The organism is Streptodolium elevatio (assembly GCF_053592165.1).
In genome coordinates this window covers 114,021-171,691 of record NZ_JBSFVE010000014.1, presented here as the reverse complement: position 1 = coordinate 171,691, position 57,671 = coordinate 114,021, and the positions used below count along the sequence as shown (strand labels likewise).

The 57,671-nt window shown below is 72.9% G+C and carries 46 protein-coding genes and 1 pseudogene (2 of these 47 cut by a window edge); 21 read left to right on the top strand and 26 right to left on the bottom strand.

Translation table 11 applies throughout. The features are described from left to right. Positions 1 to 772 carry the 3' portion of a LysR substrate-binding domain-containing protein gene (locus tag ACWD12_RS25160; protein ID WP_450101445.1) on the top strand. It extends 167 nt beyond the left edge of the window, so 772 of the gene's 939 nt are visible here — the last part of the coding sequence; its start codon lies beyond the left edge, outside the window; its stop codon occupies positions 770 to 772. 176 nt (positions 773 to 948) lie between these two features. On the opposite strand, the gene ACWD12_RS25155 is transcribed toward ACWD12_RS25160, so the two are convergent. Next, the gene (locus ACWD12_RS25155; protein WP_450101444.1) at positions 949 to 3,237 is read right to left on the bottom strand and encodes a terpene synthase family protein; all 2,289 of its coding nucleotides are present in this window, start codon (positions 3,235 to 3,237) and stop codon (positions 949 to 951) included. A gap of 176 nt (positions 3,238 to 3,413) precedes the next feature. Here ACWD12_RS25155 and ACWD12_RS25150 point away from each other — a divergent pair, with 176 nt between their 5' ends. Further along, positions 3,414 to 4,184, top strand: coding sequence for a helical backbone metal receptor (locus ACWD12_RS25150; RefSeq protein ID WP_450101443.1), 771 nt, complete (start codon positions 3,414 to 3,416; stop codon positions 4,182 to 4,184). Between the two features lie 13 nt (positions 4,185 to 4,197). Here the strand turns inward: ACWD12_RS25150 and ACWD12_RS25145 are convergent, their stop codons facing one another. From ACWD12_RS25145 to ACWD12_RS25135, 3 genes are read right to left on the bottom strand one after another with little or no spacing between them, the layout of a single operon-like run. Continuing rightward, the gene (locus ACWD12_RS25145) at positions 4,198 to 5,127 is read right to left on the bottom strand and encodes an ABC transporter permease subunit (RefSeq protein ID WP_450101442.1); all 930 of its coding nucleotides are present in this window, start codon (positions 5,125 to 5,127) and stop codon (positions 4,198 to 4,200) included. After that, positions 5,100 to 6,719 (bottom strand): ABC transporter permease subunit, encoded by a 1,620-nt coding sequence (locus ACWD12_RS25140; protein WP_450101441.1) that lies wholly within the window; start codon positions 6,717 to 6,719, stop codon positions 5,100 to 5,102. Before ACWD12_RS25140 ends, ACWD12_RS25145 begins: the two co-directional genes overlap by 28 nt. Next, positions 6,716 to 7,690, bottom strand: coding sequence for an ABC transporter ATP-binding protein (locus ACWD12_RS25135; RefSeq protein WP_450101440.1), 975 nt, complete (start codon positions 7,688 to 7,690; stop codon positions 6,716 to 6,718). The genes ACWD12_RS25140 and ACWD12_RS25135 overlap by 4 nt, the downstream gene beginning before the upstream one ends. A 242-nt stretch (positions 7,691 to 7,932) precedes the next feature. Here ACWD12_RS25135 and ACWD12_RS25130 point away from each other — a divergent pair, with 242 nt between their 5' ends. From ACWD12_RS25130 to ACWD12_RS25115, 4 genes and pseudogenes are all read left to right on the top strand, one after another. Continuing rightward, a complete protein-coding gene (locus ACWD12_RS25130) occupies positions 7,933 to 9,111 on the top strand; it encodes a sensor histidine kinase (RefSeq protein ID WP_450101439.1) in 1,179 nt (392 codons plus the stop codon). After that, positions 9,108 to 9,899 (top strand): response regulator, encoded by a 792-nt coding sequence (locus tag ACWD12_RS25125; RefSeq protein WP_450101438.1) that lies wholly within the window; start codon positions 9,108 to 9,110, stop codon positions 9,897 to 9,899. The genes ACWD12_RS25130 and ACWD12_RS25125 overlap by 4 nt, the downstream gene beginning before the upstream one ends. Before the next feature lie 219 nt (positions 9,900 to 10,118). Then, positions 10,119 to 10,604: pseudogene (locus ACWD12_RS25120) on the top strand (NAD(P)-binding domain-containing protein); the annotation flags it as partial. Positions 10,605 to 10,610: 6 nt separating this feature from the next. Continuing rightward, positions 10,611 to 11,402 carry a carboxymuconolactone decarboxylase family protein gene (locus ACWD12_RS25115; RefSeq protein ID WP_450101506.1) on the top strand — a complete coding sequence of 264 codons (792 nt, stop codon included), beginning with the start codon at positions 10,611 to 10,613 and terminating at the stop codon, positions 11,400 to 11,402. Between the two features lie 173 nt (positions 11,403 to 11,575). On the opposite strand, the gene ACWD12_RS25110 is transcribed toward ACWD12_RS25115, so the two are convergent. Continuing rightward, positions 11,576 to 12,505 (bottom strand): SDR family oxidoreductase, encoded by a 930-nt coding sequence (locus ACWD12_RS25110; RefSeq protein WP_450101437.1) that lies wholly within the window; start codon positions 12,503 to 12,505, stop codon positions 11,576 to 11,578. A gap of 118 nt (positions 12,506 to 12,623) precedes the next feature. Between ACWD12_RS25110 and ACWD12_RS25105 the strand changes: the two genes are divergently transcribed. The 4 genes from ACWD12_RS25105 (at position 12,624) to ACWD12_RS25090 (ending at position 15,412) form a co-directional block, all read left to right on the top strand. Then, entirely contained in the window at positions 12,624 to 13,325 is a 702-nt protein-coding gene (locus tag ACWD12_RS25105; protein ID WP_450101436.1) for a TetR/AcrR family transcriptional regulator, read from the top strand. Between the two features lie 115 nt (positions 13,326 to 13,440). After that, entirely contained in the window at positions 13,441 to 13,680 is a 240-nt protein-coding gene (locus tag ACWD12_RS25100; RefSeq protein ID WP_450101435.1) for a hypothetical protein, read from the top strand. A gap of 180 nt (positions 13,681 to 13,860) precedes the next feature. Next, positions 13,861 to 14,424 (top strand): SRPBCC family protein, encoded by a 564-nt coding sequence (locus tag ACWD12_RS25095; RefSeq protein WP_358359876.1) that lies wholly within the window; start codon positions 13,861 to 13,863, stop codon positions 14,422 to 14,424. 121 nt (positions 14,425 to 14,545) lie between these two features. After that, on the top strand, positions 14,546 to 15,412 hold the full coding sequence (locus tag ACWD12_RS25090; protein WP_450101434.1) for a DUF1206 domain-containing protein: 867 nt from the start codon (positions 14,546 to 14,548) through the stop codon (positions 15,410 to 15,412). A 75-nt stretch (positions 15,413 to 15,487) separates the two neighbouring features. Here the strand turns inward: ACWD12_RS25090 and ACWD12_RS25085 are convergent, their stop codons facing one another. The 3 genes from ACWD12_RS25085 to ACWD12_RS25075 all read right to left on the bottom strand — a co-directional run bounded on the left by ACWD12_RS25085 (position 15,488) and on the right by ACWD12_RS25075 (position 19,385). Next, entirely contained in the window at positions 15,488 to 17,314 is a 1,827-nt protein-coding gene (locus ACWD12_RS25085; RefSeq protein ID WP_450101433.1) for a bifunctional 3'-5' exonuclease/DNA polymerase, read from the bottom strand. A 384-nt stretch (positions 17,315 to 17,698) separates the two neighbouring features. Next, complete coding sequence (locus tag ACWD12_RS25080) at positions 17,699 to 18,556, bottom strand: hypothetical protein (RefSeq protein WP_450101432.1); 858 nt, start codon at positions 18,554 to 18,556, stop codon at positions 17,699 to 17,701. A gap of 208 nt (positions 18,557 to 18,764) precedes the next feature. After that, entirely contained in the window at positions 18,765 to 19,385 is a 621-nt protein-coding gene (locus ACWD12_RS25075) for an SMI1/KNR4 family protein (protein ID WP_450101431.1), read from the bottom strand. Between the two features lie 109 nt (positions 19,386 to 19,494). On the opposite strand from ACWD12_RS25075, the gene ACWD12_RS25070 reads away from it, so the two are divergent. Then, positions 19,495 to 20,892, top strand: a complete 1,398-nt coding sequence (locus ACWD12_RS25070) for a metallophosphoesterase (protein ID WP_450101430.1) — start codon at positions 19,495 to 19,497, stop codon at positions 20,890 to 20,892. Positions 20,893 to 20,899: 7 nt separating this feature from the next. Beyond that, positions 20,900 to 21,286 (top strand): MmcQ/YjbR family DNA-binding protein, encoded by a 387-nt coding sequence (locus tag ACWD12_RS25065; RefSeq protein WP_358359890.1) that lies wholly within the window; start codon positions 20,900 to 20,902, stop codon positions 21,284 to 21,286. A 34-nt stretch (positions 21,287 to 21,320) separates the two neighbouring features. On the opposite strand, the gene ACWD12_RS25060 is transcribed toward ACWD12_RS25065, so the two are convergent. Beyond that, a complete protein-coding gene (locus ACWD12_RS25060; RefSeq protein ID WP_450101429.1) occupies positions 21,321 to 22,919 on the bottom strand; it encodes a glycosyltransferase family 39 protein in 1,599 nt (532 codons plus the stop codon). A 549-nt stretch (positions 22,920 to 23,468) separates the two neighbouring features. On the opposite strand from ACWD12_RS25060, the gene ACWD12_RS25055 reads away from it, so the two are divergent. Beyond that, positions 23,469 to 24,197: a WecB/TagA/CpsF family glycosyltransferase gene (locus ACWD12_RS25055; RefSeq protein ID WP_450101428.1), complete on the top strand. Its 729-nt coding sequence runs from the start codon at positions 23,469 to 23,471 to the stop codon at positions 24,195 to 24,197. A gap of 122 nt (positions 24,198 to 24,319) precedes the next feature. After that, a complete protein-coding gene (locus ACWD12_RS25050) occupies positions 24,320 to 26,605 on the top strand; it encodes an ATP-binding cassette domain-containing protein (protein WP_450101427.1) in 2,286 nt (761 codons plus the stop codon). 62 nt (positions 26,606 to 26,667) lie between these two features. Here ACWD12_RS25050 and ACWD12_RS25045 read toward each other — a convergent pair whose 3' ends face one another. Continuing rightward, positions 26,668 to 27,876: a GAF domain-containing protein gene (locus ACWD12_RS25045; RefSeq protein ID WP_358351555.1), complete on the bottom strand. Its 1,209-nt coding sequence runs from the start codon at positions 27,874 to 27,876 to the stop codon at positions 26,668 to 26,670. 290 nt (positions 27,877 to 28,166) lie between these two features. Between ACWD12_RS25045 and ACWD12_RS25040 the strand changes: the two genes are divergently transcribed. The 6 genes from ACWD12_RS25040 (at position 28,167) to ACWD12_RS25015 (ending at position 37,733) form a co-directional block, all read left to right on the top strand. Next, entirely contained in the window at positions 28,167 to 28,967 is an 801-nt protein-coding gene (locus ACWD12_RS25040) for an alpha/beta fold hydrolase (protein ID WP_450101426.1), read from the top strand. A 96-nt stretch (positions 28,968 to 29,063) separates the two neighbouring features. Next, complete coding sequence (locus tag ACWD12_RS25035) at positions 29,064 to 29,993, top strand: SAM-dependent methyltransferase (RefSeq protein ID WP_450101425.1); 930 nt, start codon at positions 29,064 to 29,066, stop codon at positions 29,991 to 29,993. 165 nt (positions 29,994 to 30,158) lie between these two features. Then, positions 30,159 to 32,873 (top strand): SpoIIE family protein phosphatase, encoded by a 2,715-nt coding sequence (locus tag ACWD12_RS25030; RefSeq protein ID WP_450101424.1) that lies wholly within the window; start codon positions 30,159 to 30,161, stop codon positions 32,871 to 32,873. Further along, entirely contained in the window at positions 32,848 to 34,974 is a 2,127-nt protein-coding gene (locus tag ACWD12_RS25025; RefSeq protein WP_450101423.1) for a SpoIIE family protein phosphatase, read from the top strand. Before ACWD12_RS25030 ends, ACWD12_RS25025 begins: the two co-directional genes overlap by 26 nt. 181 nt (positions 34,975 to 35,155) lie before the next feature. After that, positions 35,156 to 35,851: a polysaccharide deacetylase family protein gene (locus tag ACWD12_RS25020; protein ID WP_450101422.1), complete on the top strand. Its 696-nt coding sequence runs from the start codon at positions 35,156 to 35,158 to the stop codon at positions 35,849 to 35,851. A 154-nt stretch (positions 35,852 to 36,005) separates the two neighbouring features. Next, entirely contained in the window at positions 36,006 to 37,733 is a 1,728-nt protein-coding gene (locus tag ACWD12_RS25015) for a hypothetical protein (RefSeq protein WP_450101421.1), read from the top strand. A gap of 132 nt (positions 37,734 to 37,865) precedes the next feature. Here the strand turns inward: ACWD12_RS25015 and ACWD12_RS25010 are convergent, their stop codons facing one another. The 14 genes from ACWD12_RS25010 to ACWD12_RS24945 form a co-directional block, all read right to left on the bottom strand. Continuing rightward, positions 37,866 to 38,987: a glycerophosphodiester phosphodiesterase gene (locus tag ACWD12_RS25010; protein ID WP_450101420.1), complete on the bottom strand. Its 1,122-nt coding sequence runs from the start codon at positions 38,985 to 38,987 to the stop codon at positions 37,866 to 37,868. Between the two features lie 264 nt (positions 38,988 to 39,251). Next, positions 39,252 to 41,507 carry a (Fe-S)-binding protein gene (locus tag ACWD12_RS25005; protein WP_450101419.1) on the bottom strand — a complete coding sequence of 752 codons (2,256 nt, stop codon included), beginning with the start codon at positions 41,505 to 41,507 and terminating at the stop codon, positions 39,252 to 39,254. Between the two features lie 115 nt (positions 41,508 to 41,622). Continuing rightward, positions 41,623 to 42,657 (bottom strand): electron transfer flavoprotein subunit alpha/FixB family protein, encoded by a 1,035-nt coding sequence (locus tag ACWD12_RS25000; protein ID WP_358351579.1) that lies wholly within the window; start codon positions 42,655 to 42,657, stop codon positions 41,623 to 41,625. Between the two features lie 38 nt (positions 42,658 to 42,695). Further along, positions 42,696 to 43,493, bottom strand: a complete 798-nt coding sequence (locus ACWD12_RS24995; protein ID WP_358351582.1) for an electron transfer flavoprotein subunit beta/FixA family protein — start codon at positions 43,491 to 43,493, stop codon at positions 42,696 to 42,698. A gap of 232 nt (positions 43,494 to 43,725) precedes the next feature. After that, positions 43,726 to 45,441, bottom strand: coding sequence for an alkaline phosphatase D family protein (locus tag ACWD12_RS24990; protein ID WP_450101418.1), 1,716 nt, complete (start codon positions 45,439 to 45,441; stop codon positions 43,726 to 43,728). Positions 45,442 to 45,566: 125 nt separating this feature from the next. Beyond that, complete coding sequence (locus ACWD12_RS24985) at positions 45,567 to 45,953, bottom strand: RidA family protein (protein WP_358351587.1); 387 nt, start codon at positions 45,951 to 45,953, stop codon at positions 45,567 to 45,569. A gap of 68 nt (positions 45,954 to 46,021) precedes the next feature. Further along, a complete protein-coding gene (locus ACWD12_RS24980) occupies positions 46,022 to 46,819 on the bottom strand; it encodes an SDR family oxidoreductase (protein ID WP_450101417.1) in 798 nt (265 codons plus the stop codon). Further along, a complete protein-coding gene (locus ACWD12_RS24975) occupies positions 46,816 to 48,477 on the bottom strand; it encodes an FAD-binding dehydrogenase (protein ID WP_450101416.1) in 1,662 nt (553 codons plus the stop codon). The genes ACWD12_RS24980 and ACWD12_RS24975 overlap by 4 nt, the downstream gene beginning before the upstream one ends. After that, complete coding sequence (locus tag ACWD12_RS24970; RefSeq protein ID WP_450101415.1) at positions 48,474 to 49,145, bottom strand: TetR/AcrR family transcriptional regulator; 672 nt, start codon at positions 49,143 to 49,145, stop codon at positions 48,474 to 48,476. The genes ACWD12_RS24975 and ACWD12_RS24970 overlap by 4 nt, the downstream gene beginning before the upstream one ends. 108 nt (positions 49,146 to 49,253) lie before the next feature. Continuing rightward, positions 49,254 to 49,670, bottom strand: a complete 417-nt coding sequence (locus ACWD12_RS24965) for a universal stress protein (protein ID WP_358351598.1) — start codon at positions 49,668 to 49,670, stop codon at positions 49,254 to 49,256. Position 49,671: 1 nt separating this feature from the next. Then, a complete protein-coding gene (locus ACWD12_RS24960; RefSeq protein WP_450101414.1) occupies positions 49,672 to 51,195 on the bottom strand; it encodes an APC family permease in 1,524 nt (507 codons plus the stop codon). 201 nt (positions 51,196 to 51,396) lie between these two features. After that, the gene (locus ACWD12_RS24955; RefSeq protein WP_450101413.1) at positions 51,397 to 53,649 is read right to left on the bottom strand and encodes a restriction endonuclease; all 2,253 of its coding nucleotides are present in this window, start codon (positions 53,647 to 53,649) and stop codon (positions 51,397 to 51,399) included. A 78-nt stretch (positions 53,650 to 53,727) separates the two neighbouring features. Then, positions 53,728 to 54,285 carry a cysteine dioxygenase gene (locus tag ACWD12_RS24950; protein WP_450101412.1) on the bottom strand — a complete coding sequence of 186 codons (558 nt, stop codon included), beginning with the start codon at positions 54,283 to 54,285 and terminating at the stop codon, positions 53,728 to 53,730. A gap of 48 nt (positions 54,286 to 54,333) precedes the next feature. Next, positions 54,334 to 54,774, bottom strand: a complete 441-nt coding sequence (locus ACWD12_RS24945; RefSeq protein WP_450101505.1) for a putative leader peptide — start codon at positions 54,772 to 54,774, stop codon at positions 54,334 to 54,336. 142 nt (positions 54,775 to 54,916) lie between these two features. On the opposite strand from ACWD12_RS24945, the gene ACWD12_RS24940 reads away from it, so the two are divergent. Then, the gene (locus ACWD12_RS24940; RefSeq protein ID WP_450101411.1) at positions 54,917 to 56,590 is read left to right on the top strand and encodes a type IV secretory system conjugative DNA transfer family protein; all 1,674 of its coding nucleotides are present in this window, start codon (positions 54,917 to 54,919) and stop codon (positions 56,588 to 56,590) included. 236 nt (positions 56,591 to 56,826) lie between these two features. On the opposite strand, the gene ACWD12_RS24935 is transcribed toward ACWD12_RS24940, so the two are convergent. Next, positions 56,827 to 57,114, bottom strand: a complete 288-nt coding sequence (locus ACWD12_RS24935) for an SCO5918 family protein (protein WP_358351615.1) — start codon at positions 57,112 to 57,114, stop codon at positions 56,827 to 56,829. Between the two features lie 91 nt (positions 57,115 to 57,205). Next, on the bottom strand, positions 57,206 to 57,671 hold the final stretch of the coding sequence (locus tag ACWD12_RS24930) for a DEAD/DEAH box helicase (RefSeq protein WP_450101410.1). Its footprint extends 1,043 nt past the window's final position; the window shows 466 of its 1,509 coding nt (coding positions 1,044-1,509); the start codon falls outside the window, past its right edge; its stop codon occupies positions 57,206 to 57,208.

Here is a 57,671-nt window from a genome sequence, read left to right as displayed (position 1 = left end):
CGACCGGGGGCCGCGCGGCATGACCGCGACGGTCTACGGGACGGCGATGGTCGAGCACGCCCGGCTCGTGCTGGCGGAGGTGCGGCGTGCGGGGGAGCACCTGGCCGGGCTCCGCGAGGGCCAGACGGGCACGGTCACGGTCGGGACCCTTCTGGCGGGCACGAGCGTGCTGCTGCCGCGCGCTGTGGCGGCGCTGAAGCGGGAGCGTCCGAGGGTCACGGTCGTGGTGCGCGAGGCGACGTACGACGTGCTGTACCAGCAGTTGCTGGCCGGAGAGGTGGACGTGGTCGTCGGGCGGCTGAGTCCGCCGCCGGAGCCGGGGCGCGTACGCCAGCACGCCCTTTACCACGAACCCATCCGGCTCATGGCGCGCCGGTCGCACCCCCTGCACCTGGCGGGCCGTGAGGTGGAGCTCGCCGAGACGCTCGCCCACCCCTGGATCCTGCCGCTCGAACAGACCACACTGCGCGGCGAGTTGGAGGCGTTGTTCGACCGCAGCGGGCTCCCGTTGCCGGCCGACCGCGTCGAATGCACGTCCATCCTGACGGTCCGCGCCCTGCTGCTGGCGACCGACATGATCGCGGCGCTGCCCGAGCTGGTGGTCACCGGCGACGATCAACTGGCGCCGCTGTCGGTGCCCTTGGAGTCGGTCCGTCGCACGGTCGGGACGACTCTGGTAGCGGGGCGCACGATGACCCCCGCGGTCCGCGAGTTCGTGCGGCACCTGGAGGTCGAGGGCGAGGAGTTGGGCGCGGCCTTGGCCGGTGTGTGACGGGAGTGTGACCGGCGCCCGACCGACGATTGACCGGCGCCCGACCGGCGCCCGACCGGCGCCTGATCGGCGTCTGATCGGCGTCTGACCGGTCTGTACGCAAGGTGCGCCAGGCGGCACGGCGGGCCGGAGCGGATGGACCGGTCCGCCGTGCCTGTCCCGGAGGCAGCGCCGGTCTATCCGGCGCGACCCAGCAGTTCGCGCACCCGGGCGGCCGACGTCCCCAATCCCGAGATGCCGGGGACCGTGAACGGCATGGACGGTACGGACGCCGTCGCGGGTACGGAGGCTACGGACGGCACGCCCGGCTTCGCCGGCGAGCGCATGGGCGCGGGCGCGAAGTTGCGTTGCAGCGTGGCCTCGTCGTACCGCTTGACGCCCTGGTGCCAGTGCAAGATGCCGGCGAGCCAGTTGCGCAGGTCGTCGACGTACGCCTCCACGCCCGCACGCGCCGCCGGACTGAGGTCGAAGTCCGCGTACAAAACGGGGAGTTCGTGCGATACGACGTGCTGGAACTGGCTCAGCCGCTGGTTCATCAGGTCGGTGACGATCCCGATCGCCGTGTCGTGGTCGCAGCCGAAGAACGTCTCGACGACGAGCAGCGCGTTGTGCACCTCGCCCTCGAACTCGATCTCCTTCTGGTAGGAGAAGAGGTCGTTGAGCAGCGTCGCGTAGTCGACCGCCGAGTTCTCCAGGGAGCGCACCGGGCCACTGCGGAAGACCTCGTCGGGGACGTCCGCGCCGTGCTTGAGGCGGCACAGGCTCATGGTGAGGTCGGACCCGAAGGTCGCGCGGCGCATCTCGATGTAGTCGATCGGATCCGGTACGCGGTGGTGCGAGAGGTTGGCGACCTCCCAGACGAAGCCGTCGAGCATCTTGCGGACGGAGTCGTGGTAGTCCTGCCGCACGCGTCGCGGCATGGCGGGGGCGGTCCGCATCCACAGGTCGGCGGCGCCGCGCTCCATGACCGTCGCGGGCGCGGGCGGCTCTCCCAGGTCCACGGGCATCTGCGCCATGAGCCGGTCGGCGCGCAGCTTCGCGCCCGCGACATCGCCGGTCCGGCCGTACAGCGCGGGGAAGTAGTCGTCGACGTACGTCCCCCAGGTCAGCCACTTCGCCGACAGATCCAGTTCCTCCCGCGTCGCGTCCGGGTCGAGCCCGGCCGAGCACAGGGCGAAGTCGAAGCCCTCCAGCATCTCTTCGGTCCACATGTCCGAGCCGGGATCGCCCGGCTGCGGTTCGAGCATGCCCATCTCGCGGGCCCACGCCACCGATGCCCGCAGCGCGGCCTGGTGGTGCGGACTGACCCGCACCGAGAACGGCAGCGCAAACTGCGGCAACGGCGAGGGACCGACCGGGTGTTGGTGGTGCATGCGGCGTTTCACCCGGTTGAGCGTCGCGACGATGTTGGCGGCCGACATGCCCAGTCCCGACGGCGCGAACGGGAACGGGAGGCCGCCGCCGCTCAGATCGACGCCTTTGTTCATGTAGCGCGACGAACGCATGTGCCATTCGTGGCCGCCGGACTGCCAGTCCTGGAGCCCCTTGACGTACGCGAGGACGTCCGCGCAGCCCCGCGGGTCGGTGCCGTACTCGGCGAACAGCGGTCCCAGCTCCGTGAAGACGGTGTCCTCGAACTGCTGGAGCCTTGAGGTCAGCAGCTCGTTGACGGCGTCCGCGGCCTCTTGCGTGCCGCAGCCGAAGAAGGTCTCCAGGACGAGCACGCCGTTGCTCAGCTCGCCCTCGTCAAGCGTCTCCCGCTCGTACGAGAACAGGTCGTTGCGCAGGTGCACGCCGTCCGCGAACGTCTCGCGCAGCACGCGCAACGGACGCGACTCGGCGATCGCCGGCGGCACTTCCGCCCCGGCCGCGAACTCGACGAGGTTCGCCGACCACGGCGCGCCGCCGACCTTGCGGCGCATCTCGATGTACTCCACCGGATTGGGGATCCGGTGCGCGTTCATGTTCGACAATTCCCACAGGGATTCGTTGAGCAGGTTCGCCGTGTGCTCGGCGAATCGCGCCCGCCAGTCCTCCGACATCGAGGGGACGGTACGCGCCCACAGGTCCGCGAGTCCCGCCTCGACGGGATTCGTCGGCTCCGGGAACCCGCTTGCCAGGTCCACCGGCATGAACAGCGGAAGCCGGTCCAGATAGGCCTTTCCACCGTCCCGGTCCTGCGACCGCTTGTACACCTCCAGGAAATGGTCGTCGAAGAAGAAGACCCACGTGTACCAGTCCGTGACCAGCGACAACTTCGTCTCGTCGCAATCAGGATGGGTGTACGAGCACAGCAGCGCGTAGTCGTGGGCGTCCAGATCCCCGGTGGTCCAGATACCCGACCCCTCCAGCATCCCCATTTCGCGGGCCCAATCGCGGGTATGCGTCCGCGCCGACTCGAGATGCGGATTGAGCCGCGCCGGATACGGCATGTAGAACGCCGGCAGTTCGAAAGGCTGCGTCACGAGACCCCCTTGGCCATTCCCCGATTTCCGCCACCCGGACGACTGGGCATTACCCCGACCGGTTGGCGGCTATCCGGGGGACGGAACAGTCATACAAAATGCCCGGCCGCGCGCTTTTCCGGCGCCTGCCCACAAAGACGCCACCTACTCTGGAAGTCCGTCGAACAGGAGTGCCGATGACCGAGCAGCGCGACACCGACGACCAGGGGTATGCCGTCCCGGTCCCCGACCGGGTGCGCCGGGTGGTGTCCCTAGTGCCGTCGCTCACCGAGGCCGTCGCGGCCACCGCGCCCGGGCTTCTGGTGGGCGCGACCGACTGGTGCAGCCACCCCGCGGATCTGGACGTGGTGCGCGTACGCGGCACGAAGAACCCGGACCTCGACGCCGTCGCCGACCTCGCCCCCGACCTGGTGATCGTCAACGAGGAGGAGAACCGCGTCCCCGACCTGGACGCATTGCGCGACAGGGGGTTGGCCGTCTGGGTCACCCAAGTCCGCACTCTCGACGAGGCGTTCACCTCGCTGCGCCGCCTGCTGTGCGGCGCCTGCCGACTGGACGAGCCGGAGTGGCTGGGACGGGCCGAGGCGGCGTGGGCACGGATCGACCGTGCCGCCCGGCCGCCCCGGACCGCGGTGGTGCCGATCTGGCGCCGGCCGTGGATGGTCGTCGGGCGCGACACGTTCGCCGGGGACCTGCTACGCCGGTTGGGTATCGCCAACCTCTACGCCGGCGACGCGGAGCGCTACCCGTGCGTCGGCCTGGACGACCTGGTCGCCGCCGCGCCGGACCTCGTGGTTCTGCCCGACGAGCCGTACCGCTTCACGGCCGACGACGGACCCGAGTGCTTCCCCGGGACCCGGACCGTCCTGCTGAGCGGCCGTCACCTCACGTGGTACGGCCCGTCCCTGACCGAGGCCGCCGACGAACTCGCCCGCGCACTGCGCTGATTCCGGGCACCCGTCAGGCGTCGCGGCGCAGCAGGGCGGTGGCGCCCAGCGCCAGACAGCCGGCCGCCCACAGCGCGAGAACTCCCAGCCCCGCCCAGGGACCGATCGGCGCCGACGCCATGTCGACCGTCGTCTGGACCGCCATGCCCGCCGAAGCGGGGCCGATCTCGTTGAGCCGTTCCATCCACTTGTCGTCCGAGACCAGCGACGCGAGGACGGGGAAGACGTACAGCAGGCCCAGGACCGCGGTGAGCGAACCCGCGGTGTCGCGCAGCAGCCACGTGATCCCCGCACTCAGCAGGGCGATCAGTACGAGGTAGAGCACGGTGCCGAACGCCGCGCGAGCGGTGGGCCCGTCGGCGAGCGACAGCGGCTCGTAGCCGTGCGCCCGGGTGAAGCCGCCGCCGATCAGCAGGTACCGTCCGACGGCGACCGAGGCGAGGACCGCCGCGGTACCCGCCGCCGCGGCCACCGCCGCCAAGACCGCGGCCTTGGCGCCGAGGACGCGGAGCCGGACCGGCATCGCGGTGAGTGTCGTGCGGATCATGCCGGTGGCGTACTCGCCGGAGACCGCGAGGACCGCCAGCACCGCGACGGCCGTCTGGCCGACCCAGGTGCCGGTCAGGCTGAGCTTGACGACGTCCTCGCCGCACGATGCGTCGGTGCGGCACTGGTCGGTGTCCACCGCGCCCGTCGTCAGCGCCCCCACGGCCGTGGTGAGCACGACGATTGCCGCGATGAGCCACCAAGTGCTGGGCAGGGTACGCAGTTTCGTCCACTCGGCGTGCAAGTCCCGGACCAGGGACCGGACCAGGGATCCGGAGAGGACCGCAGCCTTCCCCGGATCCCGGTGGTCGGCGGCGACCGCCGGGGCCTTGCCCGCTTCGGTGCGCGGGGTCGCGCCGATCCCGATGTTCATGCCGCGCGCCGGCGGATCCGCCACGCGGCCAGCGCCAGCGCGGCGAGCGTGTACAGCAACAGCACGCCGAAACCGGCCCAGGGAGCCTGCGGGTAGCAGCCGTCCTCCGGTATGCACGCGCTGTCGACCTGGCCGAAGTCGTCGGTGGTCCGCTGCACCGCGAACCCGGCCACCGGTGTCGCCTGCATGATGAACCGGGCCGCGTCCAACGGCAGTCCGGACAGCAGGATCTGCGGCAGCACCAGCAGCACGATGATGACGCTCACCGCCGCGGCGGTGTTGCGCAGCAGCGCGCCGAGCGCCATGGCGAACACCGCTACCAGGGCGAGCACTCCGGCGGTGCCGACCACCGCGGCGAACACCCGTCCGTCGCCCAGCGACGGTTCCGGGAACTGCGGCGGCCGGAGGCCCGACGAGCGCAGCAGCGGCTGGCCGATCAGGAACGAGGCGACCGACGCCACCAGTCCGACCGCGAACGCCGCCGTGCCCAACACGAGCGCCTTCGCGGCAAGTACCCGTCCACGCCGCGGGCTTGCCGTGAACGTCGTCAGGATCATGCCCTTGCGGTACTCCGCGGTGATGAACAGCACGCCCAGCGCCGCGAGCGGGATCAGGCCGATCATCGCGCCCTCCAGCGAGCGCTGCGCGAGATCGGTCTCGGACTCCATCGGCGCGATGTCGCCGGAGGCGGTGAGGGTGTGCACGCCGCCGGACTCGGACGCCGTGTTGTTCCCGGGGCCGTCGGGACCGGGTCCCTCTCCCGCGGGCCCGTCCGGCCGGTCCGGCGCGCCCGGGACACGGGGCCCGCGCGGGGGTGCGCCGACGTCGACACCGCGGACCGGACCTTCGGTCCTGCCGTCGACGGAGAACCCGTCGAAGGTGCCGGTCGCCGAGGAGGGGCCGCCCTCGACCGAGGTCGAGCCGAACTGCCGCTCGACGGCGAACAGCCCCGGGGACGTGACGAACAGCCCCACCTCGGCGCTCGCCGGCAGTCCCTCGAGCGTGGCCGATCCGACCTTGTCCCAGACCACGCCGTCGGCCGACTCGTAGCCGGTCACGACGTTCCCGGCGCGGGTGAGCCGCAACCACCGGGGCGACGACGGCGGCGCGGAGCTGCCCGCCCGGTCGACCGTGAAGTCGGTCTGGAACCGCACCCCGTGCGACTGGGTGAGCATCATCGCCGCGTACGTCGAACCGGGCGTCGTGGACGCCTTCACGATGACGCCGGCCTTGGCCCACGGCGCCGGCTTGCCGCCCCCGAGGGTCATGCTCCTGTCGTCCTCCTCGGCGGTGTCCCGGGTCAGGCCGGTGACCCGTGCGGTCACCGTCCCGTCGCCGGCGAGGGGTTGCCCGACGAACTGGAACGCGTCGACGACCCGGGTGCCGTCCGGTCCGCGCGGCGGTGCTCCGCCGCCGCCCCCGCTCACCGAATCGCCGCCCGCGGAGAGCGTGGAGACCAGGATCGTCACCGCGACGGCGCTCAGCATCACGATCGTCCAGCGGCGTACCGTGCGCAGCTTCGTCCATTCCGCGTGCAGCAGACGGACGAAGCCGTCGCCGCCCCGGGCGAGGGCGGACCGGTAGGCGGCCGGCTTGGGGGGAGTCTGCGTCGTCATCGCCCCTCCCCGGTGTCCGCGCCGCTCGCGCCGTTCATCCGCGCGTCGCCGTCGCCACTCGAGGCAGCCCGGAACTCGGCCGAGTCACGCGTCAGTTCCATGTACGCCTCCTCCAACGAGGCCCGGTGTGCCGCCACTTCCGAGAACGGCACGCCGTGCTCGCCCAGCAGCGCCACGATGCGCTCGGCGGGGAGCCCCGTGATCGTCAGGGTGTCCCGTCCCGTCGCCGCGACGGTGCCTCCCGCATCCGTCAGCACGCCCATCGCCTGGGTGCGCGCGCCGGTGCGCAGCGCCACCCGGTCGCCGGACGCCGCGGCCAGGAGTTCGGCCACACTCGTGTCGGCGATCAGCCGTCCGCGCCCGACCACCACCAAGTGGTCGGCGCTGTCCTCCAACTCGCTCATCAGGTGGCTGGAGATGAGCACCGTGCGGCCCTCCGCGGCGAGCGACCTCAGGAAGCCCCGGATCCAGCGGATGCCCTCCGGGTCGAGGCCGTTGACCGGCTCGTCGAGCAGCAGCACCGGCGGATCGCCGAGCAGCGCCGCCGCGATGCCGAGGCGCTGCCGCATGCCCAGCGAGTAGCCGCCGGCCCGGCGCCGCGCGGCCGAGGCGAGGCCCACCTGCTCCAGCAGGTCGTCGACGCGGCGCGTCGGGACGCCGTGCGAGTGCGCCAGCCACAGCAGGTGGTCCCGGCCGCGGCGGCTCGGGTGCACCGCGGCGGCGTCCAGCAGCGCGCCGACCTCGTACAGAGGTGTGCGGATCGCGCGGTAGGGGAGGCCGCCGATCAGCGCCTGTCCCCCGTCGGGCGCGTCCAGGCCCAGAATCATCCGCATGGTCGTGGACTTGCCGGCCCCGTTGGGACCGACGAATCCGGTGACCTGGCCCGGGCGCGCCGTGAACGACAGGCCGTCGACGGCGACGGCCGGACCGAACCGCTTGCGCAGGTCCGAGACTTCGATGGTTGCGTCCATGCCGAGGAGATTAGGGAGCGGGCGCCACCCGGGTCGTCACGCACGGGAGCCGTCTTGGGCGGCCCCGGCGCGGGGGACCGGGGGAGGCCCGCGTCCCCCGTGCGGGGGATGCCGGGAAGGCTGCCCCGGGGGACGCCGGGCGGCCGACGGGGCGGTGACAATGGCGTACGCGGATCTCCGGCGAGGCGGCCCGCGCCCGGCCGGACCGGGGGAAGAAGGGGACGTACACACCGATGTCGGTCATGGGCAGGATCGCGGCCTCACCGCACGCACCGCTGGTCGCGGGCGTGCTGCTCGGGGTGCTCGCCTTCCTGGAGACCGTCCTGCGCCTGCCGGGGCCGGACGCGGGCTTCGGCGAGCAGGAGCACCCGCTCGTTCTCCTGCTCGCCCTGATCACGACGATGCCCCTCGTCCTGATGCCGACGCATGCGGTGTCGGCCGCGGTGCTCGTGACGACCGCCAACTTCGTGGCCATGACCCCCTTCCACCTCCTCACCGTCGCGGGGACGGCGGCCCAGCTCACCGTCGTGCACCAGCTCGGGCGGCAGAACAAGCGCGTGCTCGCCGCCCTGCCGGTCCCGCTGTTCCTGGGCTACGCGATCGCCGCCGCGCCCGACCTCGGCCTGGGGGAGCGGACCCTCACGCTGACGCTCGCCTCGCTGACCGCGGCGGCGGCCGGGGCCGGGATCGCCCGGCGGGCCCGCAACGAGGCCCGCGTGTACAGCGCGGCCGCCCAGGCGGTGGCCGACAGCCTGCTCGAACACGCGGCCCGCGGCGAGCGGGCCCGGATCGCCCGCGAACTGCACGACGTGGTCGCGCACCACATCTCGATGATCTCCGTGCAGGCCGAGAACGCCCGGCTGACGACGACGGGCCTGCCGCCCGACGGGGCCAGGCGCTTCCTCGCGATCGGCGACACCGCACGGGCGGCACTCACCGAGATGCGCCGGCTGCTCGGCGTGCTGCGCGAGGACGCGGGGGAGAGCCCGGGGCGGAAGCCGCAGCCCGCGCTCCAGCAGCTCATCGAGTTGGTCGACGACGCCCGGGACACCTCGGGCGGGGCGACCCGGCTGATCGTGCACGGGCGCGTCGTGCCGCTGGACCCGGGGATCGAGCTGACCGCGTACCGCATCGTGCAGGAGGCCCTGACCAACGCCCGCCGCCACGCTCCCGGCGCGGCGGTCGACGTCGAACTGCGCTACACACAGACCGGGATCAGGCTGCGGATCAGGGACAACGGGCCCGGACCGCGCGACAGAGGAGGCAAGGTGCCGGGGGCGCTTGCGGGGCACGGGCTGGTCGGGATGCGGGAGCGGGCGACGATGGTCGGCGGCGAGCTGAACGCGGGGGCGGCACCGGGCGGCGGTTTCGTCGTCGAGGCCCGCCTGCCCGCGCCGGGGGCGCAGGGGGAGGGGACGTGACCGGCACGGCACCGATCAGGATCGTCGTGGTCGACGACCACGAGGTGGTACGCGCGGGCTTCGCGGGCCTGCTGGCCACGCAGCCGGACTTCGCGGTGGTCGGCACCGCGGCCGACGGCGGCGAGGCGGTGCGCGTGTGCGCCGAGGCCCACCCCGACGTGGTGCTGATGGACGTACGGATGCCGGGCATGGACGGCATCGAGGCGACCGAGCGCATCGTCGCGCACGACGCCGGCGCCGACCCCCGCGGCGAGGCGGTACGCGGCACCGCGGCGGTACCTGACGCCGGGCGTCCGGACGACGCCGTGGGGGCGGTCGGTGCCCGGGCCGGCGCACCGCGCATCCTCATCCTGACCACGTTCGACCTCGACGAACACGTCTACGACGCGCTCGCCGCCGGCGCGAGCGGCTTCCTGCTCAAGGACGTCACCGCCGAGCGCCTCTTCGACGCCGTCCGCGTCGTGGCCTCCGGCGAGGCCCTTCTCGCCCCGACGGTGACCCGGCGGCTGATCGCCGAATTCGCGCGCATGCGCCCGAAGCCGCCGACCCCGGCGGCCGAGGACACGCGCCTCGGAGCCCTGACGCCGCGCGAGACCGAGGTGCTGCGGCTCCTCGCCGCGGGCCTGTCCAACCCCGAGATCGCCGGACACCTCCTGGTCAGCGAGGAGACGGTCAAGACGCATGTCAGCCGGGTCCTGGCCAAGCTGGGGCTGCGCGACCGCACCCAGGCGGTCGTCGCCGCGTACGAGTCCGGCCTCGTCGTCCCCGGCGGCCCCGCGTCCGGGTGACCGCCGGGACGGCCGTGGTCACCGCTACCGCCACGATCGCCGGGACCGTCAGGGCGGCCGAGATCGCCGGGGGCACCAAGATCGCCGAATCGGCCCGGAACGCACCGATTTGCAGGCCCCCGTCGAGGCGGCCTGCCGTTGCAACGCCTGTGCCGGGGACCTAGCCTGCGCTGACGGGGTGTCAGAACGGGTGGTGGTCGGGGCCACGGCGTCGACCGAGGGAAGGCGTGTGCCATGGCCAAGGTCGCGGTTGTCGGCGTGGGGATGATCGGCTCGGGGGTCGCGGGTGCACTCGTCGACGGGGGCTTCGACGTCGCCGTGTACGACGTGGACCCGGCGGCGGTCGAGGCGTTCCGGGACCGCGCCGCGGGGGCAGCGACCCCGGCCGAGGCCGCCGCGGACGCGGACGCGCTGGTGGTCGCGGTCTTCGACGACGCCCAGGCGCGAGCGGTACTGACCGGCCCGGACGGCGCCTTCGGCGCGCTGCCCGCGGGGGCGGTCGTGCTGGTGCTGAGCACCATTGCCATGGCCACCTTGGAGGACCTGGCGAAGGCCGGGGCGGAGTCCGGCGTACACGTAGTGGACTGCGGGGTTACCGGTGGTCCCGCCGCCGCCGCGAAGGGGCGGCTGGTGTCGATGGTCGGCGGCGGCGACGAGGCCGTCGCCCGGGTCCGGCCGGTCGTCGAGGCGTTCAGCTCCAAGGTCGTGCACATGGGCGGCCCCGGCACCGGCATGCGGGCGAAGTTGATCCGCAATCACATGCAGTACACCGTCTGGGCGGCCGCCGACGAGGCGCGGCGGATGGCGGAGGCGTCCGGGATCGAGGTGGACAAGCTGCGCGAGGTCGTGGTGGCGGGCGACGAACTGACCGGAGGGCCCACGGCGTTGATGGGCCCGCGGGCCGCCCCCGAGATGATGCGCAGTGCGGCGGCGATGGCCCACAAGGACCTGCGTGCCGCGATGGCGCTGGCCGACGAGGTCGGCGCGGAGGTGCCTGTCGCGCGTCTCGTCGAACCTGGCTACCACCGGGTGTTCGGTCTCGAGGAGTACGACGTCGAGCAGGCCGCCGCGGAGCCCGCCCCGGCGGAGGAGGACGCCCGGGCCCGGGGCCTGCGCATGATGTCCGCGGTGTACAGCCTGCCGATGAGCCTGGAGGGGGCGAGCGGACCGTACCTCGACCTGACGGTGGACCACCTCTTCGGGGAGATCTGGAGCCGGCCCGGACTCGACATCCGGCAGCGCCGGTTGCTCACCATCGGTGTCCTCGCGGCGCTGGGCAAGGACGACTTGCTGGAGATCCAGTTCTCCAGCGCGATGGAACGCGGCGAGCTGACGGGTGATCAACTGCGCGAGGTCGTCGTGCACTTGGCGCACTATGTCGGCTGGCCACTGACCTCGGGACTCGGCGGCCTGGTGGAAAAGCTGGTCCGCAAGCAGGAGTCCGCCGCCCGTGCCGCCGAAGGATCCGCCGAGCAGCCCGCCGACCCCCGGCCACGCTCGTAGAGGGCAAGTCTCAGGCAGTCACGGGACGTTCGTCGCCGTTCTCGGGCACGCGGTCGCGCTGCCGTACGCGGTGCCCGGGGCGCGGTACGCACTGAAGACCGCACCCCGGCGCGCCTGACGGACCTTGCGTCCGAACGCCTGTCCCCACCCGCGCGGGGACAGGCCGGCGCCCGTCACGAGGCCGAAGTGCCCGACTCGGCACCGGGCGTCGTACCGGCCGTCGAGCCAGGCATCGGGACCGCTTTCTCCGCGGCGCGGCTGGTCTCCTCCCACGCGGACCAGGTGGCCATGCGGCCGCGGGCGATGTCGAACGCCAGGTCGTACACCATGCTGCCGAGCAGCAGGCGCAGCGGCGGCTCGTCGCTGGCGACCAGCTTGAGCAACGCCTCGGCGGCCAGGTGCGGTTCGCTGTCGACCGAGCCCTCGGCCCACTGCTTCTCGAGTTCGGCGCGGAGCGGGGCGTACGCCTCGACCGGCGTCGTGTGGCGCATCGCGGTGTACAGGTCGGTCCAGTAGCCGCCCGGCTGCACGATGCTGACCTTGACGCCGAACGAGGCGGCCTCCATGGCCAGCGCCTCGCTCATGCCCTCCAGGGCGAACTTGCTTGCCGCGTACATGCCGGACAGCGGGAACCCGGCCAACCCGCCGATGCTGGAGATCTGCACGATGTGCCCCGACCCCTGCTCGCGCAGGTGCGGCATCACCGCCTGGCTCACCCACAGCGCGCCGAAGAAGTTCGTCTCCATCTGCGCCCGGGCTTCGTCCTCGGTGAACTCCTCGATCATGCCCATCGAGAGGGTTCCGGCGTTGTTGACCACGATGTCCAGCCGGCCGAACGCGTCGACGGCCTGACCGACGGCGGCGAAGACCGCGTCCCGGTCGGTGACGTCGAGGGTGAGCGGCAGGACGCGCCCGGGGTGGGCGGCGGCCAGCTCGTGCAGCGCGTCGCCGCTGCGTGCCGCTGCGGCGACCCGGTCCCCGGCGCCGAGCGCGGCCTCGGCGAAGGCGCGGCCGAGGCCCCGGCTCGCACCGGTCACGAACCAGACGCGGCCCTCGGCGGCGGTGCTCGCGGCGACGGGGGCGGCGGTCACTGGGGTGCGCATACGGTGTCTCCTCGCTCTAGACGAGACGTTGCGTCTCGCTTGATGCCATGACTATGGCCGGTGGATTCCGGTCTGTCAAGACGGTCCGTCTCGTCTCGTTCCCTGCTACCGTCCTCCCATGGCCGAGCAGCAGCACAAATCCCAGAAATCCCCCAACGCGGCGCGGCGCAGCCAGGCGTCACGCCGCGCGATCCTGACCGCCGCCTTCGACCTGGCCGGCGAGATCGGGTACGCGAAGCTCAGCATCGAGGCCATCGCCGCCCGGGCCGGCGTCGGCAAGCAGACGATCTACCGCTGGTGGCCGAGCAAGGGGGCGGTGCTCTTCGACGCCTTCCTCATGCTCACCACCGGCGACCCGGGCGAAGGCGAATCCGCGGGTGGTGCCGCCGCCGGGAGCCCCGGCGATCCGGGCGGTCCGGCCGAGGTCCCGGCCGCCGCGCTCCCGGACACCGGCGACATCGAGGCGGACCTGAAGACCGTGCTCCGGGCCACCGTCGCGGAGATGGCCGACCCCCGCTACGACCTGCCCATGCGGGCGCTGACGTCCGAGGTCATGAACGACCCCGAATTGGCCGCCGCGTACGTCGAGCGTCTGCACAAGCCCGTCGAGAACCTCAAGCTGCGGCGGCTGCGCGCGGCGCAGGAGGCCGGGCAGATCGCCGCCGACGTCGACCTCGCCGCGGCGGTCGACGCGATCTGGAGCCCGCTGCTCAGCCGGTGGCTGCTGCGCACCGGTCCGCTGGACGCGGATTACGCCGATCGGGTCGTCGAGACGGCGATGCGCGGACTGCGTCCGCGCGGCGGCAGCGCCGACATTTAGCGCCGCGCTCGGATCGAATAGTGGCTCTGTGTGATCGGTCGAGAGGCGGAACGTGATCGTCGGTGCGACAGTGAAAGGGAGTTCAGCCCGTGAACTCCCCAAGGAGGAACACACCATGGCCAAGCAGAAGGCCAAGCCGCATCTTCAGGACAAGAGCCCGATGTTCTCCGAGCCCGCGCACCGTGTCGACGCGGCCCAGGCGCACGACCGTTCCGCTCAGGACCGGCCGCAGGCGCAGGACAACGCGTCCGACACGCTGGTCGCCGAGCACGACGCTCAGCAGGACCGCCGCGCCAAGGGTCGCAAGCAGTCGCGCGGCAGTGACACCGGCCCGAAGGGCCGCAAGCGCCACTGACCGGCGCAGCTTCCGGACCCCGGGTCCCCGGCGCCACGCGCGGGGGACCCGGGGTCCCGCGCCGAGTGGGCGCCGTCCGGTCCCCGGGCGGTCCGTTCGCATGCGCGTCGTCCGAGTAGGACCATGAACTGCGGGAAGCAACACGCAGGCCTTTTGCTGGGAACCGAAGAAGGTTGCGCCATGACGATCCACGAACGCGCTGTCGAGGTGGCCGCGTCGCAGGACACGGTCTTCCACGTGCTGTCCGATCCGCACCGCATCCCGGACTTCATCGGCATGGTCACCCGTGCCGACGACCACGGCCCCGATTCGGTGACGCTGACCGCCGTCGACCGTGACGGCGGAAGCCACTCATCGGTGTTGCGCACCCACGCCGACGGCGACGAGATGCACATCGCCTGGGAGCTCGACTCGCCCCGACTGCGCGGCGAGATCGTGGTCGCGCCCGGGCCCGACCTCGAGGGCTGGAACCACTGCATCGTCCGCGCCGCGGTCGACGAGGGCACCTGGCCCGGCCTGCCGGACAGCGCCGAGGCGCGGTCCGGCTACAGCCGCACCCCCGGCAAATTCGGCGGTACGCCCGGCCACGAGGGCCTGGCCCTCGGCCCGGTGCCCGACGGCCCCGCCGGGGCCCTGACGGTCGTCGACCCCGCGAAAGGCGACGTCGTGGTGCCGGGCGAAGCGCTGGAACGTGTCCTCGCGGAGATCCGCGACCACTTCGCCGAAGCCGCCCACCGCACCTGACGCTGCCCCCGCCGGAAGGCACCGGCGGATCGACCGGACAAGCGCCCCGCGCCTCGCGCGGGGCGCTTGTTTGCGCATGCACTCGCCGAATCGGGCTAGTGGCTCCACGAGAGGAGCCGTCATGTCCGCGAGTGGCAGCACAGTTCAGGAAGCCGGGCGGGAAGCCGCCGGCAGCAGATGGTTCGGCGCGCTTGCCCGCGTCGGGCTGATTGCGCGCGGCGTCAACTACGTCCTGGTCGGCGCGCTCGCCGTGCAGGTCGGCGCCGACGCGACCAGTGAGGAGGCGGACCGTCAGGGTGCGTTGCGTGCGGTGGCCGAGCAGCCGGGCGGCAGCGCGATGTTGTGGGCGATCGCGGTCGGGTTCGCGGGCCTTGCCATCTGGCGGTTCGTCGAGGCGCTGTACGGCCAACCGGTCCCCGACGGCGACAAGGTGACCAAACGCCTGACCTCGCTGGCCAGGAGCGTTCTGTACGCCGCCATTTGTGCTGGTGTCGTCGCCTTCAACCTCGACGACAAAAGCGGAAAGCAGGGCGGCGGCGGGCAGTCGTCCGACAAGCAGTCCAAGGACATCACCGCCCGCACCATGGAACAGACCGGCGGCCGCTGGCTCGTCCTCGTGGTCGGCCTGACCGTCGCGATAGCCGGCGTCGTCATCGTCGTCAACGCACTGCGGCGACGCTTCACCCGCAAGCTGAAGCTCGGACAGATGTCCAAGGAATCGCGCCGTCTGGTGGAAATCCTGGGCGTCATCGGCCGGTCGGCGCGCGGTGTGGTGATCTGCGCGGTGGGCGTGTTCCTGACCGCGGCGGCCGCGAAGTTCGACGCGCAGGAGGCAAAGGGCCTCGACGACACGCTGCGCGAGACCGCGAGCGGCCCGCTGGGGCCGTGGCCGCTGTACGCCATCGCGGCCGGCCTGATCGTCTTCGGCGTCTACTGCGCCTTCGAGGCCCGCTACCGCAAGGTCCATCCGAAGAACGCGAAGCGCTGAGCGCGCCCGGTCGGTTGGGGTCGTCCGGTCACCTGGTCCTCAGGACCCCCGGTCGTCCGGCCTCCCCGAAGTCGGTCACTTCGCTTCGGCGTAGCTGTCCACGATTACCGGCACCATCGGCAGCCGCACAGGCGTGTCGCCGAACACGAGCCCTCGCGCCTCGTCCGCGGAGCGCGTGATCGTCTCGGCGACCGCCTCGGCGGTCTCGCGCGGCGCGTGCACGATGATCTCGTCGTGCTGGAAGAACACCAGATGCGGGCGGGCCCCAGACGGGCTCGGCGGGAACCGCGCGAGGTGCTGCCGCAGCGTCGCGAGCAGCACCTCGGCCCAGTCGGCGGCGCTTGCCTGGATCACGAAGTTGCGGGTGAACCGCCCCCGGGCGCGCGTCGACCGGCCCGCGGCGTCCGCGTCACCGTCACCGCGCTCGGCACCGCGGTCGGACGTCCTGTCGAAGCCGCCCTGGCCGAAGGCGCGTTCGGGCCCCGGCTCACCGCCGGGGTCGGCGCGGTCCAGCCACTCGGGCGACGGCGGCGGGCACGGGCGGCCGAGCACCGACCGTACGATGCCGCCTTCTTCGCCGGTCCGGGCGGCGGCTTCGACGAAGCCCATGGCCTGCGGGTACTGGCGGCGCAGCGTCGCCAGGAGCGGGCCGATGTCGCCGCTGGTCTGCCCGTACATCGCGCCCAGCAGACCGAGCTTGGCCTTGTCCCGGTCGCCGCGGAACGCGGCGGCGGCCAAGGCCTCGTACAGGTCGCCCGCGGCGGCGGTCCGGGCCAGGCCCGCGTCGCGCGACATCGCGGCCAGCACGCGGGGTTCGAGCTGGGCGGCGTCGGCGACGACGAGGCACCAGCCCGGGTCCGCGACCACCGCGCCGCGCAGGATCCGGGGGATCTGCAGCGCGCCCCCGCCCTGGCTGGCCCAGCGCCCGGAGACGACACCGGCGACCACGTACTCGGGACGGAAGCGCCCGCCGCGCACCCACGTGTCCTGCCACGCCCAACCGTGCGCGGCGTGCAGGCGCGACAACTCCTTGTGCCGGATGAGGATCTCCGCGGCGGGATGGTCGACACCACGCAGGTAGTGCGAGCGGAGTGAGGTCAGGCGGATACCGCGTTCGGCGAACGCCTTGACCACCTGCTGGTGCGAGTCGGGGTTGAACGGCCTTGTTCCGAGGGCCTCGTGCAGCCGCGCGTTCAGGTCGGCGATGCGCCGCGGCACGGCACCGGCGATCTGCGGACGAGGGCCGAGGAGTTCGGTCAGCAGGCGGTTGTGCACGTCCACGCGCCAGGGCAGTCCGTCGTACGCCATCTCGGCCGCGACCAGCCCGCCCGCCGACTCCGCCGCGACCAGCAGCCGGAACCGGGCCCGGGCACCGTCGTCGCCGATCGCCGCGACGCGCCGCAACTGGTCCGCGTGCACCGCCACGACGGCGTCCAACGCATCGACTCCGGAGGGGAGTTGCAGCCGGTCCGGGGCGAACAGGCTGCCCTGGTCCGCCGCTTGGGCGCCCATGGGCAAGTCGTCCGGGATCGGGAGCCCGCGCAGCCGGGCCCATGCGGCGCCGAGCGAACGCGGGTCGCCGAAGTGGCCCTCGTGCGCACGCAGCAGCGCCTCGGTCAGCGCGAGGTCGTGGCAGCGGCCCACGCGCACCGGCAGGAGCGGCGCGTACGCGCTGTCCGAAGTCGCCCACACCCAGCGCGGCGCGTGACCGCCGGATTCGATCGCGTCGACCGCCGCCGCCAGATCCGGCACCCGAAACGGCGCCCCTTGCGCGGAGCCGTCCTCGCCCAGCGCGAGCAGCCGCCCGCCGGTCCCCTGCGCATCCGGGACCACCGCGACGCGGGCCGCGGGCGCCCAACCGGGTGGGAACCCGTCGCCCTGCTGCCCGGCGACCTGCGCCATGTCCGGGGGCGTGGGTCCGCGGTGTGCGGGTCGGTGTTGCCGGGGGCTGTGCTGGGAGGGGCCGTCCTGCGTGGGTCCGTGCGGTGGGGAGCTGTCCTGCGGGGAGCTGTGGTGCGGGGAGTTGTGTGGCGTCGGCCTGTGTTCGGGCTGCGCGTGCGGCCCCGGCCCGGCCCGTCGTGCACCGGGCGCGGTCGGCCCTTGCTGTCCCCGACCCTGGTCGTAGCGGGGCCCGCCGGCCGCCATGTCCGCGCCTCTCGCGTCGTCGGGCGCGGAAGCGCGCACGGGGTGCCTCCTCACCGCCTTGCGGCGGGTCGCGGCCGGAGCCGGGGGTCGACGGACATCCGAGGATAAAACGTCCCGCGCCGGGATCCGGGCAGGGGGCGGTCAGGCGCCCTTCGGTGCGCCGGTGGCGGTGGCGGCGCTCTCCTCCTCCGCCTCCTCCAGCGAGCCTGCGGCTTCCTGCCGCTCCGCTTCCTCGCGGACCGTGCGCAGGCGTTCCGCCATGGCGTCGGTCCGGGCCCGCAGACCGGCGGCGCGGGCTGCGGCGTCCTCCGTCATCGCGGGTGCGGGAGTGACCGCGACGCCCTTCGCACGCGCGGTCGCCACCAGGCTCTCCGCCACACCGGGCTGGTGCGCGAGGAGCGCGGTCGCGAACAGGCTCGCGGTCAGCGTCTTCTCGCGGCCGAACAAGCTCTTGTAGGTGATCTCGTACGGCACCTCGACCGCGTCCAGCCGCCGCTCGGCGGCCTGCTCCAGCGACGCGAGCATCACCGTCGCGGCGGCCTCCACCGCCTTGCCGACCACCCACTTGCGGCCGGGCAGCGGCGGCAGCACGTCACGGATGCGGTCGACCTCGCCGTCGAGGCCGTCCGTGGTCATCACGGCGAACGCCTCGCGCATGCGCAGCCCGGTGACCTTGCTCCAGGCGATGTCCTCGCCGTCGAAGCCCACCTCCTCCGGCCCGAAGCGCACCGCGCCGAGGCCGTCGAGCGGACGCAGCAGACGGGCGGTCGCGGCCGGGATGCGCGGGTGGCGGCAGATGAGGACGCCGAGGGAGTGTTCCCACGCCGCCGTCGCCGGTGCGTCCGGGACGGTGATCTCGCCGAGCGCGGAGCGGGCCCAGTCCCCGGACGCGATGTTGTCGCGCCGGGCGCTGATCCCGCGTCCCACCGCACTGCGACCGGCCGAGGCCGCCGACCCGACGGCGCCGCCTATGCCGCGTACGCGATCCCCGATGCCCATGCGTCCCTCTCCAGAGTCCCGTCCGAACGGCCGCCCGCCGACCATCCGGATCACCCTAAGCGTCCCGGCGGCCTGGCGCCGGACCGCGCCGCGGAGCGCTCGGGCGACACCGAGGGCGGCACATCCGCAGAAGGCCCGCGTGCTGGGGAGAGCACGGCGCGGACCCCTCACACGAGGCAGGCCCCGACCGCCCGCCTGGTGCGCAAGTTCAGGGTGCCGCTTGCCAGTTCAAGTATCCCGACGCGTCGATCACCGCGAGGCGGGGCGCTTCGGCGCCGCCGAGGGCGGCTTGTCCGCGCAGGGCCGGAGCGCCCGTTTCGAGCGCGACGGCAACGTCCTGGAGCATTGCGTCGATCGACGCCCACATCGGTACGCCGAGCCCCCATTGCTCGTGGTCCCAGAGGAACACCGCTCCGTGGGACTCGCCCGCTCGGAGGTCGACGACGAGTCCGTCGCCGCCGGCGGACATCGCGATCGGCAGCAACTCGGGCAGGAAGCGCGGCTCGGGTACACCGTTCCCGTCGACCGCGGGCCCTTCCTGGTCCGCGACGAGCAGCCAGATCTCCCGTGTCTCCAAGGCGTCGTCCAGGCTCATCGGTGCGAACACCTCGGGAATCCAGAAGTCGGCACGAATGCCGGTCAGCCGCCACCACGCCCGTAGTTCCGCCGGGAGCGCGACGCGCGACTCGGCCTCGACGGCGGCCAGGCGCGCGTCGTCCGCCGCCGGCCTGGCCGGGACCGGCCGGCAGCGCGAGGTGAGCCAGGCGTCGATTCGGCTCCACGAGTCGCGTACTTCATGATCTGCCACGTCAAGGTCTGCAGAGGCCATGGCCGGGAGTGTGTCAGGCAGCTGCGCCATCCCGGCGACGGCGGCCCCTGGTGGGGGTGCGGGGGACGCAACGTAGGCTTCCGGCAGGAACACATGCGGGGAGCGGCGAGTGGCGGTTGTTCTGGTGGTCGTGGCCATTGTCGCGCTGGTCGCGGCCGTCATCGCGGTGCACTGGTACGTGTGGCGTCGCATGGTCCGCGACACCACCCGTCCCGGCGGCCCCGCGCGACGCGTCGGCACCGTGGTCGTCGTCCTCCTCCCGCTCGTGAGCTTCGGCGCGACGCTGTCCACGCGCGCGGAGGCGCCGTTCACCCTTCAACGCGTGCTCGCCTGGCCCGGCTATCTGTGGCTCGCGACGCTGCTTTACCTCGTGCTCGCGCTCCTCGTCGGTGAGGCGGTACGCCCGCTGCTCAGCCGCTTCCTCGCCCGCCGCGACGCGGCGACCGCCGCACCCGGCGGCGAACCGGCCCCCGGCAGGGCCTCGGAAGACGAAGACCCCGCGCACACCCCCGCGCACAGCCTCGCGCACGAAGCGCTGCCCGAACCGGTCACGGTGCCCGCCGACGTGCCCGGTACGCGCGCGTCCGCCGACTCCTTCGGCGCCGACCACCCCGAGCCGCCGAGCCTGCCCGCCGTACCGCCGCGCAACGCAGCCGAGCCCGACCCCGGAGCCGAACCGGCCGTGTCCCGGCGCCTGTTCGTGTCCCGCACGGTCGCCGTCGGGGCCGCGGCGGTCGCGGCCTCCACGGTCGGGTACGGCGCGTACGGCGTCCTGCGCGGGCCGCGCGTCAAGCGCGTCACCGTGCCGCTCGCCAAACTCCCGCGTGCCGCCCACGGGTTCCGCATCGCGGTGGTCAGCGACATCCACCTCGGGCCGATCCTCGGCCGCGGCCACGCGCAGCGCGTGGTGGACGCGGTCAACAGCACGAACCCCGACCTCATCACCGTGGTGGGCGACCTCGTCGACGGCTCGGTGGACAACCTGCGGTCCGCGGCCGAGCCGCTGCGCGGGCTGCGGGCCAGGCACGGGGCGTTCTTCGTGACCGGCAACCACGAGTACTTCTCGGGCGCGGACGAGTGGGTGGAGCACGTACGCGAGCTCGGCATCCACCCGTTGCAGAACGCCCGGGTCGAACTGCCCGCCTTCGACCTCGCCGGGGTCAACGACTTCGCGGGCGAGGACGAGGGCGACGGCCCCGACTTCGCGGCGGCCCTCGGCGACCGCGACCGTACGCGCACCTCGGTCCTGCTCGCGCACCAGCCGGTGGCGATCCACGACGCCGTCGACTTCGGGGTGGACCTGCAACTGTCCGGGCACACCCACGGCGGACAGCTGTGGCCGGGCAACTTCGTCGCCGAACTGGCCAACCCGACCGTCGCCGGGCTGGAGCGCTACCGCGACACCCAGCTCTACGTCACGCGGGGCGCCGGGGCATGGGGGCCGCCGGTACGCGTCGGCGCGCCCTCGGATGTGACGCTCGTGCAACTGGCGTCCCGCCAGGCATGATCATCACATGACACCCGAAGAACTGAAGGCGGCGTGCCTCGCGTTCAACGGCGCGAGCGAGGAGTTCCCGTTCCCGCGCAATGCGCATGTGTCCGTGTTCAAGGTCGGCGGCAAGATCTTCGCGCTCGGCGCGCTGGGCGACACGCCGCTCACAGTGAGCCTCAAGTGCGATCCCGAGCTGGCGATCCGGCTGCGCGCCGAGTACCCGGCGATCGTCGGCGGCTACCACCTCAACAAGCGGCACTGGAACACCGTGACGCTCGACGGAAGCGTCCGCGACGACCTGGTCCTCGACATGATCGAGGACTCGTACGACCTTATCGTCGCAGCGCTGCCGAAGATGGAGCGCCTGAAGCTCGACTGGCCCGGCGAGAAGGCCCGGGGCTCCGAGTAGGCCCCGCGGTCCTCGACGGCCTCGCGTCAGCCGGTCAGTAGCCGCGCCGCATGTCCGGCCACATGACCGACCACGGTGCGGTGGTCCCGGTGCACAACTGGACCTGCGCGTCCTGCTCCTCGTTGTCGACGTCCTTGCCGTTGTCGACGCGCCCGACCAGTCGGCAGCCGGTGAAGAAGCGGTCCTGGCCCTCGGCGCCGTCGATGCGCACCAGGAGCACCGGCCCGTTCGCCGAGTCCGGCGGCGGCCCCCAGTCGGCGAAGGCCATGTGGCCCGAGTACGGCTCGGGAAGGCCGCGTTCGGGTCCGTAGCGCACCAGCGCGCCCGCCTCCCCGTAGTTCCCGGCGAACACCACCGCACGGGCCTGCTGGTCGGCGGGGACCTGCCGCCAGCCGAGCGCGACCGCGTCGGCCAGTTCCGGCCAGCCGACCTGCTCGCCTTGCTCCTTGTTCATCGCGTTGGGCACGTCGAGCGAGTCGGCGGGCAGCACGGGCAGGGTGACGACCGCGTTGACCACCGCCGACACCGCCAACCCGGCGATGACCAGCCGGGCCCGGCGGGTACGCCACCCGTCGCGCATCCACCGCACGACGGGCGCACAGCCGGCCGCGGTCATGACCAGCAGCAGCGGCAGCGCGTAGTACGACTTGCCGCCGGTCGCCAGCACCGCGAGGCATACCAGCGGGTACGCGACGGCGACCGCCCGCGCCCAGCGCAGCGCCGGGTCGCGGAACAGCGCGACCAGTCCGGCGGCCCACACGGGGACCAGGAACGGCGACAGCATGATGATCTGCTGCGGCACGAACATCGCGCGGTTCTCGCCGCCGTCCTCCTCGCGGATACCCTCCGCGACATCGAGGGTCGGCCAGTCGTGGTCGATCTGCCACAGCACGTTGGGCAGGGCCAGCGCCACCACGATCGCGGCGCCGACGAGCGGCCACCAATTGCGCAGCACCCGTCGGGGGCCGACCGCGAGCACGGCCACCAGGAGCGCGCCGGCGAGCATCGCCACGAGGTGCTTGTTGAACAGGCCGATGCCGACGGCGACGCCCATGGCCGGCCACCAGCGTCCGTCGCCGGTGCGCAGCAGCCGCAGTGCGATCCAGGTTATGACCAGCCAGCACAGCAGGTCGAACGTCGAGGTCGAGACCATGTGCCCGCTCGCGAGCACGTACGCCGACACCGTCGCGCACAGCGCCGCGAGCACCTGGACCCTTGGTGTGCCCCCGAGTTCGCGTGCGGTGAGGGCGACCACGAACACCGCGGCGACGGCGGCGAGCAGGGCGACCGCACGCAACCCGGTGGGGGAGTCGCCGAACAACTCCGTACTCGCGCGCGCGAGTAAGGGGGTGAGCGGCGGCTGGTCGACGTAGCCCCAGGCGAGGTGGTCGCCGGCGGCCATGAAGTACAGCTCGTCGCGGTGGAACCCGTAACGGCCGGAGAAGGCGGCCTGCACGGCCGCGAAGACGACCGCGACGACGGCGACCGGCTTCACCGCGAACGCCGGGAGGTCCGGGTACCGGGCGGTGGCCGAGGTGGGGGTGGCGGGGGCAGTTGGGGCGGCGGTGGACGCGGGCGCCTCCGGGCGCGTTTCGGGATCCGGCCCGGTGCGCTTCGTCTGATCGGAACTCACAAGTCCCCCAAGATGGTTGACCACGAGGCGCCGCCGCACCGCGCCGACCTGCGGTCCACCGGGACCTGCCCGTCCCGCCGGAGCCGCCCCCAAGGATGCCTCGCCCCGTGGCGTTGCGAAACCCCTGGTCTTCAATCATCCGTTTGAATTTTGTTCGACGCCGCGCGGGCGGCGCGGGACGCGATCGGGCCCCGGTGTACCCGCGCCAGGGCGGGTCACCGTCGACCTGCGGGCGGAGGTCCTCTCCGGGCGCAGGGCACAGGGCGCAGGGCGTCGGGCGCAGGGCACCGGGAGGCCGGTCGCCGGGACCGCGCGGGGCGGGTGGATCAGTGGCACGCGGGTGGGCGCGGTGCGCCGAACGGGTGGGCGCTTCGTGCGCGGCAGCGCGGAACGCCGTGCGCGCGGCGGGGGACCAGTACCTTCCGGAGTGGTTTGTCACATTGTCTTTAGATTGGGGCCTGCCATGCCGCACGTCGACACCGTCTTCACCGGTGCCGGTGGCCGCACCGGAGCGCGCCTGACCCGTGCACTCCTCGCGGGGGTGCGCCGATGAGCGGCATCGCACGCGTCGACGTCCTCGGCGTCGGCATCAGCGTCGTCAACCGGGCCGCCGCGGTCCACGAGATCACCCGGTGGATCGACACCGGCGAACGCCACTACGTGTGCGTCACGGACGTGCAGGGCGTCATGGCGTCCCGGCGGGACCGCGAACTCCGACGCGCGCACAACGAATCCGGGCTCACCGTGCCCGGCGGTGCGGCGATGGTCCGGGCCGGGCACCGCGCGGGCGCGCCCGGCATGCGGCAGGTGACCGGGCCGGACCTGATGCTGGACGTGCTGGCCCGCGCGGTGGAGCGCGGATGGACGTCGTACTTCTACGGCGGCGCGGAAGGCGTGCCCGAGATGTTGGCGAACCACCTGGGCCTGCGGTTCCCCGGCCTCAAGGTGGTCGGCGCCTACTCGCCGCCCTCCCGTCCGCTGACGCCGCGCGAGCATGCGGCGATCACCGCCCGCATCAACGGCAGCGGCGCGGACCTGCTCTGGGTCGGCCTCCCCACGCCCGAGCAGGAGCGATGGATGGCGGAGCACCGCGGCCGGCTCGAAGCCCCCGTCGTGCTGGGGGTGGGCACGGCGTTCGGCAGCCACGCGGGCCGCAGGTCGCAGTCGTGGGCAACGGGACCACGCCGGCTGTGGCAGCGGTACGCGCGCGACAACCCGGCGTACCTGACCCGCATCGCGTTGCGGCGACCGCGGCTGCGCATGCCTGCGGAGAGGTGAGGGCGAGGCGCGTCGGCGACGTGCGGCAGACGACCGCGCTCCGCCGAAGCGCGCGGGCGGTCGATGTCGGAGGCGTTGCATAGGGTGGCCGGAACCCCCGAACCGCCGCAAGGAGATCGCGTATGCCCGCCTCGTCCTCCGACCGCCGAACCGCCGCAGCGGACCAACACGACGTGATCCAGGTGCGCGGCGCCCGCGAGAACAACCTGCGGGATGTGTCGCTGGACCTGCCCAAGCGGCGTCTGAGCGTGTTCACCGGGGTGTCCGGATCGGGCAAGTCCTCCCTGGTGTTCGGCACCATCGCCGCCGAGTCGCAGCGGTTGATCAACGAGACCTACACCGCGTTCATCCAGTCGTTCATGCCGAACCTCGGGCGGCCCGACGTCGACGGGCTGCACAACCTGAGTGCGGCGATCGTCGTCGACCAGGAGCGCATGGGCGTCAACTCGCGGTCCACCGTCGGCACCGCGACCGACGCGTACACGATGCTGCGCATCGTCTTCAGCCGGCTCGGGCAGCCGCACGTCGGCACCTCCACCGCGTTCAGCTTCAACAGCCCCGAGGGCATGTGCCCGCGCTGCGAAGGCATCGGGCAGACCTCCGACATCGACATCGACCAACTCGTGGACCGCACCAAGTCGCTGAACGAGGGGGCCATCACCGTCCCCGGCTTCAACGTCGACGGGTGGTACGGCCAGACGATGGCGAACTCCGGCTTCTACAGCCCGGACAAGAAGCTCGCCGACTTCACCGAGCAGGAGTGGGAGGACCTTCTCCACAAGCCCGCCTGCAAGGTCAAGATCGGCTCCAACAACATCAGTTACGAGGGCCTGGTCGTCAAGGTCCGCCGCATCTACCTCGCCAAGGACCGCGAGGCGATGCAGTCGCACATCCGCGCGTTCGTCGACCGCGCGGTCGTCTTCGCCGACTGCGCGGACTGCGGGGGCACACGCCTGAGCGCGGCGGCGCTGTCGTCCCGCATCAACGGGCGCAACATCGCCGAGTGCTCGGCGATGCAGATCAGCGACCTCGCCGAGTTCGTACGCGGCGTGGACGACCCGTCGGTGGCGCCGATGCTGGCGAGCCTGCGCGCGCTCCTGGAGTCGCTGGTCGAAATCGGCCTCGGGTACCTCAGCCTCGACCGCACCTCGTCGACGCTGTCCGGCGGCGAGGCGCAGCGCGTCAAGATGGTGCGGCACCTCGGGTCGAGCCTGACCGACGTGACGTACGTCTTCGACGAGCCGACCGTCGGCCTGCACCCGCACGACATCCAGCGCATGAACGACCTGCTGCTCCTGCTGCGCGACAAGGGCAACACCGTGCTCGTCGTCGAGCACAAGCCCGAGGTCATCGCGATCGCCGACCACGTGGTCGACCTCGGGCCCGGCGCCGGGACCTCGGGCGGCGAGATCTGCTACACCGGGGACGTGGCGGGCCTGCGGGCGTCCGGCACGCTCACCGGCCGCCACCTGGGGCACCGCGTGCGGCTGCGCGACAGCGTGCGCAGGCCGACCGGGCACATCGCCATCGAGGGCGCGGACCAGCACAACCTGAAGGACGTGAGCGTCGACATCCCGCTCGGCGTGCTGACCGTCGTCACGGGCGTCGCCGGATCCGGCAAGAGCTCGCTGATCCACGGCAACCTGTCCGGCCGGGACGGCGTCGTGGTCGCCGACCAGTCGGCGATCCGCGGATCGCGGCGCTCGAACCCGGCGACGTACACGGGGCTGCTCAACCCGATCCGCACCGCGTTCGCCAAGGAGAACGGGGTCAAGGCCGCGCTGTTCAGCGCCAACTCGGAGGGCGCCTGCCCGACCTGCAACGGCATCGGACTGGTCTACACCGACCTGGCGATGATGGCCGGGGTCGCGTCGGTGTGCGAGGCGTGCGAGGGAAAGCGGTTCACCCCCGAGGTGCTGACGTACCGGCTGCGCGGCAAGAACATCAGCGAGGTCCTGGACATGCCGATCGAGGAGGCGCACGCGTTCTTCCCGTCCGGGCAGGCGCACGCCATCCTCGGCCGGCTGAACGACGTGGGGCTCGGCTACCTGCGGCTCGGGCAGCCGCTCAACACACTGTCCGGCGGCGAGCGGCAGCGCATCAAGCTGGCGATCCACATGGCCGAGAAGTCGTCGACGTACGTCCTGGACGAGCCCACGACCGGCCTGCACATGGCCGACGTCGACAACCTCCTCGCGCTGCTGGACCGCCTCGTGGACGAGGGCAACACGGTCGTCGTCATCGAGCACCACCAGGCCGTCATGGCGCACGCGGACTGGCTGATCGACCTGGGCCCCGGCGGCGGGCACGACGGCGGCGAGGTGGTCTTCACCGGGACGCCCGCCGACCTGGTCGCGAGCGCGGACACCCTCACCGCCCGCCACCTGCGCGACTACGTCAAGTCCTAGGCAGCCACGGCAAAGTCGCGCCGGGCGCGGGAGCTGCCCGGCGCGACTTTCCGGGCACCGCACTAGCGGTTGTGCGGGAGGGCCGCCCAGCGGATGGCGCTGTCGGGGTCGGCCGCGTCGGCGACACGGTGCCGCAGGCGGTCGTGCAGCCGGTCGCGGAGCGCCGCGACGCCGGGGGCCCGGGAGCCGGGGAGCAGCGGCCCGGGGTAGCGGTCGAGCAGTTCGGGAACCGGTGCCGCGGCGACGTCGCGGTCGAGGGCGAGGAAGTCGGCCTCGAACTCGCCGGTTACGCGGTAGGGGTCGGAGGCCAGTCGGTGGCCGAGGACGGCGCGCAGCCGGGCCAGTTCGGCGCGTACGGTGATGGCCCGCCCCTCGGGGCCGTACACCTCGGTGGCCAGGGCCTTCGCGGTCATGCCGCCCGGGTCGGCGAGCAGCAGCGCCATGATCTCGCTGTGCCGGCGCGCCAGTTCGTGGGTGGTCCCGGCTATCTCCAGGCTCGCCCGGGCGCGGCCCAGACCGTGGAAGCGCAGCGTCGGCGTGACGACCGGGCCGGTCGCGGCGTCGCCCGCGGTCACCAGGAACAGCCCGCCCGCGGCGAGGCGTTCCAGCAGCACGACCTGGCCGCCCGGGAGTACCGCGGGGCCTTCGCGCGGCGGGCCGGGGAGCCGGGCCGGCAGCCAACCCGGCGGGTCGGAGTGCACGATGGCGCCGTCCGGCGCGGCTATCGCGCTGCGGGTGCCGAGGCGCCGGGTGAGGCGTTCGACGTAGCGGTTGCGCACCCGGGCGGTCTCGCGCAGGCGTACCGCCTCCAGTTCGGACAGCGCGAGCCGGCGCGCGGTGTCCAGCAGCGGCACCGCGAGCGGCTGCCAGTCGCGTTCCGCACACGTGAAGTCCAGGACGCCCAGCAATTCGCCGGTCGCGGGGTCGTGGATCGGGGTGGCGGTGCAGGTGAAGGCGGTTGCCGCGGAAAGGAAGTGCTCGGCGCCGAAGACCTGGAAGGGCCGGCCGGTCGCCAGCGCCGTGCCCACGCCGCTGGTCCCCGCGAACTCCTCGCTCCACAGCGCGCCCGGCAGCAGGTGCGCCCGCTCGGCGACGCGCAGGGTGGCGTGGTCGCCTTCGACCCACAGCAAGTGGCCGTCGGCGTCGCTGAGGAACAGCAGTTGCCCCGGGCCGGCGGTGGCCGCGGCCAGCGAACGCCGCAGCACCGGCCACACCTTGGCCAGCGGGTGCGCGTCGCGGCGCCGCGCGAGCGCGTGCTCGTCCAACGGCACGGGAGGCAGATACGCGTCCGGGGGAAGGTTGTTGCGTCGTGCCCGTGACCAGGAAGCCCGGATCGACGGCCGGACGTCGGAGGACGGCCCGCCGCCCCCCAAGGCGCGGTCCCGCGCCCGCGCGCCCCGTCGGTCCGACATACCGCCCACGCTACAACCCTGACGCAACCCCTTGCGTGCGCATGCTCACAGCGTGGCGCGTCGGCCACAATCGGGAACCGAGTCGCCGAGCGTTTCGTCGAACTGGTCAGCGCCCGCTGTAGCGGAGGATGGGGTCCCCAGTGCCATACGTGGAGTTGTCCGACGGTCTGCCGCTGTATTACGAGGACCACGGAACGGGCCGTCCCGTCGTCCTGCTGCACGGTTGGACGATGAACAGCGGTTTCTGGGCCGGCAACGTGCCCGCGCTGTCGGCGGACCACCGCGTCATAGCCCCGGACTTCCGCGGCCACGGCAAATCGGGCAAGACGCCTGAAGGCCATTCGATACCCCAATATGCCCGCGACGTCCGCGAGTTGCTCAAGGCGCTGGACGCCGAGGACGCCACGCTCGTCGGCTGGTCGATGGGCACCGCCGTGATCCTGTCGTACGTCCGGCAGTTCGGCTGCGACGGCCTGCGCAGCGCGGTCTTCGTCGACCAGTCGCCGCGCTTCCTGGACGGCCCCGACTGGGACTTCGCGCTCATGGGCGGCTACTCGGCGACCGATCTCGCGGTCTTCGCGCAGACCGTGCGGCACGCCCGGCCGCTGGCGATAAAGCCGTTCATCGAGGCCTGCTTCGCCAAGCTGCCGCCTGCGGAGAACGTCGACGCCGCCTATGCGGAGACGACGCAAACCCCCACGGAAGCCGCATTGGATGTGTGGATGGACATGGCGCACGCGGACTTCCGCGGGGTTTTGCCGGAAGTCCGCGTGCCGACCTTGTTGATCTACGGAGAACAGAGCAAGATTTTCCCCGGCGACCTCGCGGGCCACCTGGCCGACGCACTTCCGGACGCACAGGTGGAGCGCTTCGCCGAGAGCGGACATGTGCCATTCGTCGAGGAGCAGGGCCGCTTCGACACCGTCGTGACGGACTTCCTCCGCCGCTGACTCTCCCGTGACGGGTGGAGGAGGCGGCGGGGCCGCCCGGCGGGATCCACCCCCGGCCCGCCGGGTGCCCCGCGACCAGACCGGAGAACACGAGTGATGCCGATGCCGGAGGACGAGCGCGGGTCCCGCGCGCGCTCCGCATGCCGGGCGCCGGACGCGATGGGTGCGCAGCGACTGCCCCCGCCGCGCGGCCAGGCCGTGCCGCCGCAGGCGGCGCACCCGCCCGAGCCGCTTCCGGTGCGTGTCCCGCTGTTCCGTACCGACCGGCCGCACCCGGCCCGCATGTACGACTACTACCTCGGCGGCAAGGACAACTTCGCGATCGACCGCGAGGCCGCCGAGACCGCCCTCGCGGCGGCCCCGGAGATCCGCGAGATGGCCCGGCACAACCGGGGCTTCCTGCGCCGCGCCGTCGCCTTCGCGGCACGCACCGGGGTCGGGCAGTTCCTCGACATCGGGGCGGGCCTCCCCACCGCTGGTGACACGTACGACTACGCCCGCACCGGATCCCGCGACGTGCGCGTGGTGTACGTCGACAACGACCCCATGGTCCTCGCGCACGCCCGCGCCCTGCTGGCCCGTCCCGGCGGCGCGGCGAGCGTGGTGGGCGGCGACCTGCGCGAACCCGAGGCGCTGCTCGGCAGCCCGGAACTGGGCGAGGTGCTGGACCTCGCGCGGCCGGTGGCGGTGGTCCTGACCGCCGTCGTGCACTACCTCTCCGAGGAGGACGACCCCGGGCGGATCCTGGCGACCCTCATGTGCGCGCTCGCCCCGGGCAGCCTCATGATCCTTTCGCACACCACCGGCGACGTGAACAGCGACTCCGCGCACGCGGCCGCGGACGCCTACCAGAGCGCGTCGACGTCGATGACGCTGCGCTCGCACAAGGAGGTCGCCGAGCTGTTCGACGGCCTGGAGATCGTGGAGCCCGGCATCGTGCAGGTGCCGTACTGGCGTCCCGACCGCCACCCGCGCGGCGGCAGCGACCGCATGTGGATGTACGCGGGAGTGGGCCGCAAGCCGTAGCGGTTCCGCAGCCGTTTCGCGCGGCCGCGCGCGGCCGTTCCGCGGTCCCTCCGATGTGCGGCTCCGCTTGACACGGGACCGGGGGAGGCGTACCCCGAGAACTATGTGCGAGCGATCGGCGCGGCACGCGCCGCGCCGCGCGAGCCGGCACGCAGGTACGGCACGATGACCGGCATCGCGCCCGAGCCCGGGGCTGTGCACAGGCGTGCCCACGGCCCCCAGCCCCCCGCCCACCCTGCGCACGGGCCGCCCGCGCCCGGTCCCGGCGGCCACGACACCCTCACCGACGCCCTCGACGAGGCGCTCTCGACCGGGCTCGCCCAGGCGGTCCAGGCCACCGGCGCGTACGGCGGCGTCGCCTACCTCAGGTCACCCGATCGACGGGCTCTGGTGCTGGCAAAAGTCGCCGGCCTGTCGGTCTCCCTCGTCGACCCGTGGGGGCGCATCCCGGTGCACGGCGCGATGCCCGCCGCCGAGGCGTTCCGGACAGGGCGAATCGTTTTTCTCGCCGACGCGGGGGAGACGGTGCGGCGCTTCCCGCAGCTGGCGCTGGGCATGCCGTACGCCTTCGCCTCGGCCACCGCCGCCGTGCGCTGCGGGGACGAGGCCTGCGGCGCGATCGTGCTCCTGTGGCCCGCGACGCCGGGCCAGGGCCTCACCGGGGCGCGCCGCCGCCGGCTGCGGGCGGCCTGCGTGCGCCTGGGCAACGTGCTGGCCGAGATCGCCGGCCGCGGCGAACCGGTCGAGTACGACGGCCCGCCGACCGCCGCCCCGCTGTGGACCCCGGTCCTGTCGCCGATCCGCGTCGGCCTGTTCGACTGGAACACCGAGACCGGCGCCTTCGCGGCCGACGACGTGCTCTGCGAGCTGTTCGGCGTGCCCCCGGCCGACTTCGACGGCCGCGCGACCACCCTGGCCGACCGTGTCGTATCCGGCGGCGGACGGGAGTTCCGTGAGGCCGCCCGGCGCGCCGTGGACACCGGGCGCGTGCTCGCGTGGCGCCTCCAGGTCGAGGGGGAGGGCGGCGTACGCAGGCTCCTGGAGCTGTGGGGCCGTGTCCCCGACGACTCCGGGCCGCACCTGGTCGGCGCGGTCCTCGACCTCGGCTTCGGCGCCGCCGCGGCCGAGGCCGTCGAGCGGCTGCGCGACGGCGTCTTCTCGCTCGACCCGGACGGCCGCATCACGTACGCCAACCGCAACCTCCAGGGCATGCTCGGGATCCGCCTCGAGGACGTCATCGGCCGCACTCCGTGGGAGGCGTTCCCGTGGCTGGCGGACCCCTCGTACGAGGACCGCTACCGCGCCGCGATGCTCTCGCAGCAGCCCGGCGCGTTCCTGGCCCGCACCCCGCACGACCGCTGGCTCGCCTTCTCGCTCTACCCCGACCCCTACGGCGTGACCGGCAAGGTCGTCCCGGTCGGCCCGCCGCCCGGCGCACCGGGAGGCCGCGGCACCGAGCACGACGACCGTCCCGCGCCCCCGCCGACCCTCCCCGCGACACCCGCCCGGCTCGGCGCGATCTACCACGTGCTCCAGATGGCCGGCGCGCTCACCGAGGCGGTCAGCGTCGACGAGGTCTGCGAGGTCGTCGCCGACCAGATCCTGCCGGCCTTCGGCGGACAGGAGCTGGCCGTCTACATCGTGCGCGACGGCCGCTTCCACCTGGTCCGGCAGACCGGCTACCCGGAAGGCTTCCTGGATCCCTTCGAGGGGGTCACGACCGACGCCGGGCTGCCCGGCGTCGACGTGCTCACGCACGGCGTGCCGATCTTCTTCGAGTCGGTGAGCGACCTGACCGGCGCGTACCCGGGCATCCCCGTCGACGAGATGTCGTCGTGGGCGTTCCTGCCGCTGATCGCGTCGGACCGGCCGGTCGGCAGCTGCATCCTGGGCTTCGGCCGACGCCACGTGTTCAGCCCCGAGGAGCGCTCGGTGCTCACCGCGCTCAGCGGCCTGATCGCCCAGGCGCTGGAGCGCGCGCGGCTGTTCGACGCGGAATCCGCGCTCGCCCGCGGCCTCCAGCACGCCCTGCTCCCGCACCGGCTGCCCGACCTGCCGCACCTGGAGGTCGCCGCGCGCTACCTGCCCGGCACCCAGGGCATGGAAATCGGCGGCGACTGGTACGACGTCATCGACACGGGCAACGCCGTCGCCCTGGTGATCGGCGACGTCGAGGGCCACAGCGTCGCGGCGGCCGGGATCATGGGCCAACTCCGCAGCGCCGTCCGTGCCTTCTCGACCGGCGGCAAGGAACCCGGGCAGGTCGTCGCGTGCACCAACCGGCTGCTCGCCGACCTGGACCCGGGGCTGTTCGCCAGCTGCTGCTACATCGAACTCGACACGCGTACCGGCGTGTGCCGCATCGTCCGGGCCGGGCACCCGCCGCCGATCGTGTGCGGCCCCGACGCCGACGCCCACGTCCTGGACGTGGCGGGCGGCACCCTCCTCGGGGTGGACCGCTCGTCCGACTACCCGGTCACCCGGGTCGTCCTGCGCCCCGGTTCGCTCCTCGCCCTGTACACCGACGGCCTGGTGGAGGACGCGGGCGACGACATCGGCAACGGCATCGAACGGCTGCGCGCGTCCGTGGCCCGCGGCCACCCGCCGGGCGGGTCGCGCGCGACGGTGGCGGTCGCCGACCTCGCGGACCGCCTGGTACGCGAGGCGGGCCGGGTCACCGACCGGGCCGACGACGTGGCCCTGTTGCTCACGCGCTGGACGGGGCAGGGAGAGAGAGGGGGCGAGACCCGGGTTGACACCGGGACCGCCACCGGGACCGACGACACCGGGACCGACACCGAGACCAATGCGGGGGCCGACGGGGAGCACCGACGACCGAATGAGGTGGAGAACCATGGGCACGCCGAACGCCCGGCCTGACGGCCGCGACGCCGACGAGCCCTGGAGGCTCCCGGCCGGCTGGGACTGGGCACTCGTCGACCACCTCCTCGGCCGCGCACCCCTGGGCATGGCCCTGATGGACACCGACCTGCGCTGCGTATGGCTCAACGACACCCTCGAACGCGGCGGAGGGATCCCACGCGCGAAGCGCCTCGGGCGCACCCTCGGTGAAGTCCTGCCGGACCTCCCGGCCGCATCCATCGAGGCCAACATGCGCCGCGTGCTCGCCACCGGCGAACCGCTGATCGATCTGGAGTACCGCGGGCGCACGGCTGCGGATCCGGAGCACGAGCACGCGTACTCCACCTCGTTCTTCCGGGTCGACGACCCGGCCGGGCAACCGCTCGGCATCTGCTACGTCGTCGTCGACGTCACCGACCGCTGGCGCGCCCGGCGGCGCATGGCGCTGCTGAGCGAGGCCGGCATGCGCATCGGCACGACGCTGGACGTCGCCCGCACCGCCCAGGAACTCGCCGACGTCGCGGTGCCCGGCCTCGCCGACTTCGCCGCGGTCGACCTGCGCGAGTCCGTGTTGCGCGGCATCGAGCCGGCCCCGGGCCCGGTGCCCGGCGACCCCGGCCTGCGACGCGTGGGGCAGCGCTCGGCCCGCGACGATCCGCGCGAGTCGTACGCCCGGAACGGCGAGTACGTCCCGGTCCGCGCCGACTCGCCCGCCGCCCGCTGCCTCGTCGACCGCCGCGCCGTCCTCGAACCGGTGCTCGACCCGGACTCGGTCGGCTGGATCGCCCGGGACCCCGAGGTGGCCCGCCGCCTGCGCGCGGTGGGGCTGCACTCGCTGATGGTCGTCCCGATCGCGGTCCGCGACCGCGTGCTCGGCGTGGCGCACTTCTTCCGGCGCGGCAGCCCCGAGCCGTTCGAGGGCGACGACCTCATCCTCGCCGAGGAGTTCGTGTCGCGCGCCGCGGTCAGCATCGACAACGCCCGCCGCTTCGCCCACGAGCACGCCGCGACGCTCGCCTTGCAGCGCAGCCTCCTGCCGCACGGGCTGCCCCGGCAGACCGCGGTCGAGGTGACCTCGCGCTACCTCCCCGCCGACGACCGCACCGGCGTGGGCGGCGACTGGTTCGACGTGATCCCGCTGTCCGGCGCGCGCGTGGCCCTGGTCGTGGGCGACGTCGTCGGCCACGGAACCCACGCGGCCGCGACCATGGGACGCCTGCGGGCGTCCGTGCACACCCTCGCCGACCTTGACATGCCTCCGGACGAACTACTCGCCCACCTGGACGACTTGGTCATGCGCTTCGTCGACGAGGAAGGCCGGGGCGAAGGCGGCCTCGACACCACGGCTCTGGGCGCAAGCTGCCTCTACGCGGTGTACGACCCGGTGAGCCGCGTCTGCACCCTCGCCCGCGCCGGCCACCCGCCGCCCGCACTTGTGCGTCCCGACGGGACGGTAGAGTTCCCCGACTTGCCGGCGGGTCCGCCGCTCGGGCTGGGCGGCATGCTGTTCGAGTCGACGGAACTCGAACTCCCGTCCGGCACCCTGATGGTGCTCTACACGGACGGCCTGGTGGAGTCGCGGGCCCACGACATCGACCAGGGCCTCGACCTGCTGGGCGCGGCGCTCGACCGGCCGGACCGCCCGCTTGACGACATCTGCGCGACGGTGCTGGACACCCTTGTACGCCAGCCGCCGGAGGACGACGTCGCGCTGCTGGTCGCCCGCACCCGCACCCTGGACGCCTCGCATGTCGTGTCGTGGGAGCTGCCCGCGGACCCGGCCGTGGTGGCGGAGGCGCGCGAGCGTACGACCCGGCAGCTCGCCGACTGGGGGCTCGACGACATCGCCTTCACCACCGAGCTGGTGGTCAGCGAACTGGTCACCAATGCGATCCGGTACGCCGCCGGCCCGATCAACCTGCGCCTGATCCGGGACGACAGCCTCATCTGCGAGGTGTCGGACGCGACGAGCACGTCTCCGCGCCTGCGGCACGCCCGTACGTTGGACGAGGGCGGCCGCGGGCTGTTCCTGGTCGCGCAGTTCACCCAGCGGTGGGGCACGCGCTACACGGCCGGTGGCAAGACGATCTGGGCAGAGCAACCGATCGCCGCGGCCTGAGGCCGCCGGGCCGGTCCCCGCGCCGCGGCCGGCGCACGGCCCCTTCACCCGTCCGAGTCGTCATCGTGCGAATTCGAATGCCCGGTTGGCGCCTTGGGTACGGCCCCTGCGGCGCCGCAGCGGCGCCTGACGCCGTGCCCGGTCCGCGTGCGCTCCGGGTCGAACGAGTTGGGGGATCCACGTGCGTGTTCGCGCCGTCGTCGGCGGGCTGGTCGTCGTGCTCCTGTCCGCACTCCTCGGCCCCGGGGCCGGGACCGCCGAGGCGGCGGGGGTGGACTGCCGCCATGCCAAGTGCGTCGCACTGACGTACGACGACGGACCCGCGGCGGCATCGACGGGACGCCTCCTCGACCACCTGCGCGCACACCGGGCCAAGGCGACGTTCTTCATGCTGGGCGTGCAGGCCGACAAGTTCCCGCGCGTCGCCCGCCGGGTGGCGGACGAGGGCCACGAGATCGCGAACCACACGTACGCGCACAAGGACCTGCGCACACTCTCCACGACCGCCGTGCGCCGTGAGGTGAGCCGCTCCGCGACCGCGATCACCCGGGCGACCGGGCGCTACCCCTCGCTCGTGCGGCCACCGTACGGCGCGCACAACGAGCGCGTCCGGGCCGCGATCAAGGCGCCCGTCGTCATGTGGAGCGTCGACCCGCGCGACTGGGCCGACCGCGACGCACGCGTCGTCACGTCGCGGGTCCTGGGCAATGTGCGCCCCGGCTCGATCGTCCTGATGCACGACATCCACCGCTCGACCGCGGACGCCGCCCCTGCGATCATCACCGGGCTGCGCAAGCGGGGCTACCACCTCGTCACCGTCTCCGAGCTGTACGGCGGCACGAGGCTGACGCCGGGCAAGGTCTACACCAAGCGCTGACCGCCCGCCCTCCCGCACGCGTGCAACCGGGCCGCACCACCTCTCCACAACCCGGCGCACCCCAAGCTTTGGGCAAACAACTCTCCCGGAGCCCCGGCCCGCTCGGCACAGGCCCGTGCCGCCTCATACGATGGTGATCAAGTGAGGGGGCGGTGTGAGCGTCAAGACCGTAGGACCGGCATGGTCGCCGGCAAGAGCGGGACTGGGCCCGGTCGCCGCATGGGCGTCGGCCGAGGGTTCGCCGCGTGAGGCATTGTTCCTGGGGTTCCCCGCCGAGCGGGGGTCCGAGGTGGACAGTGCCGTCGAGGCCGTACGCGGCCTCGGGGCCCGGACCGCGGTGATCGCGGACGTACCGTACGGCGTCCACCCGCCGGCCCCGGGCGGAGCGCGGCCGCGCGCCTCCCGTCCGTTCTCCCCGCGCGTGCTGCTGCTGCTCGGCGACGAGTCGGCGCGGCTGGCGGTGGGCTCGGCCGCACCGGTCGGCGCCTCGGGCGGCGACGCCCTGTGGACCTCGGTCGCCTGCGACGGCGGCGCCTCGCACGCGATGCTGGCCGACCTCGCGGACTGGCTGGAGATGCTGCCGGGGACCGTCGGGTTCCCGCCGTGGGCGGAAACCCATCTGCGCGACCTGGCCGACATCATCGCCGAGCGACATATAAGCGCCCCCGACGACACGGCGCCGGGGCAACCCGGTACCGAGGCACGCCTCCTGCACAACCTGCACGCTCCTCTGCTCGGCCGCCTTCCCGAGGGCCCCGTGGACGAACTGCATTTGTCCGCACCGGTGGTGGACGCCGACGCACGGGCCGTACGCGCCCTCGTCGAACGCCTCGCCCCCGCCCGCATCGCGCTCGCCCTCCCGCCGCCGCGCGTCGGCTACGACCCCGACGCGTTCGCCCGCGCCCTCGCCGGCCGCGACGCGGAGATCCGTATCGTCGACGACGCGCACATGCCGCAAGGACGCCTCGTCCAGTGGCGTACCGGCGACACCTGGACCGTGCTGACCGGCGGATCCGACCTCACCTGGGCCGCTCTCGGCGAGTCGGCCGGCGCCGGCGGGACCGTGGAACTCGCGGTCCTCGCGGGCGGCGACCCGGCGCTGATGCCCCGCGACGGGCTGCGGATCGCGCAGACCGCGGGCGACCCGGCGGTGGTGGCCCAGGATGCCGCGGCTCCGCGTGCCGCGGCGGTTGTCCCGCCCACAGCTGCACCGACGCCCACCGCGGCGCCGGTGTCGGCGCCGGTTCCGGCAGCCGTCCCCGCGCCCGAGCGGGCCCACCCGCAGGTGGCCGCGGCCGTCCCCACACCTGCTCCGGCTCCGGCGCCCGCCGCACCCCCGGCCCCCGAAGCCGCGGACGCAGCAGTGCCCGCCGCGCTCACCCCGCCCGCGCCCACCCTGCCCGCGTCGAGCTGGCAAGAGGACGATTTCCTGGACGACACACCGGAGTTCGAGGGCCCGTACGCCGACGCCCTGGCGTCCCTCGCGCAGTCCGGCTGGTCGGCGGACGACCAGGACGGGATCTGGGAGGTCACCGGCTCGTTCGCCAACCCGCTGCCGGTGGCGGCGCAGGCGGTGGACGCGCTCGGGCCGCACCACGAGGGGCTGTTGCTGGTCCGCGCGGCGAGCAAGGGCCGCTGGGTGTTCCTCGCCTGGAACGGCCACGACCTCGTGATGCTGAAGCACGACCAGCCGGTGTGGCGGACGTACCGGGTGGACGCGCCCGCCACCCCCGGCTCGCGCTTCAGCGGCGGCAGCGTCGCCGTGCCCGGTCTGGTCGCCACGACCCCGCAGGTCAAGGGAGCCCCGCCGGTGCTGGCCGGCATGCTCGGCGAACTGAGCTGGGACTACCCCGAGTTGATCAAGCGGCTGTTCGTCGACTGACGGACCCCGCGCATGCCGTGCCGTGCGCGCACGACATGCGCGGGGACTCGGCAGCCGCCTCAGTCTCCGTGGCCTCCTGGCGATCTCCGCGGGCTGCCGGCTTGCCGGGAGACCGGCGGGTCCGCCGGCGACTCAGTCCGGGAGTCCGGTCCGGGCCGCGACCGCCGTGTCCGGCTGGTCGGCGAACACGCCGTCCAGACCGAGGCCGTAGAACAGCTCGTACTCCGCGGTGATGTCGCCGCGGGCGTTCGGGTCGGCGCCGAGGCGGAAGTCGGTCGGCAGGAACTGGTTCTCGGCCCGGAACGTCCAGGCGTGCACGACCAGTCCGACGCGGTGCGCGTCGCGTACCACCGTCGTCGGGGCGAGCAGCTTGCCGCTCGCGTCACGCGGCACCAGCAGGTTCTTGTTGGTGCCCACGCCGTCCGCGTACGTCGAGATCCACTTCAGGTTCGCGGCCTTCGCGAGGTCCTGGTAGCTGCGCGGGTCGCCGGACACCACGAAGTCGTACGGCTTGCCGGCCGCGTCCAGCAGCTGCGCGAGCCGGACGTCCGTCATCTTGTCGAGCTTGCGCAGGTTCGCCGTCTCGAAGGACTGGACGATCACCGGCGCCTTGCGGCCGGTCAGCCGGTTCCGGCGCAGCAGGTCCACCAAGGGCTCCTCCAGGGGGAGGCCGATGGACTGGAAGTACGTCGGGTGCTTCGTCTCCGGGTAGATGCCGATCGTGCGGCCGAGCCGACGGCCCTCGCCGCGCGCGAGGTCCACGACCTCCTGAAGCGTGGGCACTTCGAAGCGGCCGTCGAAGGTCGTGTTGGTCGGCCGGACCAGCGGCAGGCGCTCCTTCGCCCGGAGCGTCTTGAGCTCGGTGAGCGTGAAGTCCTCGGTGAACCACCCTGTGACGGACACCCCGTCGATGGTCTTGGTCGCCTTGCGCCCCAGGAACTCCGTGCGCGTGGCGACGTCGGTCGTACCGGAGATCTCGTTCTCGTGCCGCGCCACCAGCACGCCGTCCCGCGTCGCCACGAGGTCGGGCTCGATGTAGTCGGCACCCATGCGGATCGCGAGACGGTACGCCTCAAGAGTGTGCTCCGGACGGTAGCCGCTGGCCCCTCGGTGCGCGATCACCAACGGCTCCGCGGACGACCGCGACGGCCGGTCTCCGCTGCCGTGCGCAGAAGCGGGCCCCGCGGCGCCCGTCGTGACCAGGGTGGCAAGCAGCGCGCCGGCCAGTCCGAGTGCGGGAAGAACACGTCTCAACGTCGTCTCCTGTCGTTTGACCCGGCTTTCCGAGCTGAGTCAAACGACGAAGGGCGACGCGGGGTGGCGGTGGACCTGACACACGGATGAAGCTCTCGCGAACGTCCGGAGCACCCCGCTACCGGGTAGTCCCGCACACGACGGCGCGGCAGCGCATCGCGACCGAGGACCATCCTCCCCGACCGAAGCCCCGGCCCGGACGACGGCGTACGAGGCGGACCGCCCCGCGGGTCCGGTCCGGGCCGGTGACTTCTGCGGCCGGGACTACGCCTCCCCGGGGACCACCGTCGATTCCGGGGGCTTCGGGGTGTCCGTCTCCGGTGTTGTGCCGTTGGACGACGTGGTGGCGGCTTTGCCGTTCTCCGCAGGTGTTGCGGCTGTCGTCGTCGGCTTCTCGGGCATTCCGGGGCGGCGGCGGATCGACTGGAGCAGGACCTCCGACACGTCGGTGACGCGTACCGACTCGGCTGCCTTGCCTTCCTGCTTCCGCACCGCGACGCCGTCGGTCAGCATCACGATGCAGTACGGGCACGCCGCGGTGACCAGGTCCGGTTCGGTGCCCAGCGCCTCGTCGGTCCGGGTCTCGTTGATCCGCGTGCCGATCGTCTCCTCCATCCACATGCGCGCGCCGCCCGCGCCGCAGCAGAAGGAGCGTTCCCGGTTGCGCGGCATTTCGGTGAGACGAACTCCCGGAACGCTGCCGAGGATTGCGCGCGGCGGGCTGAACACGCGGTTGTGCCTGCCGAGGTAGCACGGGTCGTGGTACGTCACCGCGGCGTCGACCTCGTTGGTCGGCACGAGCTTGCCGTCCTCGACCAACTTGGCCAGCAACTCCGTGTGGTGGACCACCTCGTAGTGGCCGCCGAGCTGCGGGTACTCGTTGCCCAGGGTGTTGAAGCAGTGTGCGCAGGTGACCACGATCTTCTTCGTCTCGCGCTCGCCGAACGCGGCGTTCAGCGTCTCGACGTTCTGCGTCGCCAGCTCGTGGAACAGCAGTTCGTTGCCCATGCGCCGGGCGGCGTCGCCGGTACAGCCTTCGTCGCGGCCGAGGACCGCGTACCCGACGCCCGCTTCGTGCAGCAGCTCGGCGACCGCGCGGCTGGTCTTCTTGGCGTGGTCGTCGAGTGAGCCGGCGCAGCCGACCCAGTACAGGTACTCGACGTCCTCGGGGATCTCCTCGCCGCCCAACACCCGGACCTCGAAGGGGAGTCCGGCGGCCCACTCCATCCGGGCCTTCTTTCCGCGTCCCCACGGGTCGCCCTTGCGCTCCAGGTTGCGCATCATCGAGGCGGCTTCCTTGGGGAACTCCGACTCCATCATCACCTGGTAGCGGCGCATGTCGACGATGTGGTCGACGTGTTCGATGTCGACGGGGCACTGCTCGACGCACGCGCCGCAGGTGACGCACGACCACAGGACGTCGGGGTCGATGACGCCGTTGACGTCCGAGCCGCCGACGAGCGGGCGTTCGGCCTCCGCGATCTGTTCCGCGGGGAGTGCCGCGCGGGCCTCGTCGGAGGAGGCGAGCAGGTACGGGGCCTTGGCGAGCGCGTGGTCGCGCAGCGACATGATGAGCAGCTTGGGGGAGAGCGGCTTGCCGGTGTTCCACGCGGGGCACTGCGACTGGCAGCGACCGCACTCGGTACAAGTCGCGAAGTCGAGCAGGCCCTTCCAGGTGAAGTCCTCGATCGCGCCGCGGCCGATCTTGTCATCCTCGTCGGGGTCGTCGAAGTCGACCTTCTTGCCGCCCGAGTAGACCGGAAGCAGCGTGCCGAGGGCGCGCGGGCGCCGCGAGAACAGGACGTTCAGCGGGGCGAGGAAGATGTGCAGGTGCTTGGAGTACACGACCAGCACCAGGAACGTCAGCACGATGCCCAGCGACAGCAACACCGCGACGTGTTCCAGGATTTCGTTGTTGTGCTCGCCCATCGGCTCCAGCACCTCGCCCACCGCTTCGGAGGCGAACGCGCCGTTCTCGAACGGGAAGGTGCCGGTGTTGGTCTGCGAGCCGCGGAAGAGCAGCAGCGTCCACATCACGTTGAAGATCATGAACAGCACCAGCCACGCGGCACCGGTGTGCGAGCCGAAGAACCGCGAGCCCCGGCCCTCCCGTTCGGGCGACTGGCGCAACCGGATCGCGGCGAACGCCACGATGCCGACCAGGACGGCGACGATGAAGGTGTCCTCGAGCGCGCCGAGCCACGCCATCTTGCCGATCAGCGGAATGTGGAAGTCCTCGTCGAACAACGCCCCGTAGCCTTCGACGATCGTCGCGCCGAGGATCACGAAGCCCCAGAACACCGCGAAGTGCGCGGCCCCCGCACCGGTCCACTTGAGCAGCTTGCGTTGCCCGAACACCTCGGTGGTGACGGCCCACAGCCGGGTCCCGACATCACGTGTGCGGTCCGGGTCCACCGGCTGGCCCTTGCCGCCCAGCCGGTAGAGGGTCAGGACACGCCGACCGGCGAGCGCGAACGCCACCGCCGTGATCGCCAGTCCGATGACGAGTCGTGCGACCACTTACGCCTCCGCGAGGTCTCGGGTACCGGTACGCCGTGCCCTGTGCTCCGTTCTCGCCGTGCTGTTCCGTCGTGCCGTTCCGTTGTGCTGTTCCGTCTGCTGTTCCGTTGCGCTGTCAGATCGCTTCGGTGGCGGCCGGGTTCCGGCGCCGGGCCAGTTCCTCCAACAGCGCGGGGAGCACTTCGTGCAGGTCGCCGACCACGCCCACGTCGGCGATCCGGAAGATGGGTGCCGTCGGGTCGCGGTCGATCGCGACGATCGTCGCGGCGTGCTGGATCCCCGCGCGGTGGTGCACGGACCCGGAGATCCCGCACGCGATGTAGAGGCGCGGGTGCACGATCGCACCGGTCTGCCCGATGAGCGCGTCGTGCGGGCACCATCCCAGATCCGCCGCCGCGTGGGTCCCGCCGACCGCCGCGCCGAGCGCGTCCGCGACCTTCTCCACCAGCGCGAACCCCTCGGCGGAGCCGACGCCGCGGCCGCCCGCCACCACCACCGAGGCGGCGGCCACCGACGGCCTGCGGTCCGGCTTGCGGGTACGCGCCACCACGCGCACCCGGCGGTCCGCCTCGGGCAGCGTGACGCGCATCAATTCGACCGCCGGTTCCGCGATGGCCTCGGCGGGAGCCGGGGCGGGGGCGGCACTTCCGCAGGCGACCGTGATCACCGGCGCGGTGCCGCGGACCACCGACTCCACGCGGTAGGCGCCGCCGCACACTTCCTGCACGGTGACCGGCCCGTCCGGGTCCGCGAACACGTCGACCGCGTCCGTGACGATCCCCGAGCCGAGCCGTACCGCGACGCGCGCGGCGATCTCCCGGCCTTCGCGGTCGGACGGCACCAGCACGGCCGCCGCGGACATCTGCCAGGCGAGTTCGGAGATCGCGTGCACGGCGACGGCAGTCGAGGCCACGCCGCGCGCGCCACCGGCGCCGGCTGTTCCGACGGCCGGTTCCGCCATGTCCTCGACCACGCAGACGCGTGTCGCGCCGTACCGTCCCAACGCCGCGATGACGCGCGGCTCCACGGGCCGCCGTACGACCGCCACGGGCGAGCCCAGCCGCCGGGCCATGCCGAGCAACCGGTACCCGGACACACAGACGGCGCCTTCGGCGCCGTCACATTCCACGAGCACGAGCACAGGTTGCATGCAGAGCCTCCCGCGCATTCCTCGGCCGGACCGCCGGCTCAGATCAGTTGGTGCTCCGACAGGTAGCTCGCGAGCCGTTCCGCCGCGTCACGGGCGTCGCCGCGGACGATCAGGGCCGGTCCCTGTCCCGCGTACGGCGTCACGCTGCGCACCACGGTCGCCGACGCGCCGAGGCCCACTTCGTCGGGGCGGATCCGCAGGTCCGCGAGGGACCACGTGCGTACGACCTTGCCGCGCGCCTCGACCACCGAGCGGTACGCCGGATAGCGCGGCTCGCCGACCCGTTCGGTGACCGACACGACGGCGGGCAGCGTCAGGGCGATGTCGTCCGTGGTCGGACCGGCGTCGCGGCGTACCACGACCTCGTCCTCGCCGGCCCACACCGCGTCCGCCTCGCACGCCACCGGCACGCCGAGCCGCTCGGCGACCATGGCGGGCACCACGGACATCCCGGAGTCGGTGGACGCCGTACCGCACAGCACCAGGTCGAAGCCGATGCGGCGGACCGCCGCGGCCAGCACCAGCGACGTCGCCTGCGCGTCGGAGCCGTGCAGCGCGTCGTCGACGACGTGCACGGCCTCGTCCGCGCCGAGGGCCAGGGCCCGCACCAACGCCCGTGCGGCGCCCGGTGGTCCCATCGTCACGACGCAGATCTGCACGTCCATGCGGCGCCGGGCGATCCGCATCGCCTGTTCGACGGCATACTCGTCGGGCTCGCCGAGCCGACAGGTCAGTGCCTCCCGGTCCACCGTCAGGTCGTCGGCGAACACCCCGTCCGTCAGGGGACGGTCGACGGTCTCGTCGGGGACGTGCTTGACCAACACCACAAGCTTCACCGCTGCTCGCCTCCGCTCAGCTGCGGATCGTGCTGCCGGATGCCGAGTGTAGGGGCAGCGCATCACGATCGACAGAGGGTCGCGAGCATTGGATCAGCGGCGAAATCCCTTGCCACGCATGATCATTCGTCACCTTGATCGATGCGCGGAGAGGATCACGGGGAGGGTCGCGGATGGTTGGCGCGTGATGCCCGAGCGCGTGATGCGCCCGAGGGTGCGACGCCCCGGCGCGTCAGCGGAGTTTGGCGGTTCCGATACGGCGCAGCCACGGCTCGCCGCCTCGGCGGGGCCGCATGGCGCGGTCCAGGGCCAGTTCGGCTCCGCGGCCGTGGAGGGTGAGGGTCATCAGGTGGTTGCCGAACCACGGCCCGCCGAGTTTGGTCCAGTGCACCGGCTTGGGCGGGAGGTCCGCGTGACGGGCGAGGAAGGTGCCCAGGCGGGTGGCCGCGGCGCCCCAGCCGAGGCGGAAGCCGATCCGGATTCCGGCGGGGACCGCGTTGTGCAGCGGTGAACAGGTGAACTGGACGACGCGGGAAGGCCGTTGGGGATCTGCGCCGACGGTGGAACGGGCGTCGCGGTCGAGCCAGTGGGCCTCCGCGGCGTACGCGTGGTGCACGTCGCCGGACAGCACCGAGATCGTCGCGGGCGGCCGGCCCTCGGCTCGGGGACCTTCCGCGGAGATGCGCTCCAGCAGTGCGGTGAACGTCGCGAAGGACTCACGGAAAGCGGCCCAGTGCTCCAAGTCACCGGCGCGGCGCACCTTTTCGCTGAGGCGGGCGATCCGCGGCCCGCGTGCGCCCGCGCACAGCGCCTCGTTCCAGGACTCCAGATCGTGGATGGCATGCGGCAGCAGCCAGGGCAGTGAGCTGCCGATCAGGAGATGGTCGTAGCCGCCCTCGTCGAACTGCTCTTCCGCCCAGGCCATTTCGCCCGAGCTGATGATGTGGCGGTGCTTCGGGGTGAGCACGCGTCCGGCGCGGGTGTCCAGCATGACCAGGCGGGTGCGTCCGAAGTCGCGGCGGTAGCTCCACCACGCGCGCGGGCTGTCCTGGTCGTCGTTGTCCGCGTCGGCATCGGCGCGCAGGGCGAAAGAGCGGAGGATCTCGTCGGCCTGCTTGGCGTCGGGCGCTTCGCGCACCGCGATGTAGGTCTCGTCGGCGGCCAACGCTTCGGGGTCCAGGTTGCCGAGGTGCTGGTACACCCAGTACGAGGCGAACGCCCCGCTGATGCGCTCCGACCACCACGGCAGTTGCGCCATGTCGGCGCGCCACGAGTACGAGGTGTTCCAGTCGTCCACGATCTCGTGGTCGTCGAAGATCATGGCGCTCTGCACCGTCGAGAGAAGCCAGCGGATCTGCGGGTCGCTCCAGGACTCTTGGTAGAGCAGCGCGTATTCGTCGAAGTCGGCGACCTGCGGGCCCGGCGGCCGGCTGAGGTCGCGGCGGGCGGCGAGGGTGTCCCGCATGCGTTCGGAGATCTCGTCGGCGTACACCTGGTCGCCGAGCAGGAGCAGGGCGTCCGGCAGTTCGTCCGGGGTGCCGCGCGCGAGCCGGGACGCGAGGGTGTCGAGAACGTCCGGGTCGAAGTGGCGCTCGTCGGGCTCCTCACGGCTGGGCGGGCGCGACCACCGGCACGAGCCGAAGGAGATTCGCTGGGGCTCGGAGTCGTCGCCCACCGTACGGATCATGCTCGGCGGGAACACCGAGGGGCGCGGGGGCCACACCTGGTGTCCGTCCAGCACCACCCGGTAGGGGCGCGTGCGGCCGGGAGCCAGGCCCTCGACGACCACGATCGCGTAGTGCCGGTCGAACACCGACCAGGTGGCGGCCTCGCCCGCGGCGTCGTCGCACTCCACGCGTACGGTCCCCGGCCCGTCGGTCTCCACCCACACGGTGGCGGTCGTGCGTCCCGCGTAGCGCAGCACGGGGCCCAGCGCGAGGTCGGCCATTGCGGCACCTCTCCTCTGCCGGCTCGGTGGCCGGATCGGTTTTTGGCTCCGCTATGTGTCTGCCCGGTCGTGGGCAGGGTACGCGGAAGCGCCCCGCCCACCGAGCCGGGATGCCGCACGCCCCGTCAGCCCGCGGCGATGACCTCCACCTCGACCAGCCACTCGCCGACGAGCGTTTCGGCGACGATCGCGGTGGTCGGGACGGCCCGGCCGTTCAGGGCCGCCACGCGCGCGGCGGCGTTCGCCTCGGCGTAGGACGCGTCCCGCAGGTAGCTGGTCAGCCGCACGATGTTGTCCACCGTCATGCCGGCGGAGGCGAGGATGGCCCTGATGTTCGTCCAGAGCAGATCGAGTTGTTCGGCGAGGGTGGCGCCGGGCTTTCCGTCGGGGGCCAGGCCCATCGTGCCGGCCACGAACAGCAGCCGCTCGGCGCCGCGTACCTCCATGGCGTGCACGTAGTCGTCGGTGGCCGGGTAGACGCCCTCGGTCGGGTTGTGCGGCAGAAGCTGCATGCAGTAGCCCTTCAAGATGGGAAGGCGGGGAGCGGAGATGGCGGGGAAGCCGTGCCGTCCGTCGGACCTCAGCGCAGCCCGTGCCGCCGCGACACCATGCGTTCCGCGGCACCGCGCGGCAGCAGGCGGCGCAGGGCGAACACCAGGGGCGCGTTGCTGCCCACGGCGTACAGGGGCTTCGGCCGCGCGGCGTCGATCGCCTTGAGGACGACGGTCGCCACGTCGTCGGCCGAGATCCCGTCGGCTTCGTTGGTGTTCAGCGCGGTGAGCATGGTGTGGTACTCGTCCCGGTAGGGGGAGTCGTCGGCGAGGTACTGCGTCCGCCGGGCGCTGATCCCGGTGTTGATCGACCCGGGCTCGACGGTCGTGATGCCGATGCCGTAGGGCGCCACCTCGCGCCGCGCCGCGCTCGCGAAGCCCTTGAGCGCCGCCTTCGAGGCGACGTACGACGAGCGGTACGCGAGCGGGAAGCTGGCCAGCATCGACCCGACCATCACGATGCGGCCGTCGCGCCGCGCGCGCATGCCCGGCAGGAGGAGCTGGGTCAGGCGCACCGGCCCCAGCACGTTGGTGCGGAACAGCCGGTCGAGCGCGTCGGGCGGCAGCTCCTCCAGCGGTCCGCTCTGGCTTTCGCCGGCGTTGTTGACCAGCACGTCGACGTCGCCGGCCGCCGCCGCACACGCCTCGACCGACGCGTTGTCGGCCAGATCCAGGGCGAGGTACTCGACGCCGGGCAGCGGGTCGGTGATCTTGGCGGGGTCGCGCGTCGTCCCGAGGACGTGGTCGCCGCGCCGCACGAGGGCCGCGGCCACCGCGGCGCCGATGCCCGACGACGCGCCCGTGACGAGCGCCGTGCGCGGGCTCATCCGAGGCTCCTGGCGAGTGCACGGCCCGCCGCACGGCCGGAGAAGATGCAGCCGCCGAGGAACGTGCCCTCCAGTGCGTTGTAGCCGTGCATGCCGCCGCCGCCGAAGCCGGCGACTTCGCCGGCCGCGTACAGCCCGTCGAACACCTCGCCGTCGGGCCGCACCACCTGGGAGTCGAGCGTCGTCTCCAGGCCGCCGAGGGTCTTGCGGGTGAGCAGGTGCAGCCGGACCGCGATCAGCGGGCCGTGCGCCGGGTCCAGGAACCGGTGCGGCGCCGCGACCCGGGTGATCTTGTCGGGCAGGTAGGCGCGCGCGTTGCGCACGGCCATCAGCTGGAGGTCCTTTGAGTACGCGTTGTCCACGTTCCGGTCGTGCGCGAGCACTTCGCGCTCGACGTCCGCGAAGTCGAGCGCGGGGCCGGGGGAGATGGCGTTCATGCCGTCCACGAGTTCGCGCAGCGTCGGGCGTACGACGAAGTCCTCGCCGTGGTCGAGGAACGCCTGCACCGGGCCGGGGGCGCCCTTCTTCACCCGGGACAGGACCAGCTTGAGGTCCTTGCCGGTGACGTCGGGGTTCTGCTCGGAACCGGAGAGCGCGAACTCCTTCTCCACGATCGAGCGCGTCAGCACGAACCACGAGTGGTCGTGCCCGGTGGACAGGATGTGCCGCATTGTCGCGAGCGTGTCGTGGCCGGGGAACAGCGGGGCGGGCAGGCGCCGCCCGGTCGCGTCGAGCCACAGCGACGACGGGCCGGGGATGATGCGGATCGCGTGGTCGGGCCACACCGGGTCCCAGTTCTTGATGCCCTCGGTGTAGTGCCACATGCGGTCGCGGTTGACGATCGACCCGCCCGCGCCCTCGGTGATCTCCAGCATGCGGCCGTCCACGTACGCCGGAACGCCGGTGATCATCGCGCGCGGTGCCGGGCCCAGGCGGTCCACGGGCCAGTTCTTGCGCACGAGTTCGTGGTTCCCGCCGATGCCGCCGGACGTCACGACGACCGCCTGCGCGCGCAGCTCGAAGTCCCCGGCGGCCACCCGCTCCGCGGCCACGCCGCGGCCGTGCGAGGAGGTGGCCAGCACGGTCCCGCGTACGCCGACCGCCGCACCGTCCTCGACGACCAGCCCGTCGACCTGGTGCCCGTACTTGAACGTGACGAGCCCGCGCGCCGCCGCGGCGAGCACCGGCTCGCGGAACACGCGCACGACCTCGGGCCCGGTGCCCCAGGTCAGATGGAAACGCGGCACCGAGTTGCCGTGCCCGGTCGCCGTCCCGCCGCCGCGCTCGGCCCAGCCGACCGTGGGCATCACCCGCAGGCCGAGGCCGTGCAGGTACGCCCGCTTCTCACCGGCCGCGAAGTCGACGTACGCGTGGGCCCATTGGCGCGGCCAGTGGTCCTCACGGTCGCGGTCGAACCCGGCCGAGCCCAGCCAGTCGGCGAGCGCGAGTTCGTAGGAGTCGTTGATGCCCATGCGCCGCTGCTCGGGGCTGTTGACCAGGAACAGCCCGCCGAGCGACCAGAACGCCTGGCCGCCGAGGTTGGCCTCGTTCTCCTGGTCGACGACGAGCACCCGCCGCCCCGCGCGCGTGAGTTCGTACGTGGCCACGAGCCCGGCCAGTCCCGCTCCCACCACAATGACGTCGGCGTCGTCCTTCATCGTGCTTCCTCCGGGGCGGGTGTCGGCATGGCTGTCCGCGGGGTTGGCCGCGGGGGTGGCGCAAGCGTCGTGTCGGGTGTGCTGTACGCGTCGAGCACGGCCGTGAAGAGCGCACGGCGGCGCTCCCGCACCGCCGGGTCGTGCGGCTCCAGGAGCACCTGCACGGCGGTGCCGTCGTGCACCGCGACGAGCGCGTGGCCGAGCCCGGTCCGGTCGGTGACGCGGCGGCCGAGCCGGGCCAGTGCGGCGACCAGGGCCGGCAGCACGGTGTCCTGGATCGCCTGCTCCCGCGCGGCCATCACCCGGCGCAGCGGCGGGTTGCGCAGCGCGTGCGCGGTGAACTCGGCGGTCACGCGGTACCACGCGTCGTCCACCGGGATGGCGTCCACGGCTGCCCGCAGGCCTTCCTCGGCCGACGCGGCGGACACCTCGGCGAGTGCCGCGCGGACGCCGTCGAGCATGGCGCGCGAGCGCTGCTCCCACATCGCCAGGAACAGTTCGTCGAGGGAGGTGAAGTTGGAGTAGAAGGCCCCGCGGGTGAACCCCGCCCGCTCGCAGACCTGCTCGACCGTGGCGCGTCCGAAGCCCTCCTCGGCGAACACGTCGAGTGCGGCGTCCAGCAGGCGCTGCCGGGTGTGTGCCCGCCGCGCGGTGACGGATGCGACCACCGGTCCCACCCCCTCTCGATACACGAACGTATCCAATACGTTCGTGTATCGACAAGGCTCGGCCCGCTCTCGCGGCAGTCCCGGTCGCGCGTCCCCGGTCCCGCGTCCTCAGTCCGTCGTGGGCACGCACAGGACCGGGATCGGCGACAGGTGCAGCAGCTTGTGCGGCGTCGACCCCAGCAGCGCCCCCCGCAGCGGGCTCTCGCTCCAACTGCCCACCACGATCACCCGGGCGGAATGCCGTGCCGCCGCGTCGACCAGCGCCTCGGCCGGCTTCTCGTCCAGGATCTCCACAGTGGTCTCCAGCCCGGCCTCCTCGGCGGTCCGCACCGCGCGGCCGAGCGCGGTACGTCCCATCTGCCGCACCGCCTCGTAGTGCGACTGGTACTCCTCGCCGCCGAGCCCCGGCGGCGCCGCGCCGAACACCAGCACGAGCGGTTCGCCGAACGCCGACGCCCACTCGATCGCGACGCCCAGTGCCCGTGCGGCCCCCGCCGACTCGTCGTATCCCAGGACGACCGACATCTCACGACTCCTTGCCGGCCGCGGACTTCCGCGGCACCAAAGCGGGATCCACCACGCCACGGCGTTCGGACCAGAACGCGGCCGACCGCACGCGCCACAGGAGCATGATGGCGACGCCGACGGCCGTGATGCCGATACCGATGACCAGCGGCGGTCCGAGGCCGAGCCACGAGTCGCCGCTGTACGAGTTCTCCGGGTCGGCCATGTCCCGCACCGACTCCACCAGCAGCCACGCGAGCAGGCCGGCGCCCACCAGCGGACCGACACCGATCAGGAAGAAGTTGCGGGCGCTCTCGGTCAGGTGCCGCCGGTAGTAGACCGCGCACGCGACACCGGTGAGCGCGTAGTAGAAGGCGATCAGGAGCGACAGCGCGGTCAGCGAGTCGAACAGTGCGTTCTCGCTGATCTGGTTGACCACCACGTACCAGACGATCGCCACCGCGGCGACCCACCACGTGGCGATGTCCGGGGTGCGGAACCGCGGGTTGATGCGGGCGAACTGCCGGGGCAGCGCGCCGCGCCGGGCCATCGACAGCGCGGTACGGGATGCGGGGATGATCGTCGTCTGGGTCGACGCGAACGCCGACGTCGACACCGCGAGCAGGACCACCCAGTCCCAGCCGCCCATCGCCTCGTTCGCCAGCAGCGCGAAGATCGACTCCTCCTCGTCGGCGTTCTCCGCGAGGAAGGTGGTGCCGGCGTACGCCACCACCGCGATGCACACCGACAGGTACGTCACCAGCAGCAGGATCGTCGACCAGATGCCGGCCCTGCCGGGTGCCGTCGCGGAGTCCTCGACCTCCTCGGTCAGGTTGACCGCCGACTCCCAGCCCCAGTACATGAACACGCCCAGCAGCAGGCCGCCGGTCAGCGGGGAGCCGCCCTCGCCGAACGGGTTGAGCCACGACCAGCTCGGCTCGATGCTGTCCGGAAGGCCGTTGTCCGCGTACACGCGCGAGATCGCCACGATCGCGAAGACCAGCAGGAACGCCACCTGGGCGAGGATCAGCACGCGCTGCACCCGGGCCGACGCCTCGGTGCCGATGACGCACAGCGCGGTCAGCGCGATGATCACGAAGACCGCGAGGGGCTGCCGGATCGCCTCGTTGTCCGCCCAGTCGTCGAGGTTGACCGCCAGCAGCCCGAAGCGCACCGCGACATCGGCCAGTGAGCCGACCACCAGCACACCGGTCATCATGATCGCCCAGCCGCCGAGCCAGCCCGCCCACGGGCCCATCGCGCGGGTCACCCACGAGAACGTCGTCCCGGCGTCCTGGTCGGCCTTGTTGAGGTAGTAGAACGCCGAGGCGATGAGCAGCATCGGCACGAACGACGCGAGCACCACGCCGGGGGCGTACACCCCCACGAGGGCGACGACCGCGCCGATGACCGCCGCCAGCGAGTACGCGGGCGACGTCGCGTTGAGACCGATCACCAGCGCGTCGAGGAACCCGATGGCGTTGGCCTTGAGGCCGACTTCCTCGGGAGCGGGCGGCTGGGCTTCGCGCTCGACACCGTGAGTCATGGCCTGCCTCACTTCAGCGGTACGCCGACAGAATGGGCGGCCGCTGCCCTGACGGGCCGGTCGCCCCCTGCCACCGGTGCGCGTGTGCCGCGCGTGCCCTCTGAGTTGCCGTCCCAGGGGTCATATACCCCGATCGCGTGTTCGGCGCATAGGCCGTACGAGTGTCGGTCTCATACCGAAAGCGGCAGGCTCGTGCCGCGTTCAGGCGACCTCGACGCCGAAGTCGGCGAGCAGCGGTTCCAGGCCGTCGGGGTACCCCCGGCCGCCGACCACGAACTTCCAGTCGCCGTTCGCCCGGCGCCGGAACGAGCCCAGCACCAGCGCCGTCTCCCCGGCCCGGCCGTCGGACACGGCCAGGCGGTCCAGCTCGGTGCCGGACGCGTTCGACAGCCGGATCGCGGCGTCGGTGAAACCGGACAGGTCCGCGGTCGGGTTGACCGCCGGATCGATGGCCGCGACCAGGACCACCCGGTCGGCCCGGGCGGGCAGGGCGTCGAAGCGCACCGCGACCGCGGCCTTGTCGGAGCCGCGCGCCGCGACCGAGCGGACCGTGCCGTCGGGCGTCGCGGGGTTGTTGTAGAAGACGAAGAAGTCGTCGCCGAGCACCCGGTCGCCCCGGCACACGAGCGCGCACACGTCCAGGGCCACGCCGCCCGACCAGGTCATGCCGAGCACGGCGGCGTCCTCGGCGGGCGGGTCGCCGGCGGCGGGGACCGCGAAGCCGTTCGCGGGCAGGGTGCCGTCCGGTGTCGCGGCGGCGCCCGGGCCGGAGGCCCGGCCGGAGGACGCGCGGGGGCCGGGCACCGCGTCGCCCCGGCTCGTGCGCGAACCGCCCCGTCCGCCGCCACCGCTGCCCGCAGCGGGGCCACCGGCGCCGCCGGGAGTGTCGCCGGTGCCGAGCCTGCCGCGCAGCCCGCACTGGGCCAGGAGGTCCACCAGTTCGTCGCCGTTGATCAGGGTCAGCGGCTTGCCGCGGGCGAACGTGTAGGAGGTCGGCCCGAACGAGGACGTCGTCACCAGCACGCCCTTGTTCGCCCCGACGTCGTGGACCGTCCCGTACAAGTCCCGCACCGCGGTCGGCGGCACCGTGTGCCGGTACCGCTTCACCTGCACGACGATCTTGCCGCCGCTCAGCGGGTCCGGGTCCAGCGCTTCGACGTCGACACCGCCGTCGCCCGAGCGCTGGGTGGTGACCGCCTGGAGCCCGCGGGCCCGGAACAACTCGGCGACCAGGCCCTCGAAGGCGATCGGGTCCATCTCCAGCAGGTTCGGCACGGCGTCGTCGTCCGCGTGCGACACGACGGCCGCGCTGCCGCCCACCTCGTCGGGGCGGCGTACCGCACGGACCGCCGTACGCTGGTCCGGCCGCGCGGACAACTTGCCGTCGAGCGCATCCGCCAGGCAGTCCTGCGCGCTCACCCGCGCGAGGTCCAGCCGGGTGAAGTCCGCGCGCGTCGCCCGGAGCGACGCCAGCACGATCTTCGCCGGGCGGCCGGTCGCCGGATCCCGGTCGTCCACGAAGCCGTTCACCACGGCCGACTCCAGCGCGCCGAACTCGTCGGCGGCGAACACCTCGCGCAGCACCAGCAGCACGGTCTGCGCGAGCACGTCCCGGTACAGCGCGCGCCGCTGCGTCACCGGGCGCGCGACTTCCTTGTCCTGGTCGGTGCTCGGCATGTACCGGACCGCCTTGGCCTCGGGGACGACGTCGATGCCGGGCAACTGCCAGTCGAGCACCAGCTCGCGCGTGCCCCGGTCGTACGCGGCGGCGACCTGGTGCGGGAAGCCGTCCGGCCACGCCGCCGACGAGTACAGCGCGGCCGAGAAGTACTGCACCGCGGCATCGGGGTCGCCGCGGCGCAGCGTGTCGCCCAACGTCCGCACCTGCGCGTTGTGGTGGCGGATCTGGGTCAGCGTCGTCTCGGCCCACTGCTGGTACTGCTGCCGGTACGCCTCCAGTTGCCGCAGCCGCTGGGCCTCGGCGTCCTGCGCCGCGTACCAGTCGCGCTCGAACCTGGCCCGTGCCTCCGCGCGCGCCTGCGCACTCGGGCCAAATCCCCAACCACCCTGTGCGGGCTGGTAGTTGGCCTCGACCGGGGCCGGGACCGCGACCGCGAGATGCCCCGGCTGGAACGGCTCGACGTGCTCCGCGCGCAGCATCGCGGACGTGCGGAACGCCGGCCCCCGGCACCCGGCGGCCAGCAGCCCTTCCAGCACCGCGACCCGGGCCTCGATCTCGTCGGTCCGCAGCCGCGCGTCCGCCTCGCGGCGCTGCTTGTACGCCGCCTGCTGCTCGCGGTGCGCCTGCGCCATCGCCCGCTCCGCGGCCCGCTGTTGCCGCTCGGCCTCGCGCCGCTGCTGCTCGCGGGTTCTGCGCTGTGCGTCCTGTCGGCGCTGCTCCTGCCGCTGAGCCTCGGCCCAGCCCCCGATCAGCCCGTCGTTGCGCCGAGTCATGAACGCCGTCGTCCTCCCCACCACCAGCGGATACCCGCCGACTCTAGCGCGCGGGGACCGACAGCTTCCGGCGGCTCGTCAGGTCCGGTCCGGCGCCTCGGGTTCGTGGTCCCAGTCGGCGGTTCCCTCGGCGGAGTGGAAGACCAGGCGTCCGCCGGTCTGTTCGTAGCGGCGCATCAGGGTGAGGGCGGGGGAGTAGACGTGCAGGGACACGGCGTGGTCAGCCTGGGCGGTGTTGCGGACGTCGTGGATGTGGTCGCGGGGGAAGGAACGTGCGGAGCCGGAGGGGAGGCGGACCTGCGTCTCGGTGCCGGGCGCGAACGGCACGTCCACGTGGCTGCCGGGACGTACGTCGGGATGCGGGGGCGTGAACTCGTGCAGGGTTCCGCGGACCACGAGGAACGCGCCGACCGCGCCGCCGTGGTCGTGCCAGCCGGTGCCGGTGCCGGGCGGCCAGCCGATGAGCCACGCCTCGGCGGCGCCGGGGCCGCCGATCCGCAGCCATGTCCGGTCGACGGGGTCGAGGGGCAGGCGGGCGACGAGCGAGGGGTCGGCGGCGGCCCGGTCGGCGAAGGCCAGGAGCGCGGCCGGGTTCGGTGCGGGAGCCGGGGCAGGGGTGAGCGAACGTGCGGGCATGTCGTCCTCGTACGTGGTGAAGGCGTCGGGCGTCGGAGGTCGGGCGGTCTACCGGCAGCCCGAACAGAGCGCTCCGGCAAAGCGCATGAGGTCGACGTGGACCCGCTTCACAAGGATTCGACGTGAGTTGCACACAGTGCCGGTACGCAAGCAGGCCCGCGTCGCCGCGGTCAAATCCGTGTTCCGGCGAACAACCGCGCCGGTAACCCGGATTGGCCTGTCGATCAAGACCACGAAGCGCAAAGGGCCCGCGCTTTCCGCCCCACCGGGAAGCCCCGGCAACAACCGCGTGATACCAGTGGAACCCGCCAGTTGCCGACCGGCCGACGCGCGACGGACCGCAACGCTGCGGGTCCGGCGCTCCGGCCGACCGGCGGCCCGGCGAAAGCCCGACGGACCGACGGACGACAGACCGGCGGACGAGACCGAGGAGGGGCCCGTGTCGGAGCGCCCGTTCGGTATGCCGTGCGCAATCGTCCGGCACCGCATCTGGCAGCTTCCCGTCCCGCCCGGCACCCGCTGTCGGTGAACCGCCCGGACGCGCGCCCGCACCGCCAAGCGCCGTCCGCCGCATGCAGGTTCCCGATATGCAGGTTCCCGACCACCGGCGACGGAAGCGAAGACGACACCCATGTCTGCCACCACGCGGCGACGCGGCCCGCACCCATTTCCCGAGATCCTCGCCGGTGTCCTGACGGCGGCCGCGCTCGGCATCCTGCTCCTCGGCTACGTCGCCCGGCGCGGCGGGACGCTCGCCGCCGTGCTGTCGGCGGCCGCCTTGGGCGCGGCGGGAGTTCTGGTCGTGACGGCGGTGCGGCTGCGCGCCCGGCGGCCCGCGATCGACCGGACCGCGCGGCTCCTCGCCGGGCCGGCGGACCTGCCCGGCATGACGACGTCCGGAGCGGCGGCGACGGCCGCCCGGCTCGGCGTCCGGGCCCACGACCCCGGGGTGTTCATCGGCCGGTCGGTACGCCGCGACCGCGAACTGTGGGGTTCGTGGGAGGACATGCACATGGACATCTGGGGTCCGCGTACCGGCAAGACCGCCGCCCGGGCCATCCCCGCCGCGGCCGCGGCCCCGGGTGCGCTCGTGGTGACGTCCAACAAGCGCGACATCGTCGACGCCACCCGCGGGATACGCGAAAAGCGGGGCCCGGTATGGGTCTTCGACCCGCAGGGGCAGGCCGGCGAGCAGCCCACCTGGTGGTGGAACCCGCTCTCGTTCGTCGGTGACAACGTCGTCAAGGGCCTCATGCTCGCGTCGTTCTTCAACGGCATCAACCGGCAGTCACACGTCCGCGCGGACGGGTACTTCGAGCCCGCCGGCCAGCAGTTGTTCGGTGCGCTGCTGCTCGCCGCGTCCCTCGACGAGCAGCCGGTCACGCGGACCCTGACCTGGCTGAACCGCCCGACCGACGAAACTCCGGTACGCATCCTCCGGGCGGCCGGGGCCGACCGGGTGGCCGACGCGGCCGAGATGATCATCGCGGCCCCCGCGTCGCAGCGGGCGGGCGTGTACGGTGCCGCGTCCCAGATGGCGTCGCCGCTGGCCGCACCGGACGTCACCCGGTGGGTCACGCCCGGCAGCGGACCGCGGCGCCCCGAGTTCCGGCACGCCGACTTCGCGGACCGCGACGACGGCACGATCTACCTGTTGTCGGAGGAGACCAACCGCGCCGCGGCGCCGCTGATCCTCACGCTCACCTCCGCACTCGCGTACTCGCTGGAGGGCCGGGCCATCGCAAGTCCGGGAGGCCGCCTGCCGGTGCCCGCGGTCTTCGTCCTCGACGAGGCCGCCAACGTCTGCCCGTGGCACGAACTGCCGTTTCTCTACAGCCACTACGGTTCGCGTGGGATCGTCATGATGACGATCCTCCAGTCCTGGGCGCAGGGGGTCACAATCTGGGGCGAGCACGGCATGGCGTCGATGTGGAGCGCGGCGAACGTCCGGGTCTACGGGGGTGGTTCGGCCGATGCCCGGTTCCTGCACGACCTTGCGCAGGCTGCCCCGAGGTTCGAACCCCGGACGAAGTCCGTCTCCTCGCGCGTGGGAATGCCGTTCGCCGGCTCGACCACGCGGTCTTCCCGCGAGGAGCAGGTGCTCGACATCGCCGACCTGGGCGCCATGCCCCGGGGGCGCGCGCTCGTGCAGGTGAGCGGAGCCAGGCCCACGCTGGTGCGCACCGTTCCGTGGTGGCAGGGCCCGTACGCGGAGGAGATCAGGGAGTCGTTGGCCGCGTACGCCCCGGGTCCCGGCACGCGCGCTGATACCGGGCAACGGGATACCGGACGGCGGACGGCGTGACGACGGGCAGCACTACGGGGACGGCGTGACGGCGTGTCGAACGGGCCGCGGACGGGGACTACGGCGTACGCGCCGCGGAGGCGCAGGACGACAACGCGCGAAGACCCTGGAAGCAGGGTCTTCGCGCGGGTGTGGGTCGGCGCGGGCCGGTATGGGCGGCCCGGCGGCCGTGCCCGGTCGGGGGCCCGGTCCGCGGGCCCGGTGGATCGGCTCGGTACGTGGGCCGGTCGGCCGGCTCAGTATCCGAGGGGAGAGGACGGGTCGAACTGGGTGGGAGCCGGGTTCGCCGCGGGAGCCGGGTGGCAGGTGAAGCCGATCCGGGTCAGCGCCCGGACGACCTCCTTCGCGGAGAAGTCGCGGCGGTCCTGGCGGGTGATCACTTCGCCCACCTGCTTGACGGGGTAGACCCGGCGACCGATGGTCACCGAGTCCCCTTCGACGGGTTCCGGCTTGATGTCCCGCATCGCTGCCTCGACCTCGTTCTTGACGAGGTCGAAGGAGAATCCGGCGATGACGCAGCGCATAGGGCCTCGGCAGAGTTGAGAGAAGGGACGGCCATACCGCCGACCCGGTGGGTTCAGCCTGTCACAGCGAGGGCTCGCCGTGGGGGGATCCTCAGTCGCTTCCGCGTGGTCCCGAGCGGCGGCGGCGGGTTCCCGCACCCCGGGGCGCCCGGCGCCGGCCGGGCTCCGGGGGCCGTCCGGATCCGCGGCGGCGCTCGCCCCGCGGCGCGCCGCCCCCGGACGAGCCGTGCTCCTTGGTGCGCTCCGCGGTCACGGTGGGTGCGACCGGTACGCCGGACGGGGCCTGTGCCCCGGTGATGCGGCTGAGCTCGGCGTCGCCCGAGCGCACGCGGGTGGTGCGCGGCGTGATGCCGGCGTCCGCCATCAGGCGCGACATGTCGCGGCGCTGGTCGGGCAGGACGAGGGTGACGACCCGGCCCGACTCGCCGGCGCGTGCGGTACGGCCGCCCCGGTGCAGGTAGTCCTTGTGGTCGCCGGGCGGGTCCACGTTGACCACCAGGTCGAGCTGGTCGATGTGGATGCCGCGCGCCGCGACGTTGGTGGCCACGAGCGCGGTG

Bases quoted from the DNA above. Each gene is read 5' to 3' on its own strand.
- ACWD12_RS25150 (WP_450101443.1), top strand. From the start codon at position 3,414: ATGACCGAGCAGCGCGACACCGACGACCAGGGGTATGCCGTCCCGGTC.
- ACWD12_RS25140 (WP_450101441.1), bottom strand. From the start codon at position 6,719: ATGACGACGCAGACTCCCCCCAAGCCGGCCGCCTACCGGTCCGCCCTC.
- ACWD12_RS25135 (WP_450101440.1), bottom strand. From the start codon at position 7,690: ATGGACGCAACCATCGAAGTCTCGGACCTGCGCAAGCGGTTCGGTCCG.
- ACWD12_RS25130 (WP_450101439.1), top strand. From the start codon at position 7,933: ATGGGCAGGATCGCGGCCTCACCGCACGCACCGCTGGTCGCGGGCGTG.
- ACWD12_RS25115 (WP_450101506.1), top strand. From the start codon at position 10,611: ATGGGCGGCCCCGGCACCGGCATGCGGGCGAAGTTGATCCGCAATCAC.
- ACWD12_RS25110 (WP_450101437.1), bottom strand. From the start codon at position 12,505: ATGCGCACCCCAGTGACCGCCGCCCCCGTCGCCGCGAGCACCGCCGCC.
- ACWD12_RS25105 (WP_450101436.1), top strand. From the start codon at position 12,624: ATGGCCGAGCAGCAGCACAAATCCCAGAAATCCCCCAACGCGGCGCGG.
- ACWD12_RS25100 (WP_450101435.1), top strand. From the start codon at position 13,441: ATGGCCAAGCAGAAGGCCAAGCCGCATCTTCAGGACAAGAGCCCGATG.
- ACWD12_RS25095 (WP_358359876.1), top strand. From the start codon at position 13,861: ATGACGATCCACGAACGCGCTGTCGAGGTGGCCGCGTCGCAGGACACG.
- ACWD12_RS25090 (WP_450101434.1), top strand. From the start codon at position 14,546: ATGTCCGCGAGTGGCAGCACAGTTCAGGAAGCCGGGCGGGAAGCCGCC.
- ACWD12_RS25085 (WP_450101433.1), bottom strand. From the start codon at position 17,314: ATGGCGCAGGTCGCCGGGCAGCAGGGCGACGGGTTCCCACCCGGTTGG.
- ACWD12_RS25080 (WP_450101432.1), bottom strand. From the start codon at position 18,556: ATGGGCATCGGGGATCGCGTACGCGGCATAGGCGGCGCCGTCGGGTCG.
- ACWD12_RS25075 (WP_450101431.1), bottom strand. From the start codon at position 19,385: ATGGCCTCTGCAGACCTTGACGTGGCAGATCATGAAGTACGCGACTCG.
- ACWD12_RS25065 (WP_358359890.1), top strand. From the start codon at position 20,900: ATGACACCCGAAGAACTGAAGGCGGCGTGCCTCGCGTTCAACGGCGCG.
- ACWD12_RS25055 (WP_450101428.1), top strand. From the start codon at position 23,469: ATGAGCGGCATCGCACGCGTCGACGTCCTCGGCGTCGGCATCAGCGTC.
- ACWD12_RS25050 (WP_450101427.1), top strand. From the start codon at position 24,320: ATGCCCGCCTCGTCCTCCGACCGCCGAACCGCCGCAGCGGACCAACAC.
- ACWD12_RS25035 (WP_450101425.1), top strand. From the start codon at position 29,064: ATGCCGATGCCGGAGGACGAGCGCGGGTCCCGCGCGCGCTCCGCATGC.
- ACWD12_RS25030 (WP_450101424.1), top strand. From the start codon at position 30,159: ATGACCGGCATCGCGCCCGAGCCCGGGGCTGTGCACAGGCGTGCCCAC.
- ACWD12_RS25025 (WP_450101423.1), top strand. From the start codon at position 32,848: ATGGGCACGCCGAACGCCCGGCCTGACGGCCGCGACGCCGACGAGCCC.
- ACWD12_RS25000 (WP_358351579.1), bottom strand. From the start codon at position 42,657: ATGCAACCTGTGCTCGTGCTCGTGGAATGTGACGGCGCCGAAGGCGCC.
- ACWD12_RS24990 (WP_450101418.1), bottom strand. From the start codon at position 45,441: ATGGCCGACCTCGCGCTGGGCCCCGTGCTGCGCTACGCGGGACGCACG.
- ACWD12_RS24985 (WP_358351587.1), bottom strand. From the start codon at position 45,953: ATGCAGCTTCTGCCGCACAACCCGACCGAGGGCGTCTACCCGGCCACC.
- ACWD12_RS24980 (WP_450101417.1), bottom strand. From the start codon at position 46,819: ATGAGCCCGCGCACGGCGCTCGTCACGGGCGCGTCGTCGGGCATCGGC.
- ACWD12_RS24975 (WP_450101416.1), bottom strand. From the start codon at position 48,477: ATGAAGGACGACGCCGACGTCATTGTGGTGGGAGCGGGACTGGCCGGG.
- ACWD12_RS24965 (WP_358351598.1), bottom strand. From the start codon at position 49,670: ATGTCGGTCGTCCTGGGATACGACGAGTCGGCGGGGGCCGCACGGGCA.
- ACWD12_RS24960 (WP_450101414.1), bottom strand. From the start codon at position 51,195: ATGACTCACGGTGTCGAGCGCGAAGCCCAGCCGCCCGCTCCCGAGGAA.
- ACWD12_RS24955 (WP_450101413.1), bottom strand. From the start codon at position 53,649: ATGACTCGGCGCAACGACGGGCTGATCGGGGGCTGGGCCGAGGCTCAG.
- ACWD12_RS24950 (WP_450101412.1), bottom strand. From the start codon at position 54,285: ATGCCCGCACGTTCGCTCACCCCTGCCCCGGCTCCCGCACCGAACCCG.
- ACWD12_RS24945 (WP_450101505.1), bottom strand. From the start codon at position 54,774: ATGCGGTGCCGGACGATTGCGCACGGCATACCGAACGGGCGCTCCGAC.
- ACWD12_RS24940 (WP_450101411.1), top strand. From the start codon at position 54,917: ATGTCTGCCACCACGCGGCGACGCGGCCCGCACCCATTTCCCGAGATC.
- ACWD12_RS24935 (WP_358351615.1), bottom strand. From the start codon at position 57,114: ATGCGCTGCGTCATCGCCGGATTCTCCTTCGACCTCGTCAAGAACGAG.